At 45.4% G+C, this 56,363-nt stretch carries 64 protein-coding genes and 1 pseudogene (1 of these 65 running past the window's edge); 34 read left to right on the top strand and 31 right to left on the bottom strand.

Annotated elements, in window-relative coordinates:
- The 16 genes from EJF25_RS02985 to EJF25_RS02910 form a co-directional block, all read left to right on the top strand.
- Window positions 1–518, top strand: the 3' portion of a protein-coding gene (locus EJF25_RS02985) for a MarR family transcriptional regulator (protein ID WP_200832858.1). It extends 73 nt beyond the left edge of the window; only the last 518 of its 591 coding nucleotides appear in the window; its start codon lies off the left edge, out of view; the stop codon is at window positions 516–518.
- 7 nt (window positions 519–525) lie between these two features.
- The gene (locus tag EJF25_RS02980; RefSeq protein WP_125039980.1) at window positions 526–966 is read left to right on the top strand and encodes a hypothetical protein; all 441 of its coding nucleotides are present in this window, start codon (window positions 526–528) and stop codon (window positions 964–966) included.
- 78 nt (window positions 967–1,044) lie between these two features.
- Window positions 1,045–1,401, top strand: a complete 357-nt coding sequence (locus tag EJF25_RS02975) for a DUF4134 domain-containing protein (protein ID WP_125039979.1) — start codon at window positions 1,045–1,047, stop codon at window positions 1,399–1,401.
- Between the two features lie 49 nt (window positions 1,402–1,450).
- Window positions 1,451–1,741 carry a DUF4133 domain-containing protein gene (locus tag EJF25_RS02970; RefSeq protein ID WP_125039978.1) on the top strand — a complete coding sequence of 97 codons (291 nt, stop codon included), beginning with the start codon at window positions 1,451–1,453 and terminating at the stop codon, window positions 1,739–1,741.
- A gap of 15 nt (window positions 1,742–1,756) precedes the next feature.
- Complete coding sequence (locus EJF25_RS02965; protein WP_125039977.1) at window positions 1,757–4,591, top strand: TraG family conjugative transposon ATPase; 2,835 nt, start codon at window positions 1,757–1,759, stop codon at window positions 4,589–4,591.
- The gene (locus EJF25_RS02960; protein ID WP_125039976.1) at window positions 4,585–5,322 is read left to right on the top strand and encodes a hypothetical protein; all 738 of its coding nucleotides are present in this window, start codon (window positions 4,585–4,587) and stop codon (window positions 5,320–5,322) included. The genes EJF25_RS02965 and EJF25_RS02960 overlap by 7 nt, the downstream gene beginning before the upstream one ends.
- Window positions 5,323–5,400: 78 nt before the next feature.
- Window positions 5,401–6,057, top strand: coding sequence for a hypothetical protein (locus tag EJF25_RS02955; protein WP_200832869.1), 657 nt, complete (start codon window positions 5,401–5,403; stop codon window positions 6,055–6,057).
- Window positions 6,047–6,733 (top strand): DUF5045 domain-containing protein, encoded by a 687-nt coding sequence (locus EJF25_RS02950; RefSeq protein WP_125040353.1) that lies wholly within the window; start codon window positions 6,047–6,049, stop codon window positions 6,731–6,733. Before EJF25_RS02955 ends, EJF25_RS02950 begins: the two co-directional genes overlap by 11 nt.
- Before the next feature lie 23 nt (window positions 6,734–6,756).
- Window positions 6,757–7,884 carry a TraJ family protein gene (locus EJF25_RS02945; protein WP_125039974.1) on the top strand — a complete coding sequence of 376 codons (1,128 nt, stop codon included), beginning with the start codon at window positions 6,757–6,759 and terminating at the stop codon, window positions 7,882–7,884.
- A 19-nt stretch (window positions 7,885–7,903) separates the two neighbouring features.
- The gene (gene traK / locus EJF25_RS02940; protein WP_125039973.1) at window positions 7,904–8,500 is read left to right on the top strand and encodes a conjugative transposon protein TraK; all 597 of its coding nucleotides are present in this window, start codon (window positions 7,904–7,906) and stop codon (window positions 8,498–8,500) included.
- A gap of 13 nt (window positions 8,501–8,513) precedes the next feature.
- Window positions 8,514–9,038 carry a hypothetical protein gene (locus EJF25_RS02935; RefSeq protein ID WP_125039972.1) on the top strand — a complete coding sequence of 175 codons (525 nt, stop codon included), beginning with the start codon at window positions 8,514–8,516 and terminating at the stop codon, window positions 9,036–9,038.
- Window positions 9,025–10,230: a conjugative transposon protein TraM gene (locus EJF25_RS02930; RefSeq protein WP_125039971.1), complete on the top strand. Its 1,206-nt coding sequence runs from the start codon at window positions 9,025–9,027 to the stop codon at window positions 10,228–10,230. Before EJF25_RS02935 ends, EJF25_RS02930 begins: the two co-directional genes overlap by 14 nt.
- 96 nt (window positions 10,231–10,326) lie before the next feature.
- The gene (gene traN / locus EJF25_RS02925; RefSeq protein WP_125039970.1) at window positions 10,327–11,214 is read left to right on the top strand and encodes a conjugative transposon protein TraN; all 888 of its coding nucleotides are present in this window, start codon (window positions 10,327–10,329) and stop codon (window positions 11,212–11,214) included.
- The gene (locus tag EJF25_RS02920) at window positions 11,211–11,675 is read left to right on the top strand and encodes a hypothetical protein (RefSeq protein WP_125039969.1); all 465 of its coding nucleotides are present in this window, start codon (window positions 11,211–11,213) and stop codon (window positions 11,673–11,675) included. Before traN ends, EJF25_RS02920 begins: the two co-directional genes overlap by 4 nt.
- A 16-nt stretch (window positions 11,676–11,691) precedes the next feature.
- Complete coding sequence (locus EJF25_RS02915) at window positions 11,692–14,028, top strand: type IV secretory system conjugative DNA transfer family protein (RefSeq protein WP_125039968.1); 2,337 nt, start codon at window positions 11,692–11,694, stop codon at window positions 14,026–14,028.
- Window positions 14,029–14,034: 6 nt separating this feature from the next.
- Entirely contained in the window at window positions 14,035–14,715 is a 681-nt protein-coding gene (locus EJF25_RS02910) for a TraX family protein (protein WP_125039967.1), read from the top strand.
- An 85-nt stretch (window positions 14,716–14,800) separates the two neighbouring features.
- Here EJF25_RS02910 and EJF25_RS02905 read toward each other — a convergent pair whose 3' ends face one another.
- The 5 genes and pseudogenes from EJF25_RS02905 to EJF25_RS02885 all read right to left on the bottom strand — a co-directional run bounded on the left by EJF25_RS02905 (window position 14,801) and on the right by EJF25_RS02885 (window position 17,793).
- On the bottom strand, window positions 14,801–15,553 hold the full coding sequence (locus tag EJF25_RS02905) for an inositol monophosphatase family protein (protein ID WP_125039966.1): 753 nt from the start codon (window positions 15,551–15,553) through the stop codon (window positions 14,801–14,803).
- A 61-nt stretch (window positions 15,554–15,614) separates the two neighbouring features.
- Entirely contained in the window at window positions 15,615–16,031 is a 417-nt protein-coding gene (locus tag EJF25_RS02900; RefSeq protein WP_125039965.1) for an arsenate reductase ArsC, read from the bottom strand.
- Window positions 16,028–16,732, bottom strand: a complete 705-nt coding sequence (locus tag EJF25_RS02895) for a DUF5714 domain-containing protein (protein WP_125039964.1) — start codon at window positions 16,730–16,732, stop codon at window positions 16,028–16,030. Before EJF25_RS02895 ends, EJF25_RS02900 begins: the two co-directional genes overlap by 4 nt.
- Before the next feature lie 15 nt (window positions 16,733–16,747).
- Window positions 16,748–17,095 carry a TIGR04076 family protein gene (locus EJF25_RS02890; RefSeq protein WP_125039963.1) on the bottom strand — a complete coding sequence of 116 codons (348 nt, stop codon included), beginning with the start codon at window positions 17,093–17,095 and terminating at the stop codon, window positions 16,748–16,750.
- Window positions 17,096–17,176: 81 nt separating this feature from the next.
- Window positions 17,177–17,793, bottom strand: a pseudogene (locus EJF25_RS02885) (glucosaminidase domain-containing protein).
- Between the two features lie 82 nt (window positions 17,794–17,875).
- Here EJF25_RS02885 and EJF25_RS02880 point away from each other — a divergent pair.
- The 11 genes from EJF25_RS02880 to EJF25_RS02830 all read left to right on the top strand — a co-directional run bounded on the left by EJF25_RS02880 (window position 17,876) and on the right by EJF25_RS02830 (window position 26,998).
- Entirely contained in the window at window positions 17,876–18,658 is a 783-nt protein-coding gene (locus tag EJF25_RS02880) for a DUF4099 domain-containing protein (RefSeq protein WP_125039962.1), read from the top strand.
- A 12-nt stretch (window positions 18,659–18,670) separates the two neighbouring features.
- Window positions 18,671–19,900, top strand: a complete 1,230-nt coding sequence (locus EJF25_RS02875) for a MutS N-terminal domain-containing protein (RefSeq protein ID WP_125039961.1) — start codon at window positions 18,671–18,673, stop codon at window positions 19,898–19,900.
- Between the two features lie 40 nt (window positions 19,901–19,940).
- Complete coding sequence (locus EJF25_RS02870) at window positions 19,941–20,171, top strand: hypothetical protein (protein ID WP_125039960.1); 231 nt, start codon at window positions 19,941–19,943, stop codon at window positions 20,169–20,171.
- A complete protein-coding gene (locus EJF25_RS02865) occupies window positions 20,155–21,489 on the top strand; it encodes an ArdC family protein (protein WP_125039959.1) in 1,335 nt (444 codons plus the stop codon). The genes EJF25_RS02870 and EJF25_RS02865 overlap by 17 nt, the downstream gene beginning before the upstream one ends.
- Before the next feature lie 15 nt (window positions 21,490–21,504).
- Window positions 21,505–22,689 (top strand): toprim domain-containing protein, encoded by a 1,185-nt coding sequence (locus EJF25_RS02860; RefSeq protein WP_125039958.1) that lies wholly within the window; start codon window positions 21,505–21,507, stop codon window positions 22,687–22,689.
- 5 nt (window positions 22,690–22,694) lie between these two features.
- Window positions 22,695–23,444, top strand: coding sequence for a hypothetical protein (locus tag EJF25_RS02855; RefSeq protein ID WP_125039957.1), 750 nt, complete (start codon window positions 22,695–22,697; stop codon window positions 23,442–23,444).
- A 30-nt stretch (window positions 23,445–23,474) separates the two neighbouring features.
- Complete coding sequence (locus EJF25_RS02850) at window positions 23,475–24,020, top strand: topoisomerase C-terminal repeat-containing protein (RefSeq protein ID WP_125039956.1); 546 nt, start codon at window positions 23,475–23,477, stop codon at window positions 24,018–24,020.
- Window positions 24,017–24,559, top strand: a complete 543-nt coding sequence (locus EJF25_RS02845) for a hypothetical protein (RefSeq protein ID WP_125039955.1) — start codon at window positions 24,017–24,019, stop codon at window positions 24,557–24,559. Before EJF25_RS02850 ends, EJF25_RS02845 begins: the two co-directional genes overlap by 4 nt.
- 382 nt (window positions 24,560–24,941) lie before the next feature.
- Window positions 24,942–25,247 carry a hypothetical protein gene (locus EJF25_RS02840; RefSeq protein ID WP_125039954.1) on the top strand — a complete coding sequence of 102 codons (306 nt, stop codon included), beginning with the start codon at window positions 24,942–24,944 and terminating at the stop codon, window positions 25,245–25,247.
- Between the two features lie 45 nt (window positions 25,248–25,292).
- Window positions 25,293–25,724 (top strand): PcfK-like family protein, encoded by a 432-nt coding sequence (locus tag EJF25_RS02835; RefSeq protein ID WP_125039953.1) that lies wholly within the window; start codon window positions 25,293–25,295, stop codon window positions 25,722–25,724.
- Window positions 25,721–26,998 carry a PcfJ domain-containing protein gene (locus EJF25_RS02830; protein ID WP_125039952.1) on the top strand — a complete coding sequence of 426 codons (1,278 nt, stop codon included), beginning with the start codon at window positions 25,721–25,723 and terminating at the stop codon, window positions 26,996–26,998. Before EJF25_RS02835 ends, EJF25_RS02830 begins: the two co-directional genes overlap by 4 nt.
- Before the next feature lie 248 nt (window positions 26,999–27,246).
- On the opposite strand, the gene EJF25_RS02825 is transcribed toward EJF25_RS02830, so the two are convergent.
- The 24 genes from EJF25_RS02825 to EJF25_RS02715 form a co-directional block, all read right to left on the bottom strand.
- Entirely contained in the window at window positions 27,247–28,314 is a 1,068-nt protein-coding gene (locus EJF25_RS02825; RefSeq protein WP_125039951.1) for a DUF1972 domain-containing protein, read from the bottom strand.
- Between the two features lie 10 nt (window positions 28,315–28,324).
- On the bottom strand, window positions 28,325–28,699 hold the full coding sequence (locus tag EJF25_RS02820) for a glycosyltransferase (protein ID WP_125039950.1): 375 nt from the start codon (window positions 28,697–28,699) through the stop codon (window positions 28,325–28,327).
- Window positions 28,692–28,991 (bottom strand): glycosyltransferase, encoded by a 300-nt coding sequence (locus EJF25_RS25365; protein WP_370685689.1) that lies wholly within the window; start codon window positions 28,989–28,991, stop codon window positions 28,692–28,694. The genes EJF25_RS02820 and EJF25_RS25365 overlap by 8 nt, the downstream gene beginning before the upstream one ends.
- Before the next feature lie 67 nt (window positions 28,992–29,058).
- On the bottom strand, window positions 29,059–29,793 hold the full coding sequence (locus EJF25_RS02815) for a glycosyltransferase (RefSeq protein ID WP_235016691.1): 735 nt from the start codon (window positions 29,791–29,793) through the stop codon (window positions 29,059–29,061).
- On the bottom strand, window positions 29,790–30,476 hold the full coding sequence (locus EJF25_RS02810; RefSeq protein WP_125039949.1) for an acyltransferase: 687 nt from the start codon (window positions 30,474–30,476) through the stop codon (window positions 29,790–29,792). Before EJF25_RS02810 ends, EJF25_RS02815 begins: the two co-directional genes overlap by 4 nt.
- The gene (locus EJF25_RS02805) at window positions 30,457–31,593 is read right to left on the bottom strand and encodes a hypothetical protein (RefSeq protein ID WP_125039948.1); all 1,137 of its coding nucleotides are present in this window, start codon (window positions 31,591–31,593) and stop codon (window positions 30,457–30,459) included. The genes EJF25_RS02810 and EJF25_RS02805 overlap by 20 nt, the downstream gene beginning before the upstream one ends.
- Window positions 31,594–31,596: 3 nt before the next feature.
- Complete coding sequence (locus tag EJF25_RS02800; protein WP_125039947.1) at window positions 31,597–32,820, bottom strand: glycosyltransferase family 4 protein; 1,224 nt, start codon at window positions 32,818–32,820, stop codon at window positions 31,597–31,599.
- Between the two features lie 308 nt (window positions 32,821–33,128).
- Entirely contained in the window at window positions 33,129–33,830 is a 702-nt protein-coding gene (locus tag EJF25_RS26495) for an acyltransferase family protein (RefSeq protein ID WP_125039946.1), read from the bottom strand.
- Window positions 33,827–34,942, bottom strand: a complete 1,116-nt coding sequence (locus tag EJF25_RS02790) for a glycosyltransferase family 4 protein (RefSeq protein WP_125039945.1) — start codon at window positions 34,940–34,942, stop codon at window positions 33,827–33,829. Before EJF25_RS02790 ends, EJF25_RS26495 begins: the two co-directional genes overlap by 4 nt.
- Before the next feature lie 55 nt (window positions 34,943–34,997).
- Window positions 34,998–36,242, bottom strand: a complete 1,245-nt coding sequence (locus EJF25_RS02785) for a nucleoside/nucleotide kinase family protein (RefSeq protein ID WP_125039944.1) — start codon at window positions 36,240–36,242, stop codon at window positions 34,998–35,000.
- Between the two features lie 127 nt (window positions 36,243–36,369).
- Window positions 36,370–37,548: a hypothetical protein gene (locus EJF25_RS02780; RefSeq protein ID WP_125039943.1), complete on the bottom strand. Its 1,179-nt coding sequence runs from the start codon at window positions 37,546–37,548 to the stop codon at window positions 36,370–36,372.
- A gap of 5 nt (window positions 37,549–37,553) precedes the next feature.
- Complete coding sequence (locus EJF25_RS02775; protein WP_125039942.1) at window positions 37,554–38,375, bottom strand: glycosyltransferase; 822 nt, start codon at window positions 38,373–38,375, stop codon at window positions 37,554–37,556.
- On the bottom strand, window positions 38,372–39,814 hold the full coding sequence (locus tag EJF25_RS02770; RefSeq protein ID WP_125039941.1) for a flippase: 1,443 nt from the start codon (window positions 39,812–39,814) through the stop codon (window positions 38,372–38,374). Before EJF25_RS02770 ends, EJF25_RS02775 begins: the two co-directional genes overlap by 4 nt.
- Window positions 39,815–39,853: 39 nt before the next feature.
- The gene (locus EJF25_RS02765) at window positions 39,854–40,993 is read right to left on the bottom strand and encodes a dTDP-glucose 4,6-dehydratase (RefSeq protein ID WP_125039940.1); all 1,140 of its coding nucleotides are present in this window, start codon (window positions 40,991–40,993) and stop codon (window positions 39,854–39,856) included.
- Between the two features lies 1 nt (window position 40,994).
- A complete protein-coding gene (gene rfbD, locus EJF25_RS02760; RefSeq protein WP_125039939.1) occupies window positions 40,995–41,906 on the bottom strand; it encodes a dTDP-4-dehydrorhamnose reductase in 912 nt (303 codons plus the stop codon).
- 1 nt (window position 41,907) lies between these two features.
- Window positions 41,908–42,489 (bottom strand): dTDP-4-dehydrorhamnose 3,5-epimerase, encoded by a 582-nt coding sequence (gene rfbC, locus EJF25_RS02755; protein ID WP_125039938.1) that lies wholly within the window; start codon window positions 42,487–42,489, stop codon window positions 41,908–41,910.
- 1 nt (window position 42,490) lies between these two features.
- A complete protein-coding gene (rfbA, locus tag EJF25_RS02750; protein WP_125039937.1) occupies window positions 42,491–43,396 on the bottom strand; it encodes a glucose-1-phosphate thymidylyltransferase RfbA in 906 nt (301 codons plus the stop codon).
- Between the two features lie 3 nt (window positions 43,397–43,399).
- Window positions 43,400–44,116 carry a tyrosine-protein phosphatase gene (locus EJF25_RS02745; protein ID WP_125039936.1) on the bottom strand — a complete coding sequence of 239 codons (717 nt, stop codon included), beginning with the start codon at window positions 44,114–44,116 and terminating at the stop codon, window positions 43,400–43,402.
- Between the two features lie 2 nt (window positions 44,117–44,118).
- Entirely contained in the window at window positions 44,119–46,515 is a 2,397-nt protein-coding gene (locus EJF25_RS02740; protein ID WP_125039935.1) for a GumC family protein, read from the bottom strand.
- An 8-nt stretch (window positions 46,516–46,523) separates the two neighbouring features.
- Window positions 46,524–47,321: a polysaccharide biosynthesis/export family protein gene (locus EJF25_RS02735; RefSeq protein ID WP_125039934.1), complete on the bottom strand. Its 798-nt coding sequence runs from the start codon at window positions 47,319–47,321 to the stop codon at window positions 46,524–46,526.
- A 12-nt stretch (window positions 47,322–47,333) separates the two neighbouring features.
- Window positions 47,334–48,479 (bottom strand): MraY family glycosyltransferase, encoded by a 1,146-nt coding sequence (locus EJF25_RS02730; protein WP_125039933.1) that lies wholly within the window; start codon window positions 48,477–48,479, stop codon window positions 47,334–47,336.
- A 10-nt stretch (window positions 48,480–48,489) separates the two neighbouring features.
- Window positions 48,490–49,035 (bottom strand): UpxY family transcription antiterminator, encoded by a 546-nt coding sequence (locus EJF25_RS02725; RefSeq protein WP_125039932.1) that lies wholly within the window; start codon window positions 49,033–49,035, stop codon window positions 48,490–48,492.
- A 6-nt stretch (window positions 49,036–49,041) separates the two neighbouring features.
- Window positions 49,042–49,221: a hypothetical protein gene (locus EJF25_RS02720; RefSeq protein WP_125039931.1), complete on the bottom strand. Its 180-nt coding sequence runs from the start codon at window positions 49,219–49,221 to the stop codon at window positions 49,042–49,044.
- A 684-nt stretch (window positions 49,222–49,905) separates the two neighbouring features.
- Window positions 49,906–51,111, bottom strand: a complete 1,206-nt coding sequence (locus EJF25_RS02715; protein ID WP_125039930.1) for a tyrosine-type recombinase/integrase — start codon at window positions 51,109–51,111, stop codon at window positions 49,906–49,908.
- A 591-nt stretch (window positions 51,112–51,702) separates the two neighbouring features.
- On the opposite strand from EJF25_RS02715, the gene EJF25_RS24785 reads away from it, so the two are divergent.
- The 7 genes from EJF25_RS24785 to EJF25_RS02680 all read left to right on the top strand — a co-directional run bounded on the left by EJF25_RS24785 (window position 51,703) and on the right by EJF25_RS02680 (window position 54,100).
- A complete protein-coding gene (locus tag EJF25_RS24785) occupies window positions 51,703–51,963 on the top strand; it encodes a hypothetical protein (protein ID WP_160119360.1) in 261 nt (86 codons plus the stop codon).
- A 193-nt stretch (window positions 51,964–52,156) separates the two neighbouring features.
- Complete coding sequence (locus EJF25_RS25360; RefSeq protein WP_125039929.1) at window positions 52,157–52,351, top strand: hypothetical protein; 195 nt, start codon at window positions 52,157–52,159, stop codon at window positions 52,349–52,351.
- Window positions 52,324–52,683 carry a sulfide:quinone reductase gene (locus tag EJF25_RS02700; protein ID WP_235016690.1) on the top strand — a complete coding sequence of 120 codons (360 nt, stop codon included), beginning with the start codon at window positions 52,324–52,326 and terminating at the stop codon, window positions 52,681–52,683. Before EJF25_RS25360 ends, EJF25_RS02700 begins: the two co-directional genes overlap by 28 nt.
- A 1-nt stretch (window position 52,684) precedes the next feature.
- Window positions 52,685–52,855 carry a glyoxalase gene (locus EJF25_RS02695; protein ID WP_125039928.1) on the top strand — a complete coding sequence of 57 codons (171 nt, stop codon included), beginning with the start codon at window positions 52,685–52,687 and terminating at the stop codon, window positions 52,853–52,855.
- A gap of 2 nt (window positions 52,856–52,857) precedes the next feature.
- Entirely contained in the window at window positions 52,858–53,220 is a 363-nt protein-coding gene (locus tag EJF25_RS02690; RefSeq protein ID WP_125039927.1) for a hypothetical protein, read from the top strand.
- Between the two features lie 57 nt (window positions 53,221–53,277).
- Window positions 53,278–53,640: a hypothetical protein gene (locus EJF25_RS02685; RefSeq protein ID WP_125039926.1), complete on the top strand. Its 363-nt coding sequence runs from the start codon at window positions 53,278–53,280 to the stop codon at window positions 53,638–53,640.
- A 91-nt stretch (window positions 53,641–53,731) separates the two neighbouring features.
- Window positions 53,732–54,100, top strand: a complete 369-nt coding sequence (locus tag EJF25_RS02680; protein WP_125039925.1) for a hypothetical protein — start codon at window positions 53,732–53,734, stop codon at window positions 54,098–54,100.
- Between the two features lie 15 nt (window positions 54,101–54,115).
- On the opposite strand, the gene EJF25_RS02675 is transcribed toward EJF25_RS02680, so the two are convergent.
- Together EJF25_RS02675 and EJF25_RS02670 are read right to left on the bottom strand one after the other, a co-directional pair.
- Window positions 54,116–54,370, bottom strand: a complete 255-nt coding sequence (locus EJF25_RS02675) for a helix-turn-helix domain-containing protein (protein WP_370685688.1) — start codon at window positions 54,368–54,370, stop codon at window positions 54,116–54,118.
- Window positions 54,371–54,963: 593 nt separating this feature from the next.
- Window positions 54,964–56,363, bottom strand: a 1,400-nt coding sequence (locus tag EJF25_RS02670) for a DUF8451 domain-containing protein (RefSeq protein ID WP_125039924.1), incomplete at its 5' end; no start/stop codon positions are given.

The raw sequence follows: 56,363 nt of genomic DNA, 5'->3' as shown, positions 1-56,363 counted from the left end.
ACACCGCCGGAATCCTCGGCATGAGCGAAACGGCCGTAAAGAACAAAGCCCGTGAGCTGGGCATCATCAAGATTGCCAAGTCCAAATGGCTGGTCCGTGCCGAACACATCCGCAGCCATTTTCAGGAGAAGTCCTTCTCGGAGATGGGCAGGGAACTCGGCATCACCAAGACGAGTGTCAGCCGTATCGCGACCAAGTTAGGACTGAAACGTACCAAGAAAGAAATCGGAAAGGTGTCGTCCCGCATCCGGGGCGAACTGATACGAAGAGAAAGACGGCGCGTGATATTCGGCCTTGACCCCATGACACGCATCAAGGTGGTTTCCAACCGGGCAAGGGTAAGGCTCCGCTCACGGATGAAAGGCATCGGTTATATCGTGGGACGGGAACGCAATATCCTGTACTATACCGTCAGCCTGATACGCAGGGAGCATCTGGAACAGCGGGGTGTCAAACTCGGCTTGCGCTTCCTTCCCCTGCCGGAAGACGAAGTATCATTATTAACAGCAACAATCTGACTATACCATGCAGTACGGACAAATCGTATTCCTCCTGTTTGTGGCACTCCTTATCTATTATGCGGTGCTCATCGTCCTTGACATACAGAAAGCCAAGGCAGCGCAGGCGGCAGAGCTGGATAACCACAACGAGGAGGAGATTGACATCTCGGATGAAGCGCAGTCCTTCAAGCCCAAACGGGTAAGCAGGGATGAAACCCGGCAGCAGGATACCTCTGAAAGCGAGAAAGCACCGGAGAATGAAAAATCCAATGAAGCGACTGATGACGGGCAGGAACAACAGCCTGAATCCGAAAAGCCATTCCACCGTCCCGGCTATCGGGAAGCCATCATGACCGACGGCATCCTTGTGGAAGACCTCTTTGCGGAGGTGGAAAAGCTGGCGGAAACCGGCACCTGCGATTTGGGAACGCTCATCTTCACCTGTGAGAACGCAAGATTATCATAGGGCTTTCCGGTGAAACCCACCGTTCCTTTGGCGACCTCTGTTCCTTTGGCGATAGAATCCATAAACACGTTCAGCAATATGCAACAGTTGAAAAAGAAATTACAAGGTGCGGCAAAGCGCATCACAGGTTCAAGACTTGCCCACAAGACGGCGGTGGCCGCCGTCGCCCTCACGCTCTCAGCCGCTCAGGCAATGGCCGGCAGCAAGGGCGCAGCAGGCTTCACCAAGGCCACGCAGGAAATCAGTTCCTATCAGGAACCCGTTTCCAACCTGATGAAAGCCATCGCGGCCGTCATCGTCCTGGTAGGTGCGTTCAATGTTTACTTCAAGATGACCAACGGTGATCAGGATGTCAAGAAGACCATCATGCTGACCATCGGAGGATGTATCGCATTTATTGCATTATCAGAGGCTTTGCCGCTTTTCTTCAAGTAAAGGACCATATAAGTCCGTTATACGAATCTGTCAAAAACAAATCACAGTCATGGCGATGGATCAGAAGGGTTATCCCGTTTTCAAAGGATTGCAGAAACCGCTGGAGTTCATGGGTATCCGTGGCCGTTTCCTCACGTTGGCGGCGGCAGCCATCGGTGTGTCGTTTATCGGCTTCATCCTGTTCTCCATAGCCTTGGGGAAGCTCGCCGGGTTCATCGCCATGCTGGTGACGGCAGTCGTCGGTCTGGTCATCATCTACATCAAGCAGCGTGGCGGACTTCATAACAAGCGGCGGGAAAAGGGAATCTTTATTTACAAGAACCTGAAACGAAACTCCTGACAACGATAAAATATTATGGCACATAGCAAGAAAAGAGTATTTGACGGACTGTATGCCCAGCTGGAGGAAACGGACGGCCATGTCGTCCTTTTCTCCGCCAAGGGCGAGCCGTCGGTCATCTTCGAGATGACCAACCCCGTGCAGCAGCTCTGTACGGACGCGGAACAGTACCAGCACTTTCAGGACGTGCTTTCGGGTGTGGTACAGACTCTCGGCGAGGGATATGCCTTGCAGAAGCAGGACATCCTTTGCAAGCAGGCTTATCACCATGATGTACCGGAAGACGCGGAGTTCCTGACCAAAAGCTACTTTCGTTACTTTGAGGGAAGGGAGTTCACGGAGATACGCACCTACCTCGTCATCACACAGGAGGCACAGCGCAGCCAGTTCGTGCAGTACGACCCCAAGAAATGGCTGGACTTTCATGTAAAAGTAAACAAGGTGGACGACATCCTCCGGGAGAAACACATCAGCCACCGCAGGCTCACCAAGGAAGAGGTCAACGAATATTGCCACCGCTTCATGGCGTTCCGTTTTCGGAACGGCCCGTTCTCGATGACCAACTTCAAGGCATCGGACGAATACCTGAAGACCGGAAATCGCGTCATACGCTCCTATCCGCTGGTGGATATAGACGAGATAAACCTGCCCACACTGGTCAAGCCGTACACGCAGATGAACCTCAACGGCTACGGCATCGCCACCGACCTGCTGTCCTTCCTGACCCAAGTGCCCCATGCCGACTGCGTGGTGTACAATCAGGTCGTGCAGATACCCGGGCAGCGGAAACTGCTCCGCAAGCTGCAAGGCAAGGCCAAACGGCACAGTTCCATGCCCGACCCGAGCAACAAGATAGCCCTGGCGGACATCGAGGAGGTATTGAACCGCCTTGCCGTTGACAGCACCCTCTTGGTATACAGTAACTTCAACATTCTGGTAAGCTGTCCGCCGGACAAGGTAACTACTGTGACATCCTTTCTGGAAACCAAACTGTACGAGTGCGGCATCATGCCCTCCCGTACCGCCTATAACCAGTTGGAGCTTTTCACGGACAGTTTCCCCGGCAATGCCTATGCCTTCAACCCGGACTATGACCTTTTCCTCACGCTCTCCGATGCCGCCCTGTGCTTCTTCTTCAAGGAACACATGAAGACATCCGAGGACACACCGCTGACTACGTTTTATACCGACCGACAGGGCTTGCCGGTATGTATCGACATCACCGGGAAAGAGGGCAAGGTCAAGATGACAGACAACGCCAATTTTTTCTGCATCGGGCCAAGCGGCAGCGGCAAGAGCTTCCACATGAATAGTGTCGTCCGGCAGTTGCTGGAACAGCAAACCGATGTGGTGATGGTAGATACAGGTGATTCCTACGAGGGAATCTGTAACTATTACAAGGGCACTTACATCTCCTATTCCAAGGAGAAGCCCATCTCCATGAACCCGTTCAAAGTGACCAAGGAGGAGTATGAGCAGAACTTCGGAGAGAAGAAGAACTTCCTCAAATCGCTGATATTCCTGATATTCAAAGGCAACGAGTTCCCGGACAAGATTGAGGATATGCTCATCAACCAGACCATCGTGGAATACTACGAAGCCTATTTCCATCCGTTCACGAGGTTCAGTGACAAGGAACGCGAGGACCTGCGGCTTAAACTGCTCATGGACTTCAAGATGGAAGAGGATGCCGCCAAGCTCGAACAAAGCATGGAGGACATCGAGCGGCAGATACACGAACCCCAGCCGGAAGAAAACCCGGAGGAGCGCGGCCTGCTTCTGCCAGCCGAGGCACGCCGGAGAAAGCTGCTGCGGCAGTGCCGTTCCCTGCTCGCCCTCGCACATGACGGGGCTTCCAGCAAGGGGGAAAAGGAACATGCCCTGATTATCATCGAGAAGTACAAGAAGGAGCTTTTTGACAACTCGCTGCTGATAAAGATAGACAAGAGGATAACCCGCTTGGAAGAACAGAGGCGCAGGATGAAGGTCAAGGAACTGTCCTTCAACTCCTATTACGAGTTCGCGCTGGAACGGATTCCGCAAATCACGGCTCTTGAAAAAATCAGTTTCAACATCCGTGAATTTGCGGCCATCCTGAAACAGTTCTACCGTGGCGGCGAACTGGAAGATACCCTGAACTCGGATCTGGACGTGAGCCTCTTCGACGAGCGGTTCATCGTCTTCGAAATCGACAAGATAAAGGATGATGCCGTGCTTTTCCCTATCGTGGTGCTGATTATCATGGACGTGTTCCTGCAAAAGATGCGCATCAAGAAAGGACGCAAGGCCCTGATAATCGAGGAAGCGTGGAAAGCGATTGCCTCACCCACTATGGCAGAGTATGTAAAATATTTGTACAAGACCGTCCGCAAGTTCCACGGGATAGCTGGAGTGGTCACGCAGGAACTCAACGATGTGATAGACTCGCCCATTGTAAAGGAAGCCATCATCAACAACTCCGATGTGAAAATCCTGCTCGACCAGACGAAGTTCAAGGACAGGTACGACCGGATTGCCTCCATCTTGGGGCTGACCCCCATCCAGCGGCAGCAAATCTTTACCATCAACGCTTTGAACAACCATGAGGGACGCAGTTACTTCAAGGAGGTGTGGATATGCCGTGGGCAACATTCCGACGTGTTCGGTGTGGAGGAAGCCCCCGAATGCTATTGGGCCTATACCACCGAGCGCACGGAAAAGGAGGCGTTGAAGCTCTATCTTGCACATTACGGCACCATGCAGGAAGCCATCACGCAACTGGAGGCAGATCGCCGCAAGGCAGGCAGTCCCAAGTATCTGGAATTTGCCCGTAAAGTCAACGAACATAAAAAAGTAATGTCTCTATGGTAAAATTACAATACATCCTAACAGTCGTGCTGTTCTTAACCGCATCCGTCCCGACATTTGCCGGATGGCGCATCGTCATCGACAAGAACTGTATCAAGGTGGTGGCTGCCAATACCGCTTCCCAGAAATTGATTGAGGACGGACACAACCGGCAGCTGGATTCCATCGCCTCCAAGAAGCAGAAGGTGGAACTCTACACCGTCAGTATGGCGACCATCAAGGAACTCTACAAGCTGAGCATGGAGAACGTGTCGGGTTTCGGGACGGAGAGCCTGTATTATAAGGAGATTGGCAGTTGCGCTTTCGACATCCTTAAAGACGTGCCCGAACTGGTCAAGACGGTAAACAAGGCGAAGTTCACCCACAAGCTCTACTGCCTGACGGAACTGGGCGGGCTGGTAGCCGAAACCCAACAGCTGGTGGGCAATTTCGTAAACATCGTGAACAATGCCAAGGTGCAGAATCCGCTCAAAGGCCAAGCCACCGCCGAAAAAAAGGATGACGGCTACAACCTTCTTGACCGCTATGAAAGGCTGACGCTGGCCAACCGGATTTACACCGACCTTATGGAAATCCGCTACAAGGTGGAGGGCATGATGCTGATGGCACAGTACGCCACAGCCAACGACCTTTTCTTTGCCATCGACCCGGAAGGTTGGGCAAATGTGGTAACGATGCAGAACCAAGTCGGCGGTCTGGTCAGGGACTGGAACGGACTGGTGGCATCCAATTAGAATCACTTCAAAATTTGCGCAGGCATGATACAATGGAAACAATGGAAAATAAAAGTGGCTTCGATAGTCTGGATATTGATGCTGGCAATGCCCGTCAAGACATCAGCCGGCATTATCATTCCCAAAGACCTGCCAACCATTGAGGCATTGATTGCACTTCATAAGGCTATCAAGAAGGATGAAGACGGGGCACTGCAACGGGTGGCGATGAGTTTCGGCGAGCAGTCGCTTGTGGCAAAGGGCGCGAACAGGTTCAATGACGTGAGAACCACCCTGAATACGAAAATGGATAATGCCCATTCGTATCTGGTGCTGGCAGGAGCAATCTCCTCCACCGCCAACTCGCTCTACCAACTCGTCAGGGACTACAAGGACTTCACAAGTCAGACCTTTAAGTATGTATCGGACAAGCCGTTCGTGGCATGGTACTATGCGGATGCCAATGCCGCCATAGCACGGGAGGTAAAGCATTGTTACAAACTCTATGCGTCCGTGGCGGCATCCGGCATCAACCTGATGAAGGCTTCGATGGACGAGAAGCTGAATCTGGTGATGACGCTGAAAAGCACGATAGACAAGGCACGCTACATCATAGACAATGCGAACCTGTACTGCTATCTGATTACCCGTTGCGGATGGAAACCGGATTACATCTGGGAAATACTCAACTCGCAGGTAAAGGACGAGATAGCCAACAAAGTAATCAACAAATGGAATGAAGGATATGCGATATAGAACAATACTTCTCAGCTTGCTGTGCGTAGCACTGTTGAGCTACACCACTGATGCCGATGCCCAGCGTCCGACCCGTGACAAGGAGAAAGCCCGGCAGTGGCAGTCGATGGAGAACGGTCCTTGGGACTTCGCGCCCGACTGGTACTATTACTTCCTGCACAAGAAATACTCCGGCGCGGAAATGTACTGGAAGTGGGCGGGTTTCAAGTCCGGCTTCAGGGTGCGCTTCAAAGAACAGAAATCCAACATCAAGCGAATCATGCCTGTCCGCGTGACGGCGGAGGAAACCCAGCGGCAGAAAGTGAAGAAGGTGGAAGAGGAACGGAAATACATCAAGGAGCTGTACAAGGAGGAACTGGTACGGGAAGCCGACCGCAACGTGGACTTGACCTATCCGGCATACAAGGACGAGTTCAACCGGATGCAGGACTGCATTACGGAAGGGCTGCTCTACTGCATGAAGAAAAGTGACGGCAAGCTCAAATATCAGGTGGACGAGCTGAGCAGGCAGAACGAAGTCCTGTGCGCGGACATCGCCTATATCCACAAGACCGGTGTCGGCTACGGGCTGGAAAATGCCAAACGGCAGCAGGCCTACGAGGATGCCAAGTCGAGAATGGAGGAACTGGTCAGCCGTACCGCCCGGTTGTGTGCGCTTGCCGCCACGCATTATTAGAGACGAACCAATACATTTTCAATATGAACTTACTGTGTACACTTTTGACAATCGGACTGCCCGCCATCGACGAGAGCCTTGACAAGCTACTCGTCGCTATGGAAACCTTTCCCAATGTGGCGGTATTGGGTGATGCGGTCGCTTTGGCACGGGTCATCGGATTGTGCCTCGCCCTGTGTGTAGGCTCTTACGAGTGCTGGATGATGATGCTCGGACGGCGCGGCATGGACGTGATGAAACTCCTGCGCATCATCGGCATATCCATCTGCATCTCCTCCTCGTCATGGATCTGCGAGGCATTGCAGGTGCCCGGCAAGGGACTGGAGTCCGCCACCAAGGCGATGGCGCAGTCCAAGAACAAGGAAGTCGCCGCATTCGAGTTGAAGGTGGCGCAGAAACAGAGCGAGTACCTTGACCGGCTCAGGACGGTGCAGGATTCCATCGCTACCGCCAAACAGGTGGCGGCCATCGGCCAGGATGCCGCATGGTGGGACAAGCTGATATACAATGTGGAGAACCTGGGCAGCACCATCAACAATTACGCCCAGCGTGCGGCGGTGGCCACGGAAACCAAAGTGAGCGAGTGGATCAACGATGTCATTCGCTTTGTGGGCGAACTCATCTTCCAGATGTCCTATTACGGCATCCTTGTGGCACAGCGTATCTTCATGGCCATCCTGATGATATTCTGTCCCATCATGTTCGCCCTCTCGCTTGCGCCGCCGTGGAACTCGGCCTGGAGCCAGTGGATGTCGAAATACCTTTCCCTCTCGTTATGGGGTTTTGTCACCTATATGTGCATGTACTATATCGACTTTATTCTCCTATATAACCTGCAACAGGACCTGGTGGCATACAACCACCTGCTGCACGGTTCGGTCAATTCGTGGTCGCAAATCGGGGCACTCGGCCTGCAGGGCATCGGCTCGAACTGCATGTATGCGATGGGGATGCTGGTCGGCGCATACATCATCCGCTTCGTCCCCGAAGTGGCCTCATGGCTGATTCCCGGCGGTGTAAGCTCCGGAGCGGCAACGGCGGCAGGCTCGACGGCAATGGGCATCACGACCACGGCAGGCTCGATGGCCGGAAGCGCGGTCGGTTCCACAATCGGTGCGGCAGGCACGATGGGCAAATCCCTTGTAAAGTAAAACTTCAAACATCAAGTATATGCTTATAGAATCCTTAGCACAGAAAACGAAACTTGCCATGATGACGGTACTTGCAACCATAGGCGGTTGTGTAATCATCTGCGGCTTTACCGTGTGGTGTTGCCTCTCACTGGTCACCAAGGAACGGGAACAGATATACATACTGGACGGGGATATTCCCTTCCTCGCAGAGCGTGCCCGGCTGGAGGCGGACTTCACGATGGAGGCGAAGGCGCACATCCAGCTCTTCCACCATTATTTCTTCAACCTGCCGCCCGACAATGACTATATCAAGTGGACGGTCGGAAAGGCGATGTATATGGCGGACGGTACCGCCCTCAAGCAGAAACAGGCGTTGGACGAGAACGGATTTTATTCGGACATCATTTCCTCGTCTGCCGTATGCACCATCATGTGCGACTCCATTCAGTTTGACGAGCGGGAACGGAAGTTCACCTATTACGGCACGCAGCTTATCAAGCGTAGGACGAGGGACTTGAAGCGTTCGATGGTCACGACCGGGTTTATCGAATCCGTACCAAGAACGAGAAACAATCCCCACGGTCTGATGATCACGAACTGGCGAACGATTGAGAACAAGGATCTGGCATACTAAAAAGAGAGACGACATGAAATCATTCATAAAAGAACTTCGTAATCATAGGCTTAAAACGCACCTGTTGATTCGTTCATGGCTGCAACCTAAGTTGGGAGCGGTCGGTATCAGATACAGACTGCCTGCAAAAATACGTCTGGCCAACCGTTGGGCGGGAAAGCATCCCAAGCGCACATTCGCTTGTGTGGCAGGCTCACTGCTGTTCCTGTTAGCCGGAAACATCGCTTTGGATATGGCAAAAGCCAACCGGACAGACCGATTCGGCGAATTAAACGAATTAAACGAACCGGCCGTTAGCACCATAACCCATATGGAACCGCTCTTTGACGGTTTCCGTACCATACAGGCCAATAAGGACATCCATCGGCAAACCCTGCTGGAACTGGCCGGTAAAGGGCAGGCACTTCGGAAGGAACTGGACTCACTGATAGCCATCCCGAAGAAGACGAAGGTGGATTCCATGAGAATCGTCCGAAGCTACGGGCAATTGGAACGGATAGTAAATTCACTTAAAAACAACGATAATGATGAAAATTGATTTCAAACAACCCAAGTACATCTTCCCGTTGGTCGTGTTCGTACCGCTTTGCGCCTTGGTGTATTTCGTGATGCAGACTTTCGGTGTCGGCAAAGAAACGGAACAGGCCGTAGCCACCGACCGCATCAATACGGAACTGCCACAGGCCAACGCCGAGGAAGCCGGGGACAAGATGTATGAGATGTCCCGGAGGTTCGGGGACGAGGATGCCTTTACCGCCGTGGGTGCCATCGGCGAGGAAGAAAAGGACAAGGAAGATGTCGGGCACGGCTACAGCGAGGAGGAACTGAACCGGCTCGATGCCGCCGAAGCCGAGCGGATCCGCCAGCAGGAGGAAATGGAAGAGCTTGAACGCTCCTTGGCGGAATCCAAGAAGCACATCAATTCCTATGCCTACGGGAATGGCGCTTCGGACACCGGAGCAGGAAGAGAATCCGGTTACTCCTCACAGGATGACTTCGCCCGCGACCTTGAAGAAATCCAGCGGCGCAGTTTTGAAAGGCAGAAAGCCATTGAGAGCGGACTTGGTTTCGGAAACTCCGAAGCGGAGGAAGCCGCCAAAAGGCAGCGTGCCGATTCCATTGCCAAGGTGCACAAGGAGGAAGCGGAACGTAACCGCCCGAATCTGGTTGTCAAATCTTCCGACACCCATGCGGATAAGTTCCACACGGTAACCGCCTCCGATGAAGCGGTGGAAGCCAAACTGATCCGGGCGATGATAGATGAAACGACCAAGGCAAAGGAGGGCACACGGCTTCGCTTCAAACTGCTGGATGACGTGACGGTGAGCGGAACCAGACTCAGGAAAGGCACTTACCTCTATGGCACGGTGTCGGGTTTCGGGCAGCAGCGTGTACGGGCGACCATCACCAGCATTCTCGTAGGGGACAAGTTCATCAAGGTGAAGCTCTCCGTATTCGACAATGACGGCATGGAGGGTTTCTATGTACCCGAATCCTCTTTCCGTGATTTCGTGAAGGACGCAAGTGCCAGTACGGTGCAGCAGAATATCAGCTTTGAATCGGAGGACGGCTACGGTTCGGGCATTTCGGGAGAGGCCATCGCCCTGCAGGCCTTGCAGAATATGTATAACTCTGCCACTTCCGCCATTTCATCCGGCATCAAAAAGAACAAGGCGAAAATCAAGTACAACACCATCGTTTATCTGATCAACTCGGATGATGCACGGTAGAATGGAAACAGGTAAAACTTTATTACTTGTCACAAGGTAAACAAGATTACAAGTAGCAAAGTACACAAATAAGTAAATCATAAATATTACCCCAATATGAAAGCAAAATTATTATTACTCCTTCTCTGTGTTATCGGTATCGGAGTTCATGCTTCCGCCAACGAGAGGATTTATGTGAACAAGGAGGTTACGACCCACATCGTCATGCCGGAGCACATCAAGATGGTGGATATTTCCACACCGAAGATTATCGGCAACCAGTGTACCGACAACATTGTCCGCATCAAGCCGTTCCAAGAGAATGATTCCGTACAAGCCGGCGGTTACAAAGACAATGAGCTGTTGGGCACGCTGACCCTTATCGGTGAACGGCACATCGCCCAGTACGACATCATCTATACGCAATGTTCCGGTAAGGCGGCCACCATCTTTGAAGTGCCGTACAGCCATACCGAATCCTACATCAACCCGGAGGTTTCCATGTCCATGTCGGAAATGGCACGTTATGCGTGGGCTATCTACGGAAGCGGTCGCAAGTTCAACCAGATTGTTTCCAATGCGCACGGCATGAGAGCCGTTGTCAATAACATCTACGCTGTCGGCGACTATTTCTTCATTGACTACTCGTTGCGGAACAAGACGAAGATTCCTTACGACATCGAGGAACTTCGGGTGAAACTGACGGACAAGAAGGAAACCAAGGCGACCAACTCGCAGACCATCGAGCTGACACCCGTCTATACGCTGAACCACGTCAGGAAGTTCAAGAAGGACTACCGCAACGTGCTGGTACTTCCCAAACTGACCTTCCCCGACGAGAAAGTGCTTCGGCTGGAAATTTCCGAGAACCAGATCAGCGGTCGTGTGATTGTACTGACCATCGAGTATGAGGACATCCTCAATGCCGACGGCTTTGATTCGGATATTCTAAAAGGTACATCCTACTATCCCTATTATTACATTGATTATACCCCGAAGCCATGAAGAAGTATCTGTTTATCCTATTGTGTGCGTTTGCGTCGCTGGCCGTATCCGCACAGGGCGGCAAGCTGACCGTCAATGCAGGCTTTCTGTTCCCCTCCACGTTGAACGCAACCGTCGGCTATGAGTATCCGCTCTCTTACGGCAATGCCGTGGAGGTTTTCGGAGAAGTCGGGAACCACTGGCAGAAGCCGGACTTCTGGAAAGGTCATTATTGGGATGGCGGCATCTTGTACAAGCACCGCCTTGTCCGCTATAAGAATGGGATGCTGCGTTTCCGCTTCGGCCCGCAGTTCGGAGCGGTACGGAAGGAGTTCTTCTTCGGGCTGGAAGCCGGACTTGAATACAGCTATGTGTTCCGTAACGGCTGGGAGTTTGCGATTATCCAGAAGAATAACGTGAATTTCCTGCATGGAGATACGTTCCGTAACGGACTGCTGTTAGGAATCAAAGTACCATTCTAATAACACCAGGTGACTTATGGCATTCGAGGAAACCCGCGAGCAGCAACAGATGTATAACTACTTCCGCAGCTGCATCTATATCTTTCTCATCATCGAGATTGTCATGAACCTGCCCGTCACGGCGGACAACCGCATCACGCAGTTCATTCTGGACTTGTTGGGACGGTTCAAGGTGTTCAGCTCCGTGTCAGGCAGCAAACTGACGGAACTGGTCTGTATCTGTGTGGTCTGCATCGGCACAAAGGCGAAAAAGGCTTTGAAGTTCAACGTGAAGTCGATGGTTGTCTATCCGATATTGGCAGGATTGATGCTGATCGGCCTGTGCTTCATCTTCCACGGCATGGACTTCGGTTTCAGCTGGATGGGCTTCCCTGCCAACCGCATCCTCTATGCCGTCTGTTCCGTGGCGGGCACCATGCTGGTGCATCAGGGACTGGACGGCATCGCCAAGTATTACAACTACAAGGTGGGTGACGACCGTTTCAACTTCGAGAACGAATCGTTCCAACAGTCAGAAACGCTGGTGGGTAACGACTATTCGGTGAACATTCCGATGATTTACTACTGGAAACGGAAGATGCACAAGGGCTGGATTAACATCATCAACCCCTTCCGTGGCACGATTGTATTGGGTACGCCCGGTTCGGGCAAGTCATTCGGCATCATTGACCCGTTCATCCGTCAGCACGCAGCCAAGGGGTTTGCCATGATGTGCTACGATTTCAAATACCCCACACTTGCCAAAACTCTTTTCTATCAATATTGCAAGAATAAGAAGGCAGGCAGGTTGCCCGAAAACTGCGGTTTCCGTACCATCAACTTTACGGATGTGGAATATTCCGACCGCATCAATCCGATACAGCGGAAATACATTCCCGACTTGGCGGCGGCATCGGAAACGGCAGCCACCTTGCTGGCTTCCCTGAACAAGGGTGGCGGTGAGAAAAAAGGCGGTTCGGAAGCGTTCTTCACCAACTCGGCAGAGAACTTTCTGGCGGCAATCATCTATTTCTTCGTGAACTTCCATCCGGTCGGCTTTAAGGACGGAAAGAAACTGAAACGCTATATCTCATTGGAGAAAGGCCCGAAAGGAAAGGACGGAAAGGGAAACAAGTACGAGATTGTCATCAGGAACTGGGACGATTTCAATGCCGTTGACGAGAACGGCGGCGTGGTGCTGGATTTCGTGGATGAAAAGGGCAACGATGTATCCACGGACGAGGACAGGATGTTTGTGGACCTGAACGGTTTTTCCTACAAAGACCGGACCGGCAATGAGGTAAGGATTGGCCGCTGTTGGTACGAGGACGGGCATGGCAATGAAGTGGAGCCGGACACCATTACGGGCGAGTATTCCGATATGCCCCATGTGCTGTCGTTCCTCGGCAGGTCTTATGACCAAGTCTTTAACATACTGATGCAGGACGACAAGATAGCCTCGCTGATGGCTCCGTTCAAGAGTGCCTACGAGAACAAGGCGAACGACCAGCTGGAAGGCATGGTGGGTACGCTTCGCGTGAACGCTGCCCGGCTGGTATCTCCCGAAGCCTATTGGGTGTTTACGGGGGATGACTTCGACCTGAAGATTTCCGACAAGGCACATCCGAGTTATCTGGTGATAGCCAACGACCCGGAGAAAGAACAGGTCATAGGTTCATTGAATGCACTCGTGCTTAACCGCCTTATCACAAGAGTCAATTCCAAGGGCAATATCCCGGTAAGCATCATCGTGGACGAGCTTCCTACGCTCTACTTCCATAAGATTGACCGTCTGATTGGTACGGCACGCTCGAACAAGGTAGCCGTGACACTCGGCTTTCAGGAACTGCCCCAGTTGGAGGCGGACTATGGCAAGGTGGGTATGCAGAAGATTATCACGACCTGCGGTAACATTTTCATGGGTGCGGCACGCAACAAGGAAACGTTGGAATGGGCACAGAATGACGTGTTCGGCAAGGCAAAGCAGACCTCACGCTCCATCTCCATCAATGACCAGAAGGTATCGACCACCATATCCGAGAAGATGGACTACCTTGTTCCGGCGGCCAAGATAGCGGATATGGCGACCGGATGGCTGGCAGGTCAGGCGGCACGTGACTTCACGGCTACGGATGAGAGGATGCTCAACCACTTTGACATCGAGCAGTCGGAGGAGTTCAAGACCACGAAGTATTTCTGCAAGACGCACTTCGATATGAAGAAGATTAAGGAAGAGGAAGACCACTATGTACCTCTCCCTAAAATCTATGAGTTCAAGAATGAACGGGAAAAGGAAATCATGTTGAACCGCAACTTCAAACGGGTGAACGATGAAGTGGAAAGTATGGTCAAGGAACTGCTTGGTATGAGTTAAATGCCTATGAGAAATTTCATTCCCATCCCAACATTGAGCGGCAGCGCATTAAAGGTCATAGCCGTTATTTCGATGGTGTCAGACCATTGTGCCTACTACCTGATGGAACACGACACAATGATTTACGAAGCCATGCGCTGCTTCGGACGAATCGCTTATCCGGTGTTTGCCTTTCTGATGGCGGAAGGCTTTCGTCATACCCGAAACCGCATGAGATACTTTTTGCTTCTGTTGGGTTTTGCCGTGATAAGTGAAGTGCCTTGGTACTTGCTCAATGGTGCGGATGGTACGCATAATGTGATGTTCACTTTGGTATTGGGAGCAATGGCTTTAGCTGCTTCTGAGGCATTAAAAAAGGATGGCATCCTTTGTGGGGCTGTCATCCTTTCGATTGCTTTCTTCGCCTCGTGGTCGGGTGTGGACTATGAATGGCGGGGAATTCTGATGATTGTGATATTCTATTTATTAGGAGTATCAGAAAGGAACTCTCTTGTTTTCAACAGGCTGGTGCAATTAGGCTATACCTTTCCGCTGATGATGTACTATGGAATAGTAGGCACAATACTTTCCTGTATAGTTATCTTCTTGTATGATGGGACAAGAGGCTTTGTACAGGGCAATGTGGCTAAGTACGGTTTTTATGCGTTTTATCCGATACACCTATTTGTAATAGCGATTCTTGCATAATTCCGTAGAAAATCCTTTATCCATTACTATAGATGCTATGCTCTGACTTTATTATGGCTTGTAGTGAACAATTCAGCCCGATTATTCATAATAATTTGAGGAGTTCCTGATGGACTTTTTCATTAGTTCCGATTACTTGATTCCCTTGGCTGGGATTAAGCGGATTTCCATTCCAATCAGTCACTTTTCCACCTGCTTCTTGTACCAAAAGCATCCCGGCTGCATAATCCCACGGGTTCAGATATACCTCAAAATACCCACCCTGTCGGCCACAAGCCGTGTAGGCTAATTCCAATGCTGCCGAACCCAGTCTTCGAATGTCTTGTGAATGCTCATAGACCTTGAGGAATCGCTCAAAATTGTCTTTTGCCAATTCTCTCTTGGCAGTACCAATACCGATGATGGTTTCCGAAAGCGTTTGGGCAGAAGATACTTGTATGGATTTTCCATTCAAGAAGCTTCCTTCTCCTTTGACAGCAGAGAAAAGTTCATCGTGATACGGGTTGTAGACTATACCTAAGACAATCTCATTTTGACAACAAAGAGCCAGCGAAACTACGCTATGATGATAATCGTGTATAAGGTTGGTCGTGCCGTCCACAGGGTCAAGAATCCAATATCTTTCGGCATTCATCTGCTGCAAACCGGTTTCCTCTCCGAGAAATTGGATGTCGGGTGCAAGTCGGTATAATGCTTCTTTCAGAAAGTTCTGAACAGCCACGTCTACTTGCGTAACGTAGTCAGCCACCCCTTTCTCTTGCACATGGGCTGCCATTTTTCTATTTGTAATAATTCCCTTGGTTTCTTTGACCAAATCAATAATTTGCTGTATTTCCATGATTAATCTCTCGTTTTTTTTGATTCTTGATGTTTGAAGAGGACTTCTTCTTTATTCTGAATTATTCATCCAATTTTTGGATGAACTTCTGTAATTTTTCACGAATTTCATCACGCACTCTACGAAATTCCGAAATAATTTCTTCCTGAGTCCCGACAAAGGCATCCGGGTCGTCAAAGCCGATGTGCAATTTATGTTTTACTTCTCCGTTGAATATCGGGCAGGTTTCACGTGCTCCTCCGCATACAGTTATCACATAGTCCCATGATTCATTCAGATAATGGTCAACTTGTTTGGGATAATGACCGCTGATGTCAATACCTATTTCGTGCATCACTTGAACAGCCAATGGATGGATTTCGGAGGCAGGACGCACTCCTGCGGAATGGACTTCAAACGAAGGTTGCAGTTGCTTCAATATTCCTTGCGCCATTTGGCTACGGCATCTGTTTCCAGTGCATAGTATAAGTATTCTCATGATTGACTGACTTTGTGAGATGGATGAAAAGGGCAACGGTTTCCGATACATTGATTGTTCTTGGCAGATCTATTACAAACAATCGGACTTGCTTGCATCACGAAGCCTTGTGTTTCGGCTACATATTGCACAGCTGCTTGAATGGCCAAGTAGGAGTTACGCTTGCAACAACGCGGACCGCCTACCTCACCAATACTTTGCAGGGCTTTAGAGGTCATCAGATTGGCACGTCCCCATACTTCCCCAGCAAGCGGTGTGGCACCGGAAATAATAGACATGAACATTCCTGTGCTGATGGCTGCTCCGCAGCTGCCCCAAAAGCCGCAAGCGCCACCGGGAACTTTCCGCCCTCTGGCTAGCATCTCCTTCAGAGCTGAAAGCAATTCAATCTTTCCTCCGGCATTATGATAAGCAGTCAATAAGGCAACGCCTACCAACGTATGATGTTCCGGCCCGTGCATATGGCAGAAAGGCATATCCATCATCCGTTCCAGAATTTCAACAGGGTTTTGTGAAGTTTCTTTCATGCAATGTCCTACCACAGAGTCCAACCCTTGCGTGTGGCATTCATTGCAAATATAGTGCCTGTTGATGCAACGTGTCTTACTCATCTCCTGCCGGTGGCAAAGTTCACATTCCATCAAGACTTCTCTTTCCAAATACTCCAGCGGAGCTTGGCATATCAAGCATTCTTCTTTCATCGTCTTGTATTTATCCTATTCCTTGACAGGTTCATAATCAATTTTACTTTCCTCGTCCGTTGCCTCCAATTTGAAAATCACAGGACGAAGTCCATCATTGCAACTGCAAATGGCTACACCGGGCTTGCGAATCCAGTCGCCATAATAAAACACCTGCTTATCCGCGCCATGTGCCAAGGCAAATACATACTGATATATGACTTTCCATGCTTCATCGCACATACCTTCCGGTTTGGAATAGTCCGCATAGAATACCTGTCCTTCCCGAAGCATCGGACACGCGGTCAGTCCTTCCGCTCCATATTCTTTCACGAGGTCGGCATTGAATGTCTTCCTCAGTACAGTTATCTTTACTCTTTTCATTTTCAATACTTATAATGTATATACAAAGGTAGGCTGTTTCACTTAAAATTGAATTGGAAATAGCTTTTTTTTCAATATGACCTATAAGTATTCGCATAAAATACGATTTACCGCCTGAATATATCCCGGATCTTCCGCATAGCCGATTTCTTTGAGCCATAACAGGTAATTTCCACCCTTGTATTTGTACTGAACTTCGGTATAGTAAGCCCGTACACTTTCCGTCCAGTGGTCAAATTCAAAGTATTTGCCTGTCTTAGGATTTGTCAAGCCGAAGAGGTTGTGTCTGTCACGGCACAACGGCGACCGGAACCAGCCGGTTTCGAGGATGGCTTGTGCCAGTACGATTTTAGGATGCCGGATGCCATTACGCTTTATCTCCTCATAAAGATTCGGTATGGTCAGTTCCGGCAGATTCCTTTCAGGTTCTCGTCTTGCAGTTCTTAGGGACGTGCTTTGGTCACCATTTCGGATATTCCGCCCGTTTCTACTTTGAACCTCTGCCAAAGATACGATGGTGTCTTTCACATTTTTCTTTTCTTCAAGATACTTTACTTCTTCCTTATTATCAGGACTTTTAATCACACTTCCAACCGAATCGGATTAAAATCCGAACCTTTTGTAATTGTATAGAACTGTGCGGAAGCCGATAACGGCAGAAGCATTACGGCTAATGCTGTCAGAATTGTGTTGCGCATTTCTTTTTCAGAGTGTTACTGCAAATACTTTTGTTGCGTCCAAGCGGTTATGACCGCAAAATTAACAGCAAAATATCGCAGTATGGAATCAGACAACAGAAATCATCCCGAATTGCTGCCCTACGAGAAACTGGCAGTATTGGGCATTGAGCGTGAAAAGGCCGACAGTCTGCCGCAGGAGGTAAAAGAGAGGCTGCTTTCCGGGGAAGTGACCCCTCTCATGCAGGTGTCGCTCAGTGCCCGAAACGGTGACGTGATCACGTTACCGCTCAAATTGCAGATGACCACCGACAAGAACGGTGTCCCGGCACTCATTGCCTATCCCGTCCGTGCCACGCTCGAAGCCGGACGCAACAAAGTCCTGCATCTGACTGAGCAGGAAGCGGAAAGGCTGGGCAAAGGCGAGGTCGTACAAAAGGCGGTGGAAGTGGACGGCGAGAAGACACGGCAGTATCTGCAACTCGACCCGGAAACCAAATCGGTCATCCACCGCAGAGTGACGGAAGTCCGGTTAGAGCAGAAACTCAAAGACATGGAGAAGGTGAACGACATCGAGTTAGGTACGCAGCAGAAGCAGCAGGTACGCGAGGGCAAGCCCGTTGAGCTGAACGTGAGCGGCGAGAAAGTGTCTGTCGGTGTGGACTTGAAGGAACCGCAAGGTTTCAAGGTGATACAAGGCGACCTGAAAGAATGGGAACGCCAGCAAAAGCTCTGTTACGATGAACAGCACCCGGAGTATTTAGGGCTGGTGATGACGGACAAGAACCGCTGGGAATACCAGAAGGTGGTTGACAGGCAGTCGCACGAACGCGCCCTGAATTTCAATCCACCCAAGGAGAACCAATCCAAAGGCATCAAACTCTAAATCCTTTTCCCTATGGCCAAGAAGAAAGAAGAGCAAGTAGCAGACATCATGCGGCAGTTCGTTGAGTTGAAGCAGAAACATCCCGATGCGATGCTCCTCTTCCGGCAGGGTGACTTCTATGAGATGTACCGGGAAGATGCAGTCAAGGCTTCCGTGCTGCTTGCCCTGAAGATTTCGGAAAGGATTATCCCCTCGGAGAAAGACCCCGTCAAGACGGTTGCCTTTCCCAAACAGGACATAGACGTTTATCTGCCCAAACTGATTCGTTCCGGCCAACGTGTCGCCATCTGTGATGCGATAGAAACACTCCAACGACAGGCGGAGAAAGAACAAACCATTTCAAATTCAGACGATATGGCAAAGAAAAAGAAAGACAAGGCCGTGCAGGAAGAGCCTATCCAAGCCGTCAAGAAAGAGGCGAAGGAAAAACCTGCCCAAGAGATCAAGGCTGAACAGCAGTCAGAAACCAAGCAGGATCGCAAATCACGTGAGCCACAAATGGTAACAACCAACGGCGAGAAGGTGACGCACGGTCATGCCTACCAGAGCAAAGCCAACCCGGAGGAGTGGTATTTCACCGCCAAAATCGATGGGGTACAGTTGAAACCGCAGAAGATGGATGCCGCCGATCTGGCAGCCTACCAGAAAAAGGAAATGACCGTGCCCCAACTCATGGAACGCTATTATCCGACCAAACTGATGCCCAAGGTGTCGGAAGAGGCTTTCAAGATGCCCAAGTCGATTGCCGGACCGGAAGGCGGCATTCAGGTGGAGAAGTTCAACGTGTACAAGGAAAAAGACGAGCAGCGTCCCGACTACGGCAAGTACAAGTTCTATGTGCAGATCGGCGACACCAAGATGTCGGCGGTCGCATCCCGTCAGGACCTGAACGCCTACTTCGACCGTGTGGCGACACCCGAACAACTGGTGGAGAGGAACTTCGGCGAACGGCTGCACCTGAAATCCGCCTACGAGAAATACCAACTTCCCGAAGGGGTTGACCCCAAGGGTGTCCGGGTGGCGAAAGACCGGGGCGACAACAAGTGGAAGGTGTCCGTGGATATGGGCGAGAAAGGAAGAACCGACAGGCATGAAATCTCCTTCGATGACGGCTATTCGCTCTTCAAGACCAAGACCGCCACAAGAGAACAGATTGCCGCCAAGTATCTCAACAGCGAAATCAGCGGCCTGCTCGCGGCAAACACCGCCAAGATGGAGAAGTCCGCCTCAATGAAAATGTAATCAGGCCATTCAAATTGAAAACCAAACAACTTATAGGAATATGTCAGCAAGAATGAAACATGAGGAGTTGGTGGAACTCCTTCAGGAAGGTAAAATCGGCTATCTCCGTTTTGTGATGGAGGGCGATGACGCGCAGGATTATCTGGACTGGTGCCGCTCGCACGGAACAGACCCGTCGGATGAATCGGCGGAGTTTTATGTCGAACAGACGGATATCGAGGCGATGGACCGTCAGGTAATGGATGACGAGGACTATGGCATATGGAACTAACCCGACAGTCACATCCGGCAATGCGGGGCAGGTAGCCCTTGATAAGTTCGCGGCGATGATGATTGAACGTATGGAGCAGATGAAGGAAACCGGCTGGAAGAAAGGCTGGATAGGCGGAGCTTCGGGCTATGCCGGACTGCCTCAGAATGTAGGCGGACGCAACTATTCCGGCTCCAACTCCTTCTTCCTGCAACTCCATACCGCCGCCGGTGGCTATGACCTGCCCGTCTATCTGACCTTCAAGCAGGCGCACAATCTCAAAGCCCATGTGCTGAAAGGAGAAAAAGCCTTTCCCGTGATCTATTGGGATATGCTGGTGCGTGACGCAAACGGCAGGAAAGTCAGTTCGGACGAGTACAAGGCAATGAACAGGGAAGAGCGTCAGGGCATGGAAGTCATTCCGTTCATCAAGGCTTTCCCCGTCTATAACGTGGCGCAGACCAATCTGGCGGAAGTCCAGCCGGAAAGGATGCAGAAGCTGCTGGATAAGTTCAAGGTGCCCGAACTCCGTGATACCGAAGGGATGTACGCCCATGCCGCCCTCGACCGCATGGTAGATACCCAAGGCTGGCTTTGCCCGATACAGGCGGACAGACGGGTGGACGGCGCATTCTACTCTCCCTCGCATGACCGGATCGTAATCCCCATGAAAGCGCAGTTCAACATCGGCAACACCTCGGAAGAGACCTATCGGGGTGGCATGGAGTATTACTCGACCATACTGCACGAGATGACACACTCCACGATGACCCCGGAACGGCTCAACCGGGAAATGGGCGGACGATTCGGCGACCCGAAATATGCCAAGGAGGAGCTGGTGGCGGAACTCACGGCTGCCATGATCAGCCACTCGATGGGCTTTGATTCCAAGGTGACCGACAACTCGGCCGCCTATCTGGACTCGTGGATCGGCACGCTCAGGAAAGAGCCGAAGTTCATCGTTTCCATCATGGCGGACGTGAACAAGGCTTCGGATATGATACTCGACCATGTGGATAAACAACGTCTGGCATTGGGCGAGCAGCCCTACCTTGCCAAGAACGACCCGTTTGCCCCGTTGGATGCCGGAGAGGAAGTACCGTTCAAGAACGCCGCCATCGTCAAGACACGTTCGGGCGATTATGCCATACGCGCCTCCTATGACGGTGTGGAGTTAGGTTTGAGGAAAGTGTCGAAAGACACCGCCAAGACCTATTTCCAACTGACGGACATGAAAGACAAGACGGCATTCCTGCACATGACGGCACGCAAGACCTACGAGCCGGAACTGGCGGTGATGCGGCGCACGCAGAAAGCAAGTGCCGGATTGAGTATGTAAATTGTAGAAAAACTCATGGCTGACTACAAAATAAACTTCAAGGAACTGAAATCACGGGTGGGTGTCGATGACATCGCCTATGCGCTGGGTTACCGGCTGGACCGGAAAGCCGGTGTCGGCCGCTATATCGAGCTGGTGCTGGGTGAAGGCGGGAACAGGCGTGACACCATCATCGTCAGCCATCCGAACGACAAGGCGGCACAGACCTTCTTCCGCAGGGACGGCTCGAAGGGCGATGCGGTCACGCTCATCCGTGAGAACCTTGATTCCTTTTTGGTATCGGGCAAGGACGAATGGCAGAAAATCGCCAAGGTCATGGCACGCTTTGCCCATATGCCCGAACCCGAATACCGGGAGGACCGCGAATACGTCAAATCCGCCGGAACACATACAGCCTTTGATGCGTCAAGATATGAAGTCAGGCCGGTCTGTCCCGGAAAGATACCCGGTCTGTTCTCCCTCAGAGGTATATCGAAAGATACGGTCCGCGTTTTCGCCCCGTTCCTTTCCCTGATACGTGACAGGCGGAACAACAAGTTCGATGGCTATAACATCGGCTTCCCCTATACGTCAGCCGACGGCGATGACGTGAAAGGCTATGAGATACGCGGACATGGCGGCTACAAGTCCAAGGCGGCAGGGACGGACTCATCCTCTTCCGCATGGGTGGCTGACCTCTCCGGCGACAACCGGGAAGCGGTCAGAAGCGTGTTCTTCTGCGAGTCGGCTTTTGACGCGATGGCTTTCTATCAGATGAACAGGCCACGGCTGAATACGGATGTGGCACTGGTTTCCCTCGGCGGTACATTTTCAGACGGACAGATAAGCGGTGTCATGGCACGCTTCCCCCATGCCCGTGCCTTTGACTGCTTCGACAACGACCTTGCCGGACGCATCTACGGGCTGCGCATGATGGCTCTGCTGGAGAACATCCCGCTGAAAATCAACAAGACGGCAAACGGCATAGAGGTGGAAGCCAAGGGAAAGTCTTTCAGGCCGGACATGGAACGTTCCCTGACGGCACAGACGGGCGAACTGCTGCGCATCCGTTACCGCATGGGACAATGGCTGCCGCCCAAGGCTTTCAAGGATTGGAACGACTGTCTGCTGAACAAGCCGATGGAGCCGGTACTTTCTCCCCACAAGGAGGAACGTGAACGTAACCTGAGTGAACGCAGAAATGCGGGTCTTAAAATGTAAGGCGTATGAAAAGAAAATCTATCAAAAGGCAATTTGTTTCGCTGTTTATTATCGGCAGTCTTGTCATTGGCGGCCTGCCCATCCGTGCCCAACAGACCGACCCGGCACTGACCGCAGCGGTGCTTGCCCAAACAGCGGAATTGAAGAGCATCCATAAGAAGCGCAAGAAGAGGCAGGAGCAGATTATTGCCGCAGAAGCCGCCGTTACGGTGGCTCTCGACCGGGTTCACAGTGTCGAGGACAAGATGCTGGAATACCTCTCCAATGCCCAAGGAGCGGTGCAGAACCTGTACCAGATTAAACGTGCAGGGGAACTGGTGACGACGGAAATCCCCCAAAACTGCAACCTGCTCCTCAAATCGGTCGGCGGCAATCTCAAAGGTACGGCCATTGCCGCCATCGTGTCGGATGAACTGACGGACGCTGCCACCCAAATGGCGGCTCTCTATCCTTTCATGAAACAGCTGGTCACTTCGGGAAGCTATGATGTGAGCGGTTCGGACGGAAAGAATGAGAAACACAAGGTGAACCTGCTCAACTCCTCCGAAAGATATTACATCGCCAACGAGGTGGCAACGCGGCTGGAGGCCATCAACACCGATCTGTTCATCCTCGCATGGCAGGTACGCACGCTCTCATGGAACGACCTCTGGTTCTCGCTTGACCCGGAAGGATGGGCGAACGTCATGTCCGGCAAGAACATCATCAATGGCATCGTGACGGAATGGAACCAAGGGTATCTGCTCAAATGGTAAACGAATCACATAATCAACAATTGGAATAACATGGAAACAGAAAAGAAAATCATCGGCCGTTGCCCCCTCTGTGGCGGCAATGTTGTCAAGACCTGTAAAGGCTATCGCTGTGAGCACAACTTGGGCGACCACCCATCCTGTGCATTGAACATTAACGGCATCATCGGCAACCGGAAGATGAAAGACGCGGAAATAACCGAACTGTTGGAAAAACGCCATATCCTGTTGGACGGCTTTGCCACCAAGGAAGGCAGGATGTTTCCGACGGTACTTGAACTGGCGGATGACGGCAGCATCAATATGCAGCCGGTCATCGGCAAATGTCCCCATTGCGGTGGTGACATCCTTGTGGGCAGCCGTGCGTTCAACTGCTCGAACTATGCCAGTCAGACCGCGCCCTGCTCGTTTGCCATCTGGCGGAACATTGGCGGACACCAGCTGACGCTGGACGAAGCCAAGACACTCTGTGAGAACGGAATTACGGGCAATGAACTGGAAATGTACCGAGATGACGGCTCCATCTACCGCAAACGCCTCGGTGTATCTCCTGACAAACTTCAAATCATAAAGGTATGAAGCCGGGAATGAAAATTATCATCATACTTTCCTCCATCGTATTGTTTTGGGGAAGTGTATTCTACTTCGTTGGTTGTTCGGACAAGCCGCAAGACCGCGCCGTCGAGGTGGCCAAGAGTGCGCTGATGGCTTCGGTGGATAATCCCGAATCCGTTAAAATCATCGGAATTAGCCGGCCGGATTCCGTATTCGGAAGGGAGTATGTGAGCATGGAGGAGAAAATGGCCCTTTCCATGACGATGATGAAAATCAACGAGAAGGTCATGAAAGAAACCAACGGCATGGAAGACTTCGACCCGGACAACAAGGAGGTGACCAAACTGATGGAGCGTCAGATGAGTGCCATGTCCGCTTTACGTACCCTTGCCACTTCCAACGGTATGGACGCTCTTGCGAAGAAACCGTTCAACGGCTGGAAAGTCAAGATAGAGTTCGAGGCTCAGACCGATGGCGGCAAGCCCTACCGCTCCGAATACTGGTTCATCTTGGATAAGGAAGCACGGTGTGTAATCAAATCGTTTGAAATTCCTCTGATATAGTCATAGTCCATTCCCTGACAGTCCGCTGTCTTATCGTCCGCAGTCCCGGCATCTACATGAAGGTGTCGGGACTTTTTTTGGATACTCCTTTCTGTTGAAGTAACCGGGATTTTCCTTTACAACCTAAGACTTCCCGCTTCCTATGGATTTTCCGATACAAAGTAACGGAGGGCGGTGACACGGCAAACGCCGCTGTGCTTGGCTGCGATGAAAACGGCCGGCAGCCTTCCGCAATTTGTGCCAAATTGGGTATTCCGTCCGCTTTCTCCTTGCCACGTCTGCCTTTTGTTCCCTTGTTCCCTCCGTGTGGAAGGTATCGTAAAAATCCCCCGGAAGCGAGAAGCCCCAAGGCTTCAAACAAAAGGGAAAAGAATTGAAACTTATGGCAATCAGACTTATTGACAGAAGCGAGAAGGTACTCTACAAGGGCAATGTTTACGAACTCACCTTGTATTGGGACAGAGAAAGTATCGGCAGGTGCTTTTGCGGTATGCCCCCTTTTCTTGCATATATCCGAAAGGACGGCATCAACTTCGCCACCATAGATTGCACTTCAGGCAGGAACGACTGCTTTTTTGTGGAGAAGTTCAAGGAGAAGTTCTTCGTCAAGGCGGAGTGGCAGGTACGTTTCGCCAAGGACATCAACACCATTCCTTTCGTGGAACTGCTTAAAGGATTGCCTTTATAGACCTGATGATACTTTAATTCCATAACATTAAAAATACGGACATATATGAAAGGAACAGAGCATTTCAAGGAAATCATCAAGAACTATCTTGACAATAGGGCAAAAGAAGATGAACTCTTCCGTGCCAAGTACGAAACGACAACACGCGCCATTGACGATGTGGTGAACTATATCTTTCAAGAGGTGCAGAAATCCGGTTGCTGCGGATTTTCAGACATGGAGATATACTCGCTGGCAGTCCATGCGATAGATGAGCCGACGCTGGAAATCGGCAAACCGCTGAATTGTTCCGTTGTGGTCAATCACCATATAGAACTGACCGAAGCTGAAAAGGCGGAGCAACGAGCCATTGCCCTCAAACGCTACCAAGAGGAGGAAATGCGCAAGTTACAGCAGCGTAACAGCCGACCCAAAGCGGTCAAGGCGCAGGAGAACAAACTACCCGAACTCTCACTGTTTGCAGGAATGGAACTATGAAACCGAGAAGTAAATTTGAAAGAACGGTGACAGCCTCCAACGAGAGGCTGAGCACCATCGGCTCTAAAGTCGTGGAATGGGCAGTCAGAAAAGTGTTGAGCCACTATGCTTTCCGCACTTCGGGACACAAGTGTACTTGTGGGGATTGCGGAGAAAAGTTTGACTACAAGGGAAAAGGCAAGTCCGTCCGCTGCCCCCATTGCGGACACCGCTTGCAGGTGGTTGACACGCTGGTGCGCAACAAAGCGGAAGCGGGTTATTTTTCTACCCTTGAAGCCATAGACGGACTACAAGTGCAGCGTGTATTCTTGTTGAAAGCTCATTACAAGAAAGGCAGTCCGATGAGAATGTACTCTATGGAAGTGTGCCGTCTGTGGCTCAATGCACAAGGCAGGATAGCACTCACTTCAAGAAACAGAACGATGGGATATTATAGGGACTGCTTCAACTGGGCATCATCCATTGAACTGAAACAAATCTGTGATGTGCATTGGATTATCTCCGATACCTACGTCTATCCTCATTATGCAGCCATTCCCGAATTAAGGCGCAACGGCATGGCTGGCAGGCTTCCCGACTGCCACCCGATGCGCTTCATGCAATCGTTGCTTTCCGACCACCGCATGGAAACGATGACCAAGGCGAAAGACTGCAAGGCGGTTGCCTATTTCGTCAGCCACACCTTGGAACTTGACAGATGCTGGCAGTCCTACAAGGTGGCTACTCGGCATCATTACAGACCTGCGGACTACGGAATGTGGTGCGACACCATCCGTCTGCTTGAAAGATGCGGCAAGGACATCCGCAGTACCAGATACATCTGCCCCGTCAATCTGAAAGAGGAGCATGACCATTGGTTGAAAAAGGTGAACGCAATGGAAGAAAAGCGGAGGAACAAGGAACAGATGGAGAAAACCAAGAGGCAGGAAGCGGACTTCTATCGGAACAAGTCCTGCTACTTCGGTATCGTCATCCGTGATGAAGACCTTGAAATCTCTGTACTTGACACACTGGAAGCCTACCGGATGGAGGGGGAAAAGATGAAGCACTGCGTTTTCCGGTGTGAATACTATGCCAAGACGGACAGCATCATTCTTTCAGCGCACGACCTCAAAGGCAACCGCATTGAAACGGTGGAGTTCTCTACGCGCCAAGGGAAAGTGATACAAAGCCGTGGTATATGTAATTCCAATACGGAATACCACGCCAGGATTGTCAAACTGGTCAATGACAATGCTCATCGCTTCTTGGAGGCAAGGAAGTCGTTAGCATAAACACCTTGATTTTGCTCTGAACTCCGTCCTGCGCAAGAAAGCGTGGGGCGGAATTTGGAGCACAAAGAACATGGGGCAAGAGGCTTTGTCTAGAAAGCAGTAAAGTAAAGATGAAAAAGAAAACTTATCAAATCATACCGGCAGGATTTCTACTTTCGGTCGTTCCTCTTCCTGACCCAATGCGGTTGTTGTCGAAAACAGTCCTGTAAGTAACAACCTGCAAATATGATTTGATTCTGTTTCATCTCTCAATATAAAGCCTCGTATTGCATGGCGATATGCTTCCACGTATACCTTTGTTGGGCAATATCTTTCATGGGGATTCCGTCCTTATCCTCGTGCAACAGTTTTATCAATTCTTTACAATCTTTGAAATAGTAGGCTTTGTTTTCGGTCGTTTCGCGATTATAGACCACATCAAATGCTATTATCGGTTTGCCAAATGACATGGCTTCAACAAGTGACGGGTTTGTACCGCCGGCACTATGTCCATGAATATAACACTCACATTGATTGCGCAAGGCATACAGTTCATCAAGGTCATAAACCGAATCAACCAAATGAATATTCCGATACGAACCATATTGTTTTTTCAAGTTACGGCTGTAATCACTACGGTTCCAATTTCCGACAAAGACCAGATTCTTGCCACTTTTGGCAAAAGCATCGCAAAGGACATGGCTGTTGTTTTCCGGTTCAATCCGACATACACTGATGGAATAATCATTCGCTTTGACTCCATATTTGTTTAGAATCTCTTGTTGCCGCTCTTCCGATACCTCCCTTTGCGTATGGTCGCCCCCGTAAGCTATCAGTTCTGATTTTTTTCCATACGTTTCCATCACATAGTCCTGAATACCCTTGTTATCGGCAACAATCACGTCCGCGAATCTGACAGCCATAGCTTCACTGGTACGCAGAAACCATTTGGTAAATTTACCCCATTTTGCTCGTTTGTGTTCCAGACCGTCAATGTTCACTATAATTTTCTTTCGGTACAGCAGTCTGAAAATCGGTAAAAAAATACATCCCGAAACACCTAAAATGACAACAGCATCATACCCCCGTAAACATTTCAGCATTGATAAAATATCGTAGGGAGTGCTCTGCACGCCATTGGCATGGAACAATGGGATATATTTCAGTTGAGCACTTTTGTAAGTGTCAAGTCGTTTGGTATAATCCTTGCCACTGCAAAAAACGGTATAGCAAACTTCCGGAGAACAATTATCACCGATAATGTTTTCCACCAAAGTCTCGAAGCCACCATACTTTGCAGGCACTCCTTGTATGCCCACAATAGCAACTTGTTTCATAAATCTTGTATTATTTGAAAATTTCGGCAATCTTGCTTATCATACTTTCCTCACTGAATGACTGAGAGTATTTTTGAGCGTTGGTTGCCATCTGTTGATAACGATTCCGATCAGACAATAAAAGCTTGATATGTACTTCTATTTTCTCTAAATCTTGTACATCAATCTTATATCCATTTTTACCATCTTCCACCATTTCTGCGATACCGCCTTCTGTCGGAACGATAACTGGAAGCCCGGAACTCATGGCTTCTAAAGCCGTAAGCCCAAATGTTTCAATGAACTTATGCTTGTCGGAAAGATTCAGTACAAGAGAGGCTTTATTATAAAGTGAAGCCACATCGTCTTGTCTTGACAAAATTTTCAACTTGTCTGTTTTATCCATTATTGGAAAGAATGTGTATTATTTTATCCAATGTATCATACGGATTATACCGTGCTGAATACAATATGGCATTGTCAGATAACTGGGAATAAAGTTTTCCATCTTCAAACATCTGCCGGATTTTGCCTTCTATGGCATTCAGATTTTGTACATCAATTTTATATCCGTTCACATCGTCTTCCACCATTTCTGCAATACCACCCACTGTCGGAACAATAACAGGAACTCCGGTACTCATGGCTTCAAGAGGAGTCAGACCGAAAGTCTCTACGGCAAATTGGGGATTGGTCAAATTGAGAACTAACGATGTTGAATTATAAAAAGGAACGACATTTTCCTGGCGGGCATAAATCGTCAGATTACCCCCCCCCCTTAATATTTGTTAAATTATTGTCATGCAGATACTTGTCAATATTCTCTTGGGTATCATTGATTACCAAAACAAATTTATATTCTGGTAGTCTTTGGGATAATTGTATAAATTCCCGTGTCCCCTTATAATCTTTCAAAGAAGACAGCATCAAGACCGTTTTCCGCTCAAAAGCCGCCTCCGGTGCATATATAAGTTTATCTGTAAATTCCTTAGGCAAAGCATTGGGGATAACTGTTACTCCATGTGTGCGCTTCAGAAATGATGCCTGGTATTGGGAAACGCAAATAATCTCATGCGCCAGCTTTTGCATCAGAGTTGCCAAAATCTTATAAAAAGCCCCCTTGACGAAAGCGTTTTCATGATAGTGATAGACAACACGCTTTCCCATCAATCGACCTGCCAATGCCGGACCGACAGGCAACAAGGTATTGATATAAAACACTACGTCCTTACAGAACAGCCAACGGAAAGACAGAAAGAATGTATAGAGCTGCACCAGGCAATAACGCAACATTGTAAGCAAGGCATTGTTTGAAAACTTGTATGGATAAGAATGCTTATGCAAATTTTCATAGTGCAACAGCTCATCCAATACCCCGCCTTTGGAAGACACCAAATCTATTTGGCAGCCTTTCTTCAACAAACCGTCCAAGACCATCTTCAAGACCTTGGGACTGCCACTGTAGTCATTGAAGAGGTGAAAACAGATAATGTGTTTCATATTCTTGATTTTATTATTTTTGCAGGCACACCACCTATGATAGAATATGGCGGTATCGTTCCGCGTACAACAGCTCCAGCAGCTACGATACATCCATCACCTAAATCCGTTCCATCTAAAATAGTGGCTTTGGCTCCAATCCAGCAATCCTTGCCAATCTTGATGCCTTTACGATTTACTCCCTGTAAACGTATAGGAATATCTCTTCGAGTGAAATTGTGATTTTCTGAATGTAGTGAAACAAAATTTCCGAAAATTGTATTATCTCCAATTTCAATACCACCGGCACAGCCCCAAAATCCATGCGTACCCAATCCCACGTTATTACCAATCTTCAATCCTTTGCCAAGAGATTTTAAAGAACCGCTACACTCTATTGTGGTATTCTTGCCGATGGAAACATTATTTCCAAAACAAATTCCTTCCACTGACAAAGCATCGATGTAACAATTACGGTCAATAGAGAGATTACCATGTAAAGTTATTTTGGAAGGGCATTTTATTTTAGATGAATGATGTATAAACACACGTCCGAACCGGTGTATTTTTATTGTTCCAATAATAAGCATTGTGAAACGCATCCAAATCAATGTGCATATATATGCTATTGGAATTTGCTCATCCAACGTAAATTTTTCTCCTTTAATCTTAGTGATGATAGCATTAATTATTTTCCGAAACATTTTTGAGAATATATTTTATAAGTGTAGCCCAAGTTCCCATACATTCTTTAATTCGTTCATTAAGAATGCCATTATCCCGATTCAAATAGAACTCGAAGATCATCAAGAGATATGACAGATAGAACAAATCCGCTTTGTCCGTATCCTTAAAGAAGAGTTCCCTAATGCCCTTATACTTCAGATATATCTTTTCTGCATTTGCATACTTGTTATAAAGCATCTCTTGTGTAAAAAAATGGAATAAATCATGAAATGGAGTATATGAACACTTAAAGTACTCCAAATCAAAAGCGAAGAATTTATCCTGTACGATGAAACTATTCCAAGGAGTAAGATCTCCATGGGACGCACAGAAATACTCAAACGAATCTTGATTGGCTTTCACCGCTTTAATTCCATCTCTTAATGTGTTCTGCATACCCTTATCTTTCAGTAAAGATAAATGCTGTATCAGTTTATTTAGTGACTTGGCAAAATCACTATCGCTAAAAGGAATACTTAATTTTGTTTTGGTATTAACTTCCTTTACAAAGTCATATAGTTTTTTATTTGTATAGGTAGCTAACTTTACTTTATTCTCCCGACAAGTTGTTTGTACAAAAGCTCCTATATGTTGATTAAAAGGTAGCTTGCCACAAAATAAGGAGATTGGAACATTCTTGATGTCTTTACCATGAAGATACGTCAAACTTTTGCTTTCTTCATAGAATAACTCCATGACACATTTATTGTCGGTTAATTTACAATACCCTAATACACGTTTCCCTTTGCTGATCAGCAATGTCGGTTTTTGATGATAACCGGGAGAACCACAAAAGATTCCGAAATTACAATGGGAGACTCTAAATATATCGTCAACAAATTCTTGAAACTCTTTCGAGAATTGCAATTGGACGATTTTTGCGTGTATAATATGCAACAGAAAAGGAAAATGCTTGATTATTTCAAAGAAATATGCAACAATTTTACCTTGAATGGAAGATGGCTGAAACAAGGACAGATGTACACTGCTATTCCGCAGTGGGATATACCATCGTTGTCCTACGCTATTTTGCAGTTTAACATATTTTTCTCCTTGACCTTTTTTACAGATAGCGTCTAAAACCGATTGATTCATTTTTTACTGACATTGGCTGTCTAATTTCTCAAATACTTTTTCCATAAAATCTCCTTTAGAATCCCAATTAAAGATATTACGAATACGCTCACGAGCCGCCTGACCCAAACGTTCACGCAATTCGGGATTTTCTATGAGTTTTATAATTGCTTTAGCCATATCCTTAGGCATTTGTTCGGGATTAGTTACCGGCAAACGTATCGCACAACTATCATCGGTTGAAATTGCCATTCCAGACCAGTTAAGGCAGATTATAGGCAGACCAACTGTCATGGCTTCAAGTAATGTGAGATTACAAGCATCCTTCAATGATGGAGTAATGAATATATCCCCTTGCTTCAGTTGGTTTAGAACCTCCTGACGTGGCATATGCTTAAGGAATGTGATCTTATGAGGACAGGTTTTCGCTAATTGTTTTACTTTCTCCAGTTCAGGACCTTTCCCTACCATTACGCACTCAACATCATATTCTTTTGGTACAAGATTCAACGCTTGTACGATACAAATCACATTCTTTAATGCGATAAAACGAGAAGTAGAAACAATCCGAATAGTTTTGTTTTTGCTATATTCCGCCTTGTTCTCAAAAAAATCTGGTTCAATGGCACCATCGGTCAAGTAATCTATTTTGTATTGGAAACGTTTAGAAAACAGTGCGGAAGTTTGTTCTGTACGACATAGTATGGCTTTACTGCGATGCGCTTTATAGAGAAAGAAAGGATTAATATGTGCTGTCCCATTCATGAGAATCCTTATAAACTCTACACAAAAAAAGTAAGGTGACATTTTAGTTAAAAATGAATGTGGCACTCCTTCACCACCTCCGATAGGACCATATATAAATGGTATGTCGAAGTATGGCAAAAAAGTAGGCAGCCATACATTTCCAAAAGTAAGATGCATTGCATAGTCAAACTTTATTTCTTTTTTCAACTTACGTACTACGGATGTAATACCTAATTGCCACAAGAAATAGTAAAGATGCATACCCCGTTCCTTACGTTTATAAAAGCGCATCCAACGAGGTGTATCATAATAATGAAAAGTAATATTTTCTGCTACCTCTGTAGGGTAATGCGCCTCTATTTTTTCACGCAAATTACTTCGGGTAATAATGTGAACTTTATTTCGTTTTGCCATTTGCAGGGCGATATTCCACCCTACCGCTGCCTCACCGCCTTCTATGGGCTCGCAAGAATAGGCTGATACTAGAATTGTTTTATTCATTTATTTAAATTGATTGTTTTATTAATAATAACAGCTATCTATGTGTAATAGCTAATGTTACTTTTTGGCTTATTGTTCCTAATACAAGTGATAATATCAAGGATAAAATCAAGAAGCACCAATTGTTCAATTCAAAAAAAGATAAGATGCTAAAGGAAATTCCTTGAGTCAGATATATTTCATAACTGTATTTCTTTAGTAGTTTCGCCAATTTGAATGATTTGACATTGATGGTTGAGAATAACCCGATAAAAGCAATCGTCCAAAATGGTACAGCAAAAAATGCAAATCCGGGGAACAAAGATGAATTATGAATATATGACAGACATATACATCCCATTATGATTAGAAGCTGTTTTACCCCCCCCCCCCAGATTGTTAATATATCTTAACATCTTACTTTCGTTATCATAGTAAACTATTCCGAGTAAAAAAGCGATGTTACTAACAAAACTTGAACTATCCCAACCTATTCTTTGGAAAATTACTGTAATCACAAGCAAAAAAGCACAATAGGCGATACAAAAATTTATTTCATTTTTGAGATGTCGACGAATAAAATAATACGAGACATACAAAAGGAGAATTACAATTACAAACCATGAATATGGTAGTATCAAATTCCCGTGAAAAATAGCATTTTTACACAGATGTTTGAAAGTTCCCCAACCATTACAAGACAATAGTACATAAATGATTATTGGCAGTATAATAGGGAGTAATATCGCTTTTGTTCTATTTTTTAGGCACTTAATATCCATTTGATTGTGCCTATACTTGTATTGTAATCCATAGCCACTTATAAAAAAGAATATTGCCACGATATATGGACCACTCCAACGAATATCATCAAAGAAGGTATTCTGACAGAAAAAGGAACAATGACCGGCGATTATCAAAAAAGGGAAAAAGGCTTTAAGAAAATCACATCTTTCTTTGGATAGCACTAATGTTTCCTTATTCCTAAAAAGCAATAGTAATATGAAAGTTAAAATGAAGAAAGTAATCATATACAAGCTTTTCTATATTCATTGACTAATGCCTTTACTGCCACTTCCCAATTAAATTGCTTCTGGTATAAATTTTTAGCATTTGCAGATAATTGTTCTCTATCATCTAATCGGCTTATTGCAGATCTAATTCCTCGACTTAAATCAAATGCAGTTGGTTCCACCATTATAAAAGCATTGCTATTATTAAAATAGGACATATGAGAAGTTCGTGTTACAATCGTTGGCAAGCCCAGTGCTAATGCTTCCATTACAGAAATACCTACAACATCTGAATAGGCAGGATGTATATAAAAGTCCAAATCTAAGAGAGTTTGTATTTTCTCTTCACCATACTTTCCCCCTAAAAATTTCACGTTCCCTTCTATATTTAGTTCCTTTGCCAGCTTTTGAAGTTTCGTCACATTGCTTGTAATGGGACCAATCAAGCATAATTCAACTTGCTTTTTTACCTCATCCGGTAATAAGGAAACAGCCTTGATTAAATTGTCGATATTTTTTTCAACAGACAGACGACCTAAATAACCAAATTTAATTTTTCTCCTTTCTTGATGAACAACATATTGATACTTATCATAAGTGTCTGGATCAACCCCGTTGGTCACAACAAAGATATTTTCGTTTTTACAAAAATGATAGATATCTGTTGATTCTTCTCGCGTAAGAGCATGGATACCGGCAGCGTGTTCATATAAGTTTTTTTGCCAAATCTTATGATACAGAAGTTTTATCAAATAATTTGATTGTTTTAAACGATCCATAGCATATCCACAATGAGCCGTTATGATATAGGGCTTACCTATCGTTTGAAGGTAATGCCCTAATTTTACATTTTTCATGTTCCAAACTCCATGCAAATGTACTATATCAATTTCTTGAATTATTCCTTTTATATAGGTGAAAGTTTCCGTGTTAAATTTCTTAAAGCATTCAACCTCAAATTCTTCACGTTGAACTTTTTCATAAGCCGTTGTCATTGAGCTACTAACACCTACTACGTGTACTTCATGCCCGGCTCTGCTTTGATATTTTGCAAGTCCATGTATAACCTGGTTTACGCCATTGGCTCTATCAGGATTTGCTTTGCCTAAGATAAAATGTAAAATTTTCATTTAAAACACGTTTGTTGATTTGATATAAGCTATTTCTTAAACTTCATGTAGTAACTTATATCTTGTTTAAGAATTTATCAAAGATTATCTTTATTGCTTGTGTTGTCATTTCATCAACAGATTGACCGGCATCAATATAGACGACATTAGAACAGAGTGATTCAATTTTATTAAATTCATCCAATTGGCGTTTGATTTCATTTAATTCAAGTTCTTGCTTGCGTTTATAAATAACATCAGCCTCTGTATTTAACACAAATACAATTTGTGGTTGAATAACCATACGTGCAAACATTTTCCTCATCCAATACGGCAAACTAATACGAGCACGTTTTGGGTCAACAACAAAGTCAAATATGTAACGGTCAAAAATAGTATATCTTTCAGCTTTAACTTCCTTGCGAAGCAGATAAGGCATACCGATTAAATAGTCCACCCAATAATAAGTCATTCTAATGAATGAAGAAAGTTTCCCTGCAGGTTTTGCTCGATGTGGCTTAGTAAAATCAGTGTCCTGTTTCATAACTCCGGCCTTTTCGCCTACTGCACCCAAGTTGGGTAAGATCAATGGCCTAAAATGATGGATACAAAAACGCCCCTCATCTGATACATAATACCTTCTCAACTCTGTAACAAGGCTATCGATAAAAGTCGTTTTCCCTGTTCCATCGGGAGCTTCTACTGCAATGAATCTCCAAAATTTCCTGGGACACAAAATTACACGATGAATTTTTCCACAAAGGAATCTCGTAATTCCTTTAATCGTATAAAAAGGTCTTTTCAAAAATATTCTTTTCATTGCTCCCTTTTCATACTTGTACGCATTTTCAATAATCGAATCAAAATCTGATTTATTCAGTGAATCAATCATTTTACGACCAAGTTTATCTCCCCAAAAGGATAAAATCTCTTTATCTATGCCGTTTTTGAACAATGCGTAATTATTGGCAATAGTGGTACGGTACTTGTTTTTCAGACACTTATATGCCACTATATTCTGAACCAATAGCATTATTGTGTCCATCGTTTTGTTGAGCACATAAAAGCCATTGTATTTTTCTACATTCTTGTATAATTTTTCAAACGAGAAAAATTCAAATCCTTTATAGACTTCATTTTCGATAATATCTATATGAATGCCAAAGTGCTTTTTATCATCCATAATATACCAGCAACGCATACGATCGAATTGTGTTATCTGATAATAATGGATGTCAAACATAGCCATCACTTTCAATAAAATCTTTTCTGTTTGGCTATATGCTTTAGGCTTAATTACAATATCAATATCTTTACCCAAATTTTGTTCAGGTAATTTTTCGTAATTCCGAAGGATGAAATATTGTACATCTTCGTTTTCTAACTCACGAAACAATGTTGATGTGAATTCTATATGCAGGTTAGTCCATTTATGAATTAATTCCATTTTAACGAATGTATTTATATGTGTATAGTATTGTTAGTGTCATCCATACAATTTGATTATTGAATCCACCATAGGAGAAAATTATCAAGAACCATATTAGTAATGACACTAAATTTCTAGGGATGTAACAAATATTCAATGAAAAAATCCACCAAATAGCAGCGACAATAACACCGTAATTTATCCATAAAAAAAATGAGCCGGATTGTCCTTTGGTGAAACCAGGAAGCGGTTTTATGATTTTTTGGTCTGCATCAATTCCATAGCCAAACCAGTCTGATTTTGAAGTTATTCCCAAAACTTTTGCAGCTTGAATTGTTGGAACAATCCTACTTCCTCCACTTCCATCTGCACGCATAATTTTTTCTTCATCTAATGTTAATGTAGCTGCAATAATTTTCTTTGCACGTAATACAGATTTATTCTCAGATACAAAAAATACAGCTGTAAAAACAGTAAGACAGACTGCGATTGTTGGTAATATTTTTTTAAGATTTATGAACTTGGCGAAAACCACCCACATGAATATAAATGCAGTTGCACTCCCCATTGTACAAACGCACCATAAGAAAGAAAGCCAAACATATTTTGAGTTTTTAAAACTTTTCTTTAAGGATAATTTATCTCCCTTATTTTGCTTTTCTTCACAGCACACGAACAGATACATTAATACTGGGATAATTCGTGCAGAATGAGACGGCTCACTCATTAGTGAATTTAGTTTCCATGGTTCCTTTATGGAATAATTGCTCAAATTGAAAATAGGAAGTCCTGTTAACACACAGAATTGTTGTATTATGAGAACCATGCAATAAGCGTAAATTAGTAACTTTAATATTCTTAATAAATCGTTGTTGCTATAGGTGCTGTCAGACAATACTCTAGTAAAAGCCATGAAATACAAGCAAAATATACACGAATATAGCACTGTACTCCATCTCATTGTTTCGGGATGCCCTAATAGAGGAAATATAATCATACAAAGGCAAAGCGAAATAAGGGTAAAATCAATCTTGGATATGCGAGTAGGATTATTTATGAAAATAAATGGAATTAATATCGCCATTGCTAATATCAACAACAGGTTCTTATTATCGTCTGCAAGAGCAAAAGCAGGCGATACAGATAATGTTATAATGATAAAATCAACGAGTGTATTATGTATTTTTAATTTATCCATAACAATCAGTAGAACATATATTGAAGATGTTTTGAAAAAAGTAAAAGATTCAGCTTTAATCTGCCATATCCGCTATATTTGCGTAAATAATAGGTGCGGGATTTGAAGAGAATCTTCATCCTTGGTTTTATCGCCCCTTTTTGACTTTCTATATGCTGATGAACTGCTTGTGAATCGTTCAGATAATACATCTTTTTATTGCTGAGTTTTACTTGCTTTGCAAGGATGGATTCTTCTGAGTACAGGAATACATTCTCGTCGAAAAAGCCTATATTTTGCATAAAGTCCATCCGAAGTAGTAAACAACAGCCACTGACTTTTTCACAATATCCAGATTGGGTAGAATCACATAGATACCATTTCTTCGATTTCCTGTTTCGCATAATCTCCCTAAACCAAAATAGCTCTTCACTATAAGTGGCTTCCCTTTGAGGATTCAAGTGTCTGCCGTCTGGATTAACAATATCGCTTGCACAAACAGCTATGGTATCATCTTGTTCCATCTTTGTGACCAACTTTTGGATGTAGTCCTCTTGTGGAAACTCCATATCGGGATTAGCAATCATAGCATATTTATAGCCTTTTTCGGCAGCATAGCGCAAGCCGATATTATTTCCGGCGTTGTACCCCCGATTTTTTGTCGCTGGAATAAATGTACAGCCTTGCTTCTGGCACAACCTTTCTACATCATTTCGGTCATCCTCACGGGAACAATTATCCACGATGATGATTTCCAATTCCACACCCTGCTGTCGTTTCAGAAACGAGACGCACTTTCGGCAGTCGGACGCAGAATTATAGTTGAGAAGTATAACAGGTACTCTCATCTTTTTATATATTTTGAAATAATAGATTTAATAGATGTGATATAGACATTATTTTTGACTATGTACGACAATGTAAGATGACAATACATCAATGTAAGTATAAAGCCTAATGAAAAACCGATCCAAGTATCTTCTATGGTTTTTGATATAAAAAAGTAGATCAGCAACATCGGTATAAAAGAAAACAGATGCTTTACCAAGTTCGCAAAGAATGCAATATCGTGATATTTCTGTTTAACGAAATAAAGAGCTGTAGTCATTACCGCTAATTCACTGACAAACCAGACAATTGACGAACCAACGCTTTCAAGTTTGGAAACAAGCAACACATTTAACAGGATGCTACACGTCGCACCTATAATTGAATTTACAAACACTTGCTTGTCTGAGCGGCTTGGCATAAGAATCTGTACAATAAGAATCTGTTCCAATCCAACAATTAACATCAACGGCATTACTAACCTCATGGGAAGAACTGCTCCCTCATATCCATTTCCAGCGACTAAATAAACCAACTCATTGGCATAATATTCCGAAAAGAAGATACATGGGAATACAAATGCGAAAAGCAAATTAAACGAATTTTGTAATAGTCGCTTGATATCTTCTTGCTGCTCAGACTGCATCAACGAACTGATACGTGGCATCATCACAAGTGTGAATGAAGAGTATAGAGCCAGTATAATGTTTTCTATTTTAGTGGCAGTGGTGTAATATCCGACTTGAGTGTCACCGCAGGTCATTCCCAAATAAACGGTGTTGAAAGTAGTATATAAAGAAGTCAGTATTAACTGAGAACCCAAAAATATCAATGGCTTTACATAAGGTCGAATTAATGATAAGGGTTGGAAAGTAAATCTGACAAACCTCTTTCCATAACTCCAATTTATCACTCCATTGGCGATAATCATTGCAGAGTATATCAAAAAGTATTTTGTGTAATCATCACAGGTACGGACAAATACAAATATCGATATGACATACGCCAAACGAACAAATAAGGTTCTTATCGTAATATATTTAAATTCTTCCAGACCACGGAAAAGCCATTCAACGGCAAATGTTCCAAAAAAGATTTGTGTTGCGCCTATATAGAGTAAATTCCTGTATTGACTGAAGTTCGGAATGGTTTCTATTGACAATATATATAGGACTAAAACTATCGCAGTAAAAAGAGCATTCAGTGAAAATAGCTGGGAAAATGTCTGATTTAATTTAAGTTTATCACCATTGCATTTTGCGATTTCTCTTACACCAAGAGTTGAAATTCCCAACATACTAAAGAGGCAAAAATACTGCACGATACTTTGTACATAATTACAGATACCAATATTAGTTACCCCAAGTACACGTGCCACGTATGGGTATGTAATAAATTGGAATATATACAGAGACGTGGTTAGAAAACCACTATACAGTATGTTTTTCTTTAACCCCATATATTTGAATTATGTTAATTCGAGCTGTGACAACCGGCTTTATCTTCCCTTATACATCTCCTCATAGTACTTTTCGTAGTCGCCGGAGGTGATGTTGTCCATCCAATCTTGGTTGTCTAAGTACCAGCGGACAGTCTTTTCGATGCCTTCCTCAAATTGCAGGCTCGGTTCCCAGCCTAATTCTTTTTGGAGTTTGGTGGAGTCGATAGCATAACGGGCATCGTGTCCCAGACGGTCGGTAACGTAGGTAATCAAATTCAAATCTTCTCCTTCCTTACGTCCCAGCAAGCGGTCAACAGTCTTGATAACGACTTTGATGATATCAATGTTCTTCCACTCGTTGAAACCGCCGATATTGTAGGTTTCCGCTACATTCCCCTTGTGGAAGATAAGATCGATAGCGTGTGCGTGGTCTTCTACGAAAAGCCAGTCACGCACGTTTTCCCCCTTGCCATAAACCGGAAGCGGCTTGCGGTGACGGATGTTGTTGATGAAAAGCGGTATCAGCTTTTCAGGAAACTGATACGGTCCGTAGTTATTGGAACAATTGGTTACAATGGTCGGCATACCGTATGTGTCGTGGTAAGCACGGACAAAATGGTCGCTGCTTGCCTTACTGGCTGAATACGGGCTGTGTGGATTGTACTTCGTAGTTTCATAGAAGAAATCATCGCCGTATGCCAAGTGATGTTCGGCAGAAGAGGCTGTCGTTGCAAACGGAGGCTTGATGCCTTCGGGATGGTTCATTGTCAATGCACCATATACTTCATCCGTGGAAATATGATAGAACCGCTTGCCCTCATACTTTTCAGGTAGGGATTCCCAATAGAGTTTGGCGGCTTGCAGCAAAGAAAGTGTCCCCATCACGTTGGTACGGGCAAATGTAAACGGGTCTTTAATGCTTCTATCCACATGGCTTTCTGCTGCCAAATGGATAATGCCGTCAATGTGTTCATCCTGCATCAATTTATAGAACGACTCAAAGTCGCAAATATCCATTCTTACGAACTTGTAATTGGGCTTGCACTCAATGTCTTTCAGGTTTGTCAAGTTTCCGGCGTACGTCAGCTTATCCAAATTAATGATATTATACTCCGGGTACTTGTTAACGAACAAACGTACAACGTGTGATCCGATGAATCCAGCTCCGCCGGTGATTACTATATTTCTTTTTGCCATATTATTTTTCGTTTTTCAGGTTAGCGATACACTGTTTTAGCGACTCCGTCCAATAGGGAATGCGGATACCGAATGTCTCTTTGATTTTAGTCTTGTCGAGTACCGAATAGGAAGGGCGTGTGACAGGACTTGGGAACTCGTTGCTGTGGCACGGTTGCACATCGCAAGCCGTTGTAGCGTTGTATTCGGCAATCATCTTGGTGAAATCGTACCATGAGCAAACGCCTTCGTTGGAATAATGGTAAACTCCTGTCTTTGCATAAGGATAGTTGGCTCTTACTGCCGCATAATCTTTCAACACAGCTTCAATGGCTTTTGCCAAGTCAAGAGCGTATGTCGGTGTACCGCATTGGTCGAACACTACTTTCAGCTGCGGTTTGGTAGCGGTAAGGCTCATCATGGTTTTACAGAAATTCTTGCCGAACTCGCTGTACAGCCAAGCGGTCCGGATAATCACATGTTTGCAGCCGGTAGAGATGATCTTCTGCTCGCCATGCAACTTGGTTAAGCCATAGACTCCTGTCGGAGTACCTTGCTGGTCTTCCTTGCAGGGGACATTATACGGCTCTTTACCGAACACATAGTCAGTAGAAATCTGCACCAGCAAGCCGTTGACTTCTTTCATGGCGGTAGCCAGATTTTCGGGAGCTTCGGCATTTAGTTTCTCTGCCAGAGCCTCGTTGCTTTCGGCTGCATCCACATTGGTATAAGCGGCACAGTTTACGATTGCATCTATGCGCTGTTCTGCCACCATCGATTTCACTGCGTTCAAATCAGTAATATCCAAATAGGCAGTTTCTACTCCTTCCACCTCATTCACATCCGTAAATGTATAGCAGTCTTGGCTGTGTTCAGCTATGATCCGCATTTCGTTGCCCAACTGTCCGTTGGCCCCTGTCACTAATATATTCATCTCACTCAAACTCCGGATATAAATTTACATGATAATCAAAAGGTGAGTCAAAGTCTTTCAGACAGAGATGCTTTATGTCTTTATCTGAAAGAATGGCACTTTCGGTTGGAATTTGCCAGTCAATACCGAGGCTTGAATCCTTGATGCTGATGCCACCGTCCGCTTCGGGAGCATAAAAGTTATCGCATTTATACTGGAATATTGCCGTTTCGCTCAATACCGCAAAACCGTGGGCAAATCCTCTCGGCACAAAGAACTGACGATGATTGTCTTCGCTCAGTTCCACAGCCACATGCTGACCGTAAGTGGGACTACCCTTGCGAATATCTACGGCTACATCAAGCACACAACCTTTCACGCAGCGCACTAATTTGCTTTGTGTAAACGGTGGTCGCTGGAAGTGTAAGCCGCGCATCACACCATACGAAGACATGCTCTCATTATCCTGCACGAAATTGATTTTCCTGACTTTCTTTTCAAACTCCCGTTGTGAGAAACTTTCAAAGAAATAGCCTCTGGCATCATTGAACACCTTGGGTTCGATGATGACCACTCCCTCTATATTTGTTTTTATTACTTCCATATCAATCCAAATTCTTCTTTCCGGTTCTCTCTACTTCATCTATGACCTTTAACAGGTACTGCCCGTATGGATTTTTTAGCATCGGTTGTGCCAACTGGCGCATTTTCTTGCAGTCAATCCATCCTTTACGGTATGCGATTCCCTCCAGACAAGCGACTTTCAGCCCTTGTCGTTTCTCTATCACCTCAATATAAGTCGATGCCTCTGACAAGGAATCGTGCGTACCGGTATCCAGCCAGGCGAATCCCCGTCCCAATGTCTGGACTTTCAGTTCTTTGTCGTCCAAAAAACGCTGGTTTACAGTAGTAATCTCCAATTCGCCACGCGAAGAGGGCTTGATATGTTTGGCGACATCCACTACTTTGTTTGGGTAAAAATACAATCCGACAACAGCATAGTTGGATTTTGGTTTTTCCGGTTTTTCTTCGATGGACAGGCAATTTCCTTCTTCATCAAATTCCGCCACGCCATAGCGTTCCGGGTCACTCACCCAATAACCGAATATGGTGGCCTTTCTCTCTTCCTCCGCCGTGCGGACTGCATCTTGCAGCATGGCGGTAAAACCGCTGCCGTGAAAGATATTGTCTCCCAATACAAGGCATACAGAATCGTTCCCGACAAACTTTTCTCCAATGATAAATGCCTGTGCCAAACCATCCGGCGAGGGTTGTTCCGCATACTCGAAACGAACGCCATAGTCCGAACCATCGCCGAGAAGCCTCTTGAAACCGGGTAAATCATTGGGTGTCGATATAATCAGGATATCCCGAATACCTGCCAACATGAGTACTGATATCGGATAATAAACCATGGGTTTGTCGAAAATAGGGAGTAACTGCTTACTCACTCCTTTGGTAATAGGATACAAGCGAGTTCCACTTCCGCCTGCCAGTACAATTCCTTTCATAAATTATAGTATATTAGTATTCAACTCATCCAATAGCTTTGTCTGGTTATGTTTTATTGGGGATAAAAGCATTTGCTGATAACGATGACAAGAATGTGTGTCGCATCCCATCCTGTCGTACATTCCATTTCTCAATATCCATTCAGCTTTTCCCTGCACACGCTTTCCGTACATGCCCGCCAGCGATGGCAGATTCAACTGAAACAAAACATGTCCCTCTTTCAAAACCTTATAGTCTTCTTTCTGCATATATTCGTATCGTTCCGGATGTGCGAGCAAAGGATAATAACCTTTCTTTTGGATGCGTTGCAGAACGGACAACAGATCCATCGGAGGGTTGAAGTAGGAGGTCTCCACCAACAAAAAGCATTTTCCTTCTTCCAAAGGGAGTAAGTCCTCTTTTTCCAATCGCTCTTCAAAAAGATTGTCGAGCATATATTCCGCAGCCAGCCTTAGCTCTAGCATCCCACGATAACGATGACGCAGTTCTTGGAACTTCTGTTGCAGTTGAGAGGTCTCATTTGGTATATCTTCCATAACATGAGGTGTAAGCCATAGCCTGCGAACCTCTTGTTGTTCCATCTCCCGTAGAATTTGCAGAGACTCTTCCATAGATTGTACACCGTCGTCTACTCCGGGAAGCAGGTGACTATGGCAATCCACCAGACCTTTGAATATGCCACTTCGAGAAAGGATTGTTGTTTTATGAAACAGCCACATGACTACTTGGATCTGCCATTGTTTCCATAATAAGAACCGCTTCCGTAACCATACTGATAGCCGTAACGATAACCGTAACGTCCGCCAGACCCTTCCGTTCCATTGAGGATTACAGACATGTTCTTGTACTTCTTTTCTCGGTAGATGTTTTCCAACTCCGGAAGCATGCTGCGCTCCAACAGGCCTGCACGTACCACAAAAATCGTACGGTCGGCCAATTTCTCTATGATTTGCGTATCGGCTACCAGTTCAACCGGCGGACAGTCAATCAATACAATATCATATTGTTGCTTTAAGGTATCGATTGCTTCCCGTAACCGGTCATCAAACAACAGTTCGGTCGGATTGGGAGGGATGGTACCTACGGGAATGAAACTGAATGAAGCATGTTTCTCATCCGTGATAATAATGTCAGAAATCCGATCCACTTGTCCTCCTAAATAATTGCTCAAACCAATTTTGGGTGAATGGAAATAGGCAGAGGCAGAAGCATGGCGAAAGTCGCCGTCGATAACCAATACTTTTTTATTTTTGATGGCAAGACTCATGGCTATGTTCATGGTCAAGAACGATTTTCCACTGCCCGGATTGAACGAGGTGACTACAATCACATTAGAGGATTGGTCTTTGCCAATCATGAACTCCAGATTGGTACGCAAGACACGAAAAGCCTCATTCATGATGTCACGGTTTCCTTCTTTAACCACAATGGTATGCGCTTCATGTGATTTTACTTTTTTCTTGCCACGGATAGCCAAAGGAATCTCCCCGATAAAAGGAATGCTCAAGCCCTCCAGGTCTTTTCTTCCACGGATACGGGTATTCATATTTTCACGCATGAACACAATGATTACGGGTATCAATATACCCAAGGCAAAAGCTACCAAGAGAATGTTCTTCTTTACGGGAGCGGTAGGTATCATGCTTCCTCCGGGTTTTGCGATGATACGGGTGTTGTAGGCTGTAAATGCCTGAGAAAGTTCATTTTCTTCACGTTTCTGCAACAGATACAGGTAAAGTGACTCTTTCACCTTTTGCTGGCGTTCCACGCTAAGCAGGTATTTGGACTGCTTCGGGTTGGAGGCAATCTGCGAGGTTGCCTGCCCTCCAATGGCTTCCAAACTTCTGATTTGTGCACGCAAAGCTACCATCTGGTTGTCAATGGAAGTGATCAAAGCACTTCGCATGTCGTCCAGCGATTTGTCCATTTCCCTGACCAATGGGTTCTTGACACTACTGTGAGACACAAGGCTGTTACGTTCCAACAATTTAGTATTATATTCATTCAGCTGTGTGGAAAGGCTCGCATTTTCAATGCCGGAATTGGCAGGGAGCAATTGATATTTGTTATTTTCATCGGTCAAATAATTCTTGATATATCGGGCCATATAAGCCTGGTTGTTCAATTCACGAATTGCAGTATTGGCTTCATTGGCCTGAGTCATATACATACTTGCCGCTGCCTGTACATCCGGCAGCAAATGCTCACTTTTGAAAGAAGATATATCATCATCAACATTGCCAAGTTCCCCCTCAATCACCCCTAAACGCTCATTGATGAACATGGAGGTACTGACCGCTATCTGATTCTTGTCCCTTACCCAGTTTTCATTGTAAACGGATATAAGGGTATTGAGCACATCTTCCGCCCGTTGGGTGGACACATCCTGGAAAGACAGCGTGATGATATTGGATTTTTCATCGTTCTGGGATATCGTCAAGTTAGCAGAACAGCCTGCTGATGCCGCAGACAAAGACTGGCGGGTTACATAAATGGTACTTTCTGTTTTGCCTGAATAAGCGGCCGATGGAATAACGACAATAGGGCCTAAGGGACTTTGGATGCTGTCATTCAAACTACCTTTCACAATATCATCATTTTCTATTTCTGTTCCATTCCGTGTAAAAGAGGATAATTCTACTGCACCATCCTTTGCCAGATAAAGTTCGAAAGTGGCGGACTCATTCTCGGAAAGGTTTGGAATCACCACATGGACAGGAAGCTGGTTTCCATATACAGTCTGTTTATGGAAACGTCCGTCTGTCTGATAATTCATTTCCAAATGCAACCGCGACACCACTTCACGCATGATGTCGGGAGACTTCAAAGTTCCCATCTCGTTATAGACATTGGTGTTGGTCGTAAACAGACCCAGATCGGAGAAAGACTCCATATCCGCTGAAGAAGATTTTCCTTTGGAATCGTCCTTAATCAAGATGGAGGCAGTCCTGACATATACCGATGGGGTTCTCAACAGATAAAAGGTCGCACCCCCCAAACATAAGACCAATGAAATGACAAACCAATGCCATTTGTTGAGACAGAGGTAAAACAAATCCTGTATGGTAATGAAATCCTGCATATTTTGCACCGTTGATTTATTCTGAATAGTAGCCATTTCTCTTTTTATTTAACGATAAGTACAGCGATGGAGGTCAATAAAGAAGCCAGGGAAATCCAGAAAGAGGTGCTGCGCACATTGTTCCCGTTTACGGTAGACTGGCGGGCTTTGGTGGCATTAGGCTCCACATATACCACATCATTCTGTTGCAGATAATAAACAGGCGAAGTGTAAAGATGCTCAGCCGAGCAAAGATTGACTCCATACACCCGCTGTTTTCCTTCTTCTTGACGCAGCACCAGTACCTTTTCCCGCTTTCCGTAAATGGTGAGGTCTCCCGCCTGGCTCAAGGCATCCAGGATTGTAAGGTTATCCTTATCGATATTAAAACGGCCGGGATTGTTCACTTCACCCATTACGGCGATGCTGAGATTCATATATTCCACCGTAACAACGGGATCCTTAATCAAATCATGAGTCTGTAGCTCTTTCTTAATGTAGGCAGCCACCTCTTCACGGGTCATACCGGCTATGTGGATTTCTCCCAACACGGGAAAGTCAATGTTCCCTTTGGAATCTACCGTATAACCGGACACACCACGATTAGAACCGGAAGAGCCCTCCATGCCGATTTGTTGAGAAACAATCGGCAAGTTAAACAGGTTGGTCAGGCGCAAATCCTGACTGTTGACCAGAATAGACAATTTGTCCTTCGGTTGAATCCTAATCTCTATCGGGGCTGTAAGTGCCAGTTCACTTTCACCCGGATGTAAATCTTGAAAATAAGTAACTTCTTTTGGTGTTGAGCAAGCTCCTAAAAACAGGATAAATGCAGCTCCGACTAATTTTTTGAAAAAATTCATATTGATATAAAACTATAGTTTCGAATGAGTCATATGGATTCTACGGGTCAGCCATAGATTACCCAAAGTCCATATGATGATGTCCAGCATAAAAAGCAAGGTTACATCCACATAACGTGAAAGCAGGATGTTACACAGTGTAAAACATACAGATACGAGAACAATAGCAATCATTGCCGTATACTGTTTCATGCCTATGGCAAGCATTTTGTGATGGATATGGTTCTTATCAGGCAAAAAGGGATTCTTTCCGTTTCGCACACGGTGCAAATAAACCCGTACCACATCAAAACAGGGAATGATAAGCGGTGAATAGGCCAAAAAGAAAGCATTAGGCTGTTGCATAGAGGAATTTACCGGAAAACTGTTGAGCAGCTTCAGACTTAAAATGCAAATCATCATGCCTATTGTCAAGCTGCCGGTATCCCCCATGAATATTTTGTTCTTTTTGGCAGGGTCTCCAAATACGTTATAATAGAAAAAGGGGACGAGCACTCCAAGTGTCGCAAAAGCGAGCAAGGCATAAATGTATTCGCCTGTCATAAAAAACACCAATCCATAAAAAAGCATAGCCACTCCACATAGCCCGGAAGCCAATCCGTCTATCCCGTCTATCAGATTGATAGCATTGATAATAAATACTACGGCGAATAAGGTAAGTGGATATCCAATCCATTCAGGAAGGGCGTGAATAAACAGCAAACCGTGCAGGTCATTGATCCACAGCCCACCTGCAATGACCAGTAATCCACAAATGATCTGTATGGCGAACTTGGCACGGTATCGTATGCCAATCAGGTCATCAGCCATCCCGACCAGATAAAGCATCATGATGGTGCAGAAGCCGAATGCCAATGGGCGGCTTTCATTCCCGATTTTACCAAGAAATTGACTGTCCCCCAACAACATGCTGATCCCCAAAGCAAGTGCCACCGAGAAAAAGACAACCGGTTTGAAGGCTATTCCTCCTAAACGGGGTACTACCCCCTGATGGATCTTCCGTTCATCAGGCACATCAAACAGACGCTTGCGAAATGATATCAACAAGATTTGCGGAATCAAGACGCCGGCACAAAATACGCTCAATGCGAATACAAATAAGGAATTGATACCCCAAAAGATATTGGGATCGCCCATCACATTTGAAATAACAGTCATAAATATCGTATCAGACAAATTGAATATACTCAGAAGTAACTTCCACACTTACAGCGAAAAAATCCTGCAACTCTATCAGAATACGCTTTGTTTTAGATCCTCGTGATGTAATCAAACTCCCTTCATAACCATTGAGGGGACCGCCCACTATGCGTATTTTGCGACCATACATTCCAGGGGTGATTTCATCAGGCAAATAATACTTGGGAGAATCAGATGTGTTAACGGCGAACATAAAGCGTTCCATTTCATTATTTCTGACCGTCATCGGAGCACGGTTGCAATTACGCAGGAAACGGTATTGTAAAGTCCCTGTTTTGGCCACGACCGGGTCAAGATCTTTCCTAGTGGAATGTACGAACAGCAAATCTGGAATGGCCGGTATTTCCCTTCTCTCTTTTACGCCTTTCTTGTTCACCAACTGCCATTTCATAGGGACAAATACCTCAAAATTTTTATCACTCAGCAATTTATAGGCAGGCAGTTTGGCATTGGCGCGTTTCAAATCACGCATGACGAACCATTGCATTTGTTCTTCCGGCAGAATATGTGACATATAAACTTAGATTTTACACACACCTTCTATTCCTGCATGTTTAATCATATTGATGATTTTCATGCAGTTACGCAATTGATAGATAAAAGTTCGGGCGTTTGCCCTTTGCCTGTTCCCGTCCATCTTCTGAGGCACATTTCCGTTAATGCAAGAAAGCCAAACAGCATGCTGGCTTTCTGCTTCCATGATACTTCTCTGTATAAGAGAAAGATTGGGGTTTTAGGTAGCCGCAAATGGTTGATATTCAGCACTGTTATTTTGCGAAGGCACTATTTTCCCAAAACATTTGTTGTGCTCATAGCATTCTTTTAGTTGCAAAACGCAGTTTTTAATAAATAAATACGGCTCGTAAACGTCAATTTATCAAATTAAACCTGTACCTTTGCAACATAGAATCTTTCTCTTATACAGAGAAAGAAGTATCTGCAAAACAAAATTCTTTTATATTCAGCCTCTTCTTTAATGCTCTATGCCTCTATTGGCTTGCCCAATACACTTGCTCTTATTCGTCAGCTTTATTGGAAGTCTTTTGAAAGTATTCCAAGTACATTTTTCAACTCCGTACCGCTATTTCTCTCATTAAGAGAAGTGACGGATGTATATTATGACTGATTATCAGATAATAGAGTATGGCATACCTTATTATTTGCCAAACAAAGCCATACTTTTGCCAAACAAATTACAACCGAGGAAGCCCAAGAAAGCCGTTTTTTATATGTGTTTTTTGAGCAATTCCGTCTTTTTTTGTAATTTTGCATTTGAAATACTTCTCTTAATGAGAGAGTGGCTGTTTTATACAACAAAAATGTCAGTTCTTTAAATAGAACTGACATGATGCCATAAACACATTACGATTGGTCGGCCATCCGTTTACAATAGTTTCAATACGATAGAATTGGCTTTATCCACAGACGAGGTGTCTAATGATGTCAAATATATCCTTGTGGTTGTTTCCGAATCATGTCCCAAAGCTTCACTGATAGTGGAAACCGGGATGTTCCTGCTTTTTGCAATGCTCGCCCAAGTATGGCGTGCGACATAAGTTGTCAATGGTATTCCCACCCCAAGTTGTTCCCCGATTTTCTTTAGCTTGTTGTTTACTAGATGTGAGGCATTTTTGTATTGTTTCCGCTGATCCCGATCCATGTCGCGGATGATAGGTAACAAATAAGGACTGCCTGTCGTATCATATTTGTCGATTATGTCCTGCATGGGTTGTTCCCATTTGATTGAAAGTTGTTGGTTGGTTTTCTGTCGGCGGTAGGTCAGGATTCCGTTCTGCAAGTCTTTCTTTTTCAAGTACGACATATCCACGAAGGACATGCCTCTTGTATAGAATGAGAATAGGAAGAGATCCCTTGCATAATCAAGCAGAGGGGATAGGGTCAGGTCAAGTTCCTTGATCTGGCGGATGATTTTTATAGGGACTGCACGTTTGACGGTCTTGTCAATCCCGGTATAGACGTGCTTGAATGGGAAGCGTTGTGCGGTCAGTTCCCTTTCCACCGCACGGTTGTAGATGGCTCGCAGGTTACGCATATAGAAGGAAATTGTATTCTTGCAGATCCCGTTCTCTTTGAGCCATGTTTCGTATTCCATCATCAGGGAGGAATCCACATCGTCCAAAAGCAGGTCCTGTTCTCCCCTGAAATGTTTGAAACTGTTTAAGACGGTAGTATAAGTATCGGCTGTACGTCTTTTCCCGATTTGTTTCAATTGGCTGATGAGCCTTTGGGCAAACGCAATGAAGTTATCACAGTTTTTAGGCCCATTCGAAAGTTCTACAATCTTTTCCACCGAATAGTTATTGCCCGTTTTATCAAGGCGGGCAATAACACCCTTTAGTTTTGATGATTCCGCAGCTAATGCCTCCTTCACAGATAATAAATAGCCGTGTCTCAACGGTTCATTATCTGTCAATATGATTTCCGAACCGATGGCATCCCATTCACTTTCGAATATCTTATACCCGGTAGCTATCTGTCTTGTAACCCTGCCATGGATTACTTGGAAGAATAATGTACCCTCCTTGCCAGGTTTGGAAGAAGCACGGAATTTCACTTTTACTGTTGCCATAAAATTAAATGTAATGAATGTAAAATATCATTTGCTATCATTGGAATCATTTTATGGCGTAAAGATACTGCCTAAGCAGTCGGATGGGAGCAGATTAAATATTGGAATATCAGAGAGTTTGTGGAAGCTTGTGGGATTTTGTAAGCTATATGAGGCCAACCGGTTTGCTTCGTGCTTTCAACACCAAGCAAGTCCGACTGATATGCCTATGGGTTGTTGGTCAACTCCATGCACACAGAGAATTATTACAAGATGAAATGTCCCGAACGGAGTTAAGTGCATGTGACGACCTCCTACATGTCTTTTATTATGCCATTTGACTGGCAAGCCGTCATTTATCAAGTAACTGTTAATGTCTAAAGTTTTAGCTGCATGTATAAAGGATGATACCTTTTCTTTTCCCAATTTGTAAAAAAACGAATTTGTCGGCAGTTTCTTATGTTGCAGGTTGCACTTGCAATGATGAAACAGTCAGATTTCTTTAAGAGTTAGTACTTATAAAATGGTAGCCACTTCCGACATTTCGTATCCCTTGCGATGCCGGAGTGACATACCTGCTAGGGAGATTGAGCCGTCAGACTTACTCCGTGTTTGCAACACCAAGTAAATCCTGCCGATATGTTGGTGCTGCCAATGGATAAATCCAATCCGCTGCCAAAGAGAATACCTTTGAGGCTGCGCTTCAAAAGCATTCACATTGGCAGCGGTCTTTTGACAACTATGTCCTTTGGTAGAATGAATAATCGTAGAACCACGTTTGAGCCTCTTGGCCGGAAACGTTTTTGTCGTGCAAAGGAACTGCGGACGGGAGGAACGTCAAATGCCGCTGACGCTTTCGGTCGGAGGGCTTGACGGAAGCCTTCCGCAAATTTTCTCGTGCCTCAAAAATTGGGGTATTCCATCTGCACCCTCTGACCTCACACTTGCCTTATCCTCCCTCGTGTCCGCAGGAAAATCCGCACGAAAAAAACGGTTCTCCCGACCAAGAAGCTCAAAGGAGCTTCACAAGAGGGAAAAGAATTGAAACCTCCAAACTTAAAGAATTATGCGAGTAAGAAAAATGACTATCAAGCAAGGCAGGAGAGTTGGCATAGACCGCTTTCCGAACTTCCACCATACAGGAAGTGTCCGGGGCATGAAGAGGCTCTATTATGGCAGCAGGTGTTTACTGGTGCGGTGTGGCGATTACATCTACAACGTATCACCCGAACCTTGGATTTATTATCAGGCGACCATCTAAATTGTAACAATATGGACTATCAGGAATTTTCAGGAGCAACAGTCTCCGAGCAGGACAAGGCTTTCGCCCAAGAGTTTGCAAACTTCGTGAACGGACGTATGTGTTCCGCCGACATTACCGGCAAGGAACTGACCAGAGCACACCGCTACCTCCAACAGGAGATGTTCAAGGTATTTATCGGCTTCATGCGACAGTTGGCAATCAATTACCAAAATGGAATTTATGATGTGCGCAACGAGTGGGCATCACAGCTCGCATCGGAAGCGTACCGACATCTAAGGGAAAGAGAATTGATTTATGACCCCGAATTTTCAAACACTAAAACTTACTGATATGTGGAACGAGACAGATTTTCCGGAATACGGACGTCAATGTGAATTGATAACACCATGGCGTGGCTATCATCGTGGTACAATCATCGCCAAAACTGCAAAAGGCTTTACCGTGCAGTTCAGCAGCGGAGCGGAAATAGACGTTTATGAGGACGAAATTAAATTTGACTGATTATGTGCAGACTTATGACACCCATGTTGGAGGAGGTCTTAAAAGGCTATCCTCTTTATTCCCAGGACGGCAAGGGAAAAGATGCTGTTTGCCGTGCGGTTTTTGCTCTCGGTTCTGTACGCTGGTTCATACTTGAAGGTGAAACAGAGGGTGATGACACCATTCTTTTCGGAATAGTTGTCGGACTTATGGAGGATGAGTACGGCTACATTTCACTGAACGAGCTGTCGGAAGTAGAACTTGACCTTACGGCACAAGGTCTTGGCAAGCTGCAAATACGGCAACAGACGAACTTGCAGCCGATACCGTTGTGCAAGCTGAACGACCAACGGTTACAACGTTTCCTTGCGAGATTTGAAGATTGAGTTTATAACCCGTCAGCCGTAGATTACCGCTACGGCTGACACAAAACAGAATACAATATGCGTAAAAAAGACAGAATAGATACGGTAATCCGGTGCAGTGAAGCGAACGGCTGGTATGTAAGTGCGGATGCCGGACAGAAGAACGGCATAGTCATCTTCGAGTTTTCAAAGTTCACTCCGGCAGGGCAAGACTTTTCCTTTACGGCAGCGATGAAAGACAAAGACCTTGACAGTCTGATAACGGACATGGAAAACTATTACGAGGGCTTCGATGTGGACGAGGAAACCTATCTGTGGCTTGACAGCAGAGGGCATGGAAAGAACGGAGCACCTTACCGTATGAGAGACGTGCTTGCAGATATGGAAGCGGCAGAGAAAATGGTGGAGAACCTTCTTGACGCAATTAGAGGAATAGCATAAAATCAAGATTTTACTTGCAAGCAGCCTGCCATGTTTCATAGAAACATGGCAGGCTACCTTATGTTTGTTTTATAACAAAAATCATACAGAAATGACAGACAGGCAGATTATCCGCATTGCAACCGTGAACGGCTGGAATGTGTCAACAAGAACTGAAAACGGAATCCGATGTTTCGACTTCAGACGGAAAACACTTGGCGGTGTTCAGTTCTGTTTCACCGTCGGAATGAAAGATGACAAGGTGGAAAATCTTGTGGAAGAAATAAAATCCTTCGTGGATGCCATCACCCCCGAAATGTGCGCATGGGAGTGGATGATAAAGTCGGGGGCGATGCCCCCGGCACGCTACCTGCAAGCCGTTGCGGACATGGATGATATACGCACAAAGGCGTGGCTTCTTGCTTGCGACTTGTCGAAGGCAACAGGTAAAAGTCCGTTTTCGCACCATTGGCTAAATTGACCGGAACGGAAAGCGTCAGTGGCATCCGGCCTTACCGTCTTTCCGTCTGCGCCCCTTCTTCGGGAGACCGGCAACTTTATAAGCTATCAGGTCTGCTCCACGAAACATGAGTTTCGTTTTGTCCTGCATCTTCACAAAAGGTAAAGGCCTTTCTGGATGACTAATATAGGCATAGACCGTACATCTGTGAACACCCAAATAACGTGCGGCCTCATTGACGGAGTACGTCCGACCGGGAAGAACTTCCAAAAACAACTTGTGTAAATCCATATCCTACTTCGTTTTGCCATAAAGATAAAATCGGAATACATATATATCAACACATTAGATATTGGAATATCAGATATTTAATGGGATTTTCAAGGAATATGTGCTATCAAATGCTGCAATGTTTAAGACCGCATTTGCGGAAGTAGCATTACAAGAAAATAAGAAGGGCATATATTTAGAGGTTGACAGCGTTGACAAGGGAGCCAACGTCAAACGTATCTTACAAGGTTTACCATAAGCTGCTATCATACAATATATTATCTTTTTCTTTATTAAAAGAAGAAATAAATAGTATATCGTGGTTTGTCAACCTTTGGCTCCAAATATCTTGGGCTTTTCTGAAAGTGGCTACCTTTGTCAACGTTTGTCAACGCTGATTTTTAATATAAACTATTTGGTACTAAATGTATTATGCTTTGTCAACGCTGTCAACATGAAAATATGTGCAGATTATATTCTGAAAGTGTATGGGAAGAAAAGTCCATAACAGGAAATAGGGTTTACGGGAACTATTGCGTCGTAATTCCATACGAAATAAGGGGTGAATGTATTTCAATAAAAAAGCCATCACTAAGGATGACTTTTTATAATGTTTATTTTAAGAACGTCCAATACCCGCCTCTTGATGGACCAATATACTTAATTACATTCTTCAATTCTTCCAGATCTCGGTAAATGGTTCTTTCATTGACATCAAGTTTTGCAGCTAATTCTTCTACTGTTATTTGGTTATTCCGTTTGATAAGGCTGACAATTCCCTGCTGACGCTTATGTTTCTTTGGTATATTCTTATTATTTGTATCTGTATTCAACTGTAGAGTCATATCTTCATCGTCCAATTCTTCTGTAGATGCCGTTGAGTTTTGACTGACATTTTCAACGCCTTTGGGTGACATTTTCGGACTTTGACTGACATTTTCAGCGTCCTTGGGTGACATTTCTATGTTTTGACTGACATTTTCAACACCTTTGGGTGACATTTTCGGACTTTGACTGACATTTTCAGCGTCTTTTTCAGGCATATCCATATAAGTTATGGAAAATATAAACTGAGACCCATTGTTAATCTCAACTTTATAGTTGGGGTAGTAGAGAGGCGCATAGCGTAAGATATTACGAGTTCCTGATCCCATATCCTCAACCCATGAAAGTTCATGAAACACTCTAACCAGCAATGGATTTTTTGTATAGTTATTAAGTTGCTGCAAAGTCAGTTTGCCCTCAGGTATTTCGGGTAACAGCCTTGTAGGATTCTTTGTTACAACACGGTCCTTGAACACATGATAAAAACAGGCATAGCCTATACTGTAATCGGAATGTACACAAAGATTTGCTACAATCTCGCGGAACAAGTCCCAACGCAAATCTTCTCTCTGGGTAGAGCCTGCCGGTAGATAAAATTTATTCGGCAGATAACGTTCGGTAAATTTGGTCAATTCATCATACACTCTGATAAGGTTGCATCGCAATGTCTTACGGTCGTCATATCGGTTGGGAAATTGCCGCATGTCATTGTACTGCTCATAGGTGCACATGTGAAATAGTGCCTCGAAACGATAACGAGGCATAAAATCCTCTATCGCATACTCTGTACCGAACAGGATAAGTGCTGCATATTTAAGTTCCAACTCTCCGGTATTGATATTTTCCCTTGCCAGACGAGTATGTATCAGTATTTCTTCATCTGAAAGCTGCAGCCAAGGATGTCCAGGTTTCTTTACGGCAAGAATGTTTCGGCAGAACTGGAACGTGTCATGGTCAAGATGTTCCATTTTCAGGCCATCAACTTTCCTTTCTTCAAACAAATGCGGGTTCTTTCTTTCGAAAAGCGAAAGCAATAATTCAGGGTGGTCCGTTATATCAATATCCGCATCCCCGTTTCTGTCCCAAAACCTGCCCTTATAGCGGTAGACATACTGACCGCAAGGAATATCAAGCAGTATGACAACCTTCCCGTTTATTTCCATAACTTGTGGAGAAAAATATGGGCAAG

Origin of the sequence: Bacteroides faecalis, from assembly GCF_003865075.1 — a bacterium.
GTDB classification, from domain to species: Bacteria; Bacteroidota; Bacteroidia; order Bacteroidales; family Bacteroidaceae; genus Bacteroides; species Bacteroides faecalis.
This window is presented reverse-complemented; position numbering and strand designations above follow the sequence as displayed.

What these genes read in the sequence shown, in the direction of transcription:
- EJF25_RS02815 (WP_235016691.1), bottom strand. Translation starts at nt 29,793, where the DNA reads ATGAAACACATTATCTGTTTTCACCTCTTCAATGACTACAGTGGCAGT.
- EJF25_RS02770 (WP_125039941.1), bottom strand. Translation starts at nt 39,814, where the DNA reads ATGGGGTTAAAGAAAAACATACTGTATAGTGGTTTTCTAACCACGTCT.
- EJF25_RS02830 (WP_125039952.1), top strand. Translation starts at nt 25,721, where the DNA reads ATGAAACCGAGAAGTAAATTTGAAAGAACGGTGACAGCCTCCAACGAG.
- EJF25_RS26495 (WP_125039946.1), bottom strand. Translation starts at nt 33,830, where the DNA reads ATGATTACTTTCTTCATTTTAACTTTCATATTACTATTGCTTTTTAGG.
- EJF25_RS02855 (WP_125039957.1), top strand. Translation starts at nt 22,695, where the DNA reads ATGAAAAGAAAATCTATCAAAAGGCAATTTGTTTCGCTGTTTATTATC.
- EJF25_RS02935 (WP_125039972.1), top strand. Translation starts at nt 8,514, where the DNA reads ATGAAATCATTCATAAAAGAACTTCGTAATCATAGGCTTAAAACGCAC.
- EJF25_RS02930 (WP_125039971.1), top strand. Translation starts at nt 9,025, where the DNA reads ATGATGAAAATTGATTTCAAACAACCCAAGTACATCTTCCCGTTGGTC.
- EJF25_RS02825 (WP_125039951.1), bottom strand. Translation starts at nt 28,314, where the DNA reads ATGAAACAAGTTGCTATTGTGGGCATACAAGGAGTGCCTGCAAAGTAT.
- EJF25_RS02720 (WP_125039931.1), bottom strand. Translation starts at nt 49,221, where the DNA reads ATGGAAGCAGAAAGCCAGCATGCTGTTTGGCTTTCTTGCATTAACGGA.
- EJF25_RS02890 (WP_125039963.1), bottom strand. Translation starts at nt 17,095, where the DNA reads ATGAAAAGAGTAAAGATAACTGTACTGAGGAAGACATTCAATGCCGAC.
- EJF25_RS25360 (WP_125039929.1), top strand. Translation starts at nt 52,157, where the DNA reads ATGCGAGTAAGAAAAATGACTATCAAGCAAGGCAGGAGAGTTGGCATA.
- EJF25_RS02920 (WP_125039969.1), top strand. Translation starts at nt 11,211, where the DNA reads ATGAAGAAGTATCTGTTTATCCTATTGTGTGCGTTTGCGTCGCTGGCC.
- EJF25_RS02730 (WP_125039933.1), bottom strand. Translation starts at nt 48,479, where the DNA reads ATGACTGTTATTTCAAATGTGATGGGCGATCCCAATATCTTTTGGGGT.
- EJF25_RS02975 (WP_125039979.1), top strand. Translation starts at nt 1,045, where the DNA reads ATGCAACAGTTGAAAAAGAAATTACAAGGTGCGGCAAAGCGCATCACA.
- EJF25_RS02980 (WP_125039980.1), top strand. Translation starts at nt 526, where the DNA reads ATGCAGTACGGACAAATCGTATTCCTCCTGTTTGTGGCACTCCTTATC.
- EJF25_RS02865 (WP_125039959.1), top strand. Translation starts at nt 20,155, where the DNA reads ATGGCATATGGAACTAACCCGACAGTCACATCCGGCAATGCGGGGCAG.
- EJF25_RS02695 (WP_125039928.1), top strand. Translation starts at nt 52,685, where the DNA reads ATGTGGAACGAGACAGATTTTCCGGAATACGGACGTCAATGTGAATTG.
- EJF25_RS02790 (WP_125039945.1), bottom strand. Translation starts at nt 34,942, where the DNA reads ATGAAAATTTTACATTTTATCTTAGGCAAAGCAAATCCTGATAGAGCC.
- EJF25_RS02735 (WP_125039934.1), bottom strand. Translation starts at nt 47,321, where the DNA reads ATGAATTTTTTCAAAAAATTAGTCGGAGCTGCATTTATCCTGTTTTTA.
- EJF25_RS02685 (WP_125039926.1), top strand. Translation starts at nt 53,278, where the DNA reads ATGCGTAAAAAAGACAGAATAGATACGGTAATCCGGTGCAGTGAAGCG.
- EJF25_RS02775 (WP_125039942.1), bottom strand. Translation starts at nt 38,375, where the DNA reads ATGAGAGTACCTGTTATACTTCTCAACTATAATTCTGCGTCCGACTGC.
- EJF25_RS02690 (WP_125039927.1), top strand. Translation starts at nt 52,858, where the DNA reads ATGTGCAGACTTATGACACCCATGTTGGAGGAGGTCTTAAAAGGCTAT.
- traK (WP_125039973.1), top strand. Translation starts at nt 7,904, where the DNA reads ATGCTTATAGAATCCTTAGCACAGAAAACGAAACTTGCCATGATGACG.
- EJF25_RS02820 (WP_125039950.1), bottom strand. Translation starts at nt 28,699, where the DNA reads ATGGATAAAACAGACAAGTTGAAAATTTTGTCAAGACAAGACGATGTG.
- EJF25_RS02970 (WP_125039978.1), top strand. Translation starts at nt 1,451, where the DNA reads ATGGCGATGGATCAGAAGGGTTATCCCGTTTTCAAAGGATTGCAGAAA.
- EJF25_RS02915 (WP_125039968.1), top strand. Translation starts at nt 11,692, where the DNA reads ATGGCATTCGAGGAAACCCGCGAGCAGCAACAGATGTATAACTACTTC.
- EJF25_RS02850 (WP_125039956.1), top strand. Translation starts at nt 23,475, where the DNA reads ATGGAAACAGAAAAGAAAATCATCGGCCGTTGCCCCCTCTGTGGCGGC.
- EJF25_RS02860 (WP_125039958.1), top strand. Translation starts at nt 21,505, where the DNA reads ATGGCTGACTACAAAATAAACTTCAAGGAACTGAAATCACGGGTGGGT.
- EJF25_RS02960 (WP_125039976.1), top strand. Translation starts at nt 4,585, where the DNA reads ATGGTAAAATTACAATACATCCTAACAGTCGTGCTGTTCTTAACCGCA.
- EJF25_RS02805 (WP_125039948.1), bottom strand. Translation starts at nt 31,593, where the DNA reads ATGAATCAATCGGTTTTAGACGCTATCTGTAAAAAAGGTCAAGGAGAA.
- EJF25_RS02880 (WP_125039962.1), top strand. Translation starts at nt 17,876, where the DNA reads ATGGAATCAGACAACAGAAATCATCCCGAATTGCTGCCCTACGAGAAA.
- EJF25_RS02870 (WP_125039960.1), top strand. Translation starts at nt 19,941, where the DNA reads ATGTCAGCAAGAATGAAACATGAGGAGTTGGTGGAACTCCTTCAGGAA.
- EJF25_RS02955 (WP_200832869.1), top strand. Translation starts at nt 5,401, where the DNA reads ATGCTGGCAATGCCCGTCAAGACATCAGCCGGCATTATCATTCCCAAA.
- EJF25_RS02945 (WP_125039974.1), top strand. Translation starts at nt 6,757, where the DNA reads ATGAACTTACTGTGTACACTTTTGACAATCGGACTGCCCGCCATCGAC.
- EJF25_RS02875 (WP_125039961.1), top strand. Translation starts at nt 18,671, where the DNA reads ATGGCCAAGAAGAAAGAAGAGCAAGTAGCAGACATCATGCGGCAGTTC.
- EJF25_RS02845 (WP_125039955.1), top strand. Translation starts at nt 24,017, where the DNA reads ATGAAGCCGGGAATGAAAATTATCATCATACTTTCCTCCATCGTATTG.
- EJF25_RS02965 (WP_125039977.1), top strand. Translation starts at nt 1,757, where the DNA reads ATGGCACATAGCAAGAAAAGAGTATTTGACGGACTGTATGCCCAGCTG.
- EJF25_RS02780 (WP_125039943.1), bottom strand. Translation starts at nt 37,548, where the DNA reads ATGGATAAATTAAAAATACATAATACACTCGTTGATTTTATCATTATA.
- EJF25_RS02740 (WP_125039935.1), bottom strand. Translation starts at nt 46,515, where the DNA reads ATGGCTACTATTCAGAATAAATCAACGGTGCAAAATATGCAGGATTTC.
- EJF25_RS02840 (WP_125039954.1), top strand. Translation starts at nt 24,942, where the DNA reads ATGGCAATCAGACTTATTGACAGAAGCGAGAAGGTACTCTACAAGGGC.
- EJF25_RS02910 (WP_125039967.1), top strand. Translation starts at nt 14,035, where the DNA reads ATGAGAAATTTCATTCCCATCCCAACATTGAGCGGCAGCGCATTAAAG.
- EJF25_RS02680 (WP_125039925.1), top strand. Translation starts at nt 53,732, where the DNA reads ATGACAGACAGGCAGATTATCCGCATTGCAACCGTGAACGGCTGGAAT.
- EJF25_RS02725 (WP_125039932.1), bottom strand. Translation starts at nt 49,035, where the DNA reads ATGTCACATATTCTGCCGGAAGAACAAATGCAATGGTTCGTCATGCGT.
- EJF25_RS02800 (WP_125039947.1), bottom strand. Translation starts at nt 32,820, where the DNA reads ATGAATAAAACAATTCTAGTATCAGCCTATTCTTGCGAGCCCATAGAA.
- EJF25_RS02905 (WP_125039966.1), bottom strand. Translation starts at nt 15,553, where the DNA reads ATGGAAATACAGCAAATTATTGATTTGGTCAAAGAAACCAAGGGAATT.
- rfbD (WP_125039939.1), bottom strand. Translation starts at nt 41,906, where the DNA reads ATGAATATATTAGTGACAGGGGCCAACGGACAGTTGGGCAACGAAATG.
- EJF25_RS02900 (WP_125039965.1), bottom strand. Translation starts at nt 16,031, where the DNA reads ATGAGAATACTTATACTATGCACTGGAAACAGATGCCGTAGCCAAATG.
- EJF25_RS02715 (WP_125039930.1), bottom strand. Translation starts at nt 51,111, where the DNA reads ATGGCAACAGTAAAAGTGAAATTCCGTGCTTCTTCCAAACCTGGCAAG.
- EJF25_RS02895 (WP_125039964.1), bottom strand. Translation starts at nt 16,732, where the DNA reads ATGAAAGAAGAATGCTTGATATGCCAAGCTCCGCTGGAGTATTTGGAA.
- EJF25_RS02675 (WP_370685688.1), bottom strand. Translation starts at nt 54,370, where the DNA reads ATGGATTTACACAAGTTGTTTTTGGAAGTTCTTCCCGGTCGGACGTAC.
- EJF25_RS02950 (WP_125040353.1), top strand. Translation starts at nt 6,047, where the DNA reads ATGCGATATAGAACAATACTTCTCAGCTTGCTGTGCGTAGCACTGTTG.
- EJF25_RS02765 (WP_125039940.1), bottom strand. Translation starts at nt 40,993, where the DNA reads ATGGCAAAAAGAAATATAGTAATCACCGGCGGAGCTGGATTCATCGGA.
- rfbA (WP_125039937.1), bottom strand. Translation starts at nt 43,396, where the DNA reads ATGAAAGGAATTGTACTGGCAGGCGGAAGTGGAACTCGCTTGTATCCT.
- EJF25_RS02835 (WP_125039953.1), top strand. Translation starts at nt 25,293, where the DNA reads ATGAAAGGAACAGAGCATTTCAAGGAAATCATCAAGAACTATCTTGAC.
- traN (WP_125039970.1), top strand. Translation starts at nt 10,327, where the DNA reads ATGAAAGCAAAATTATTATTACTCCTTCTCTGTGTTATCGGTATCGGA.
- EJF25_RS02810 (WP_125039949.1), bottom strand. Translation starts at nt 30,476, where the DNA reads ATGTTTCGGAAAATAATTAATGCTATCATCACTAAGATTAAAGGAGAA.
- rfbC (WP_125039938.1), bottom strand. Translation starts at nt 42,489, where the DNA reads ATGGAAGTAATAAAAACAAATATAGAGGGAGTGGTCATCATCGAACCC.
- EJF25_RS02745 (WP_125039936.1), bottom strand. Translation starts at nt 44,116, where the DNA reads ATGTGGCTGTTTCATAAAACAACAATCCTTTCTCGAAGTGGCATATTC.